General features: G+C 54.6%; 56 protein-coding genes (2 of these 56 running past the window's edge). 14 read left to right on the forward strand and 42 right to left on the reverse strand.

All coding sequences use genetic code 11. The features are described 5' to 3' along the window. The 23 genes from CBE72_RS09925 to CBE72_RS10035 all read right to left on the reverse strand — a co-directional run. Positions 1-129, reverse strand: partial view of a 3-ketoacyl-ACP reductase FabG2 gene (locus tag CBE72_RS09925; RefSeq protein WP_100143387.1) — the 5' portion only. The gene continues 597 nt to the left of window position 1, outside the view; the window shows 129 of its 726 coding nt (coding positions 1-129); the start codon lies at positions 127-129; its stop codon lies off the left edge, out of view. Next, complete coding sequence (locus CBE72_RS09930) at positions 126-617, reverse strand: hotdog family protein (RefSeq protein ID WP_025010139.1); 492 nt, start codon at positions 615-617, stop codon at positions 126-128. Before CBE72_RS09930 ends, CBE72_RS09925 begins: the two co-directional genes overlap by 4 nt. After that, positions 614-1,804: a beta-ketoacyl-[acyl-carrier-protein] synthase family protein gene (locus tag CBE72_RS09935; protein ID WP_100143388.1), complete on the reverse strand. Its 1,191-nt coding sequence runs from the start codon at positions 1,802-1,804 to the stop codon at positions 614-616. The genes CBE72_RS09930 and CBE72_RS09935 overlap by 4 nt, the downstream gene beginning before the upstream one ends. A 31-nt stretch (positions 1,805-1,835) precedes the next feature. Further along, a complete protein-coding gene (locus tag CBE72_RS09940) occupies positions 1,836-2,519 on the reverse strand; it encodes a DUF3261 domain-containing protein (RefSeq protein WP_100143389.1) in 684 nt (227 codons plus the stop codon). Next, the gene (locus tag CBE72_RS09945) at positions 2,516-3,772 is read right to left on the reverse strand and encodes an NAD(P)/FAD-dependent oxidoreductase (RefSeq protein ID WP_100143390.1); all 1,257 of its coding nucleotides are present in this window, start codon (positions 3,770-3,772) and stop codon (positions 2,516-2,518) included. The genes CBE72_RS09940 and CBE72_RS09945 overlap by 4 nt, the downstream gene beginning before the upstream one ends. Next, positions 3,769-6,126 carry an MMPL family transporter gene (locus CBE72_RS09950; RefSeq protein WP_100143391.1) on the reverse strand — a complete coding sequence of 786 codons (2,358 nt, stop codon included), beginning with the start codon at positions 6,124-6,126 and terminating at the stop codon, positions 3,769-3,771. The genes CBE72_RS09945 and CBE72_RS09950 overlap by 4 nt, the downstream gene beginning before the upstream one ends. Then, complete coding sequence (locus CBE72_RS09955) at positions 6,126-6,977, reverse strand: LolA family protein (protein ID WP_100143392.1); 852 nt, start codon at positions 6,975-6,977, stop codon at positions 6,126-6,128. Before CBE72_RS09955 ends, CBE72_RS09950 begins: the two co-directional genes overlap by 1 nt. Further along, the gene (locus CBE72_RS09960; RefSeq protein ID WP_100143393.1) at positions 6,974-7,411 is read right to left on the reverse strand and encodes an acyl-CoA thioesterase; all 438 of its coding nucleotides are present in this window, start codon (positions 7,409-7,411) and stop codon (positions 6,974-6,976) included. Before CBE72_RS09960 ends, CBE72_RS09955 begins: the two co-directional genes overlap by 4 nt. Beyond that, positions 7,408-8,961, reverse strand: a complete 1,554-nt coding sequence (locus CBE72_RS09965; protein ID WP_100143394.1) for an HAL/PAL/TAL family ammonia-lyase — start codon at positions 8,959-8,961, stop codon at positions 7,408-7,410. The genes CBE72_RS09960 and CBE72_RS09965 overlap by 4 nt, the downstream gene beginning before the upstream one ends. Continuing rightward, positions 8,958-10,670, reverse strand: a complete 1,713-nt coding sequence (locus CBE72_RS09970) for a glycosyltransferase family 2 protein (RefSeq protein WP_100143395.1) — start codon at positions 10,668-10,670, stop codon at positions 8,958-8,960. The genes CBE72_RS09965 and CBE72_RS09970 overlap by 4 nt, the downstream gene beginning before the upstream one ends. Beyond that, positions 10,667-11,029, reverse strand: a complete 363-nt coding sequence (locus CBE72_RS09975; protein WP_100143396.1) for an ApeI family dehydratase — start codon at positions 11,027-11,029, stop codon at positions 10,667-10,669. Before CBE72_RS09975 ends, CBE72_RS09970 begins: the two co-directional genes overlap by 4 nt. Then, positions 11,022-12,392, reverse strand: a complete 1,371-nt coding sequence (locus tag CBE72_RS09980; protein ID WP_100143397.1) for an AMP-binding protein — start codon at positions 12,390-12,392, stop codon at positions 11,022-11,024. The genes CBE72_RS09975 and CBE72_RS09980 overlap by 8 nt, the downstream gene beginning before the upstream one ends. Positions 12,393-12,402: 10 nt before the next feature. Then, positions 12,403-12,951, reverse strand: coding sequence for a COG4648 family protein (locus CBE72_RS09985; protein ID WP_100143398.1), 549 nt, complete (start codon positions 12,949-12,951; stop codon positions 12,403-12,405). Beyond that, positions 12,951-13,199, reverse strand: a complete 249-nt coding sequence (locus tag CBE72_RS09990) for an acyl carrier protein (protein ID WP_100143399.1) — start codon at positions 13,197-13,199, stop codon at positions 12,951-12,953. The genes CBE72_RS09985 and CBE72_RS09990 overlap by 1 nt, the downstream gene beginning before the upstream one ends. Positions 13,200-13,208: 9 nt before the next feature. Continuing rightward, positions 13,209-13,463, reverse strand: coding sequence for a phosphopantetheine-binding protein (locus CBE72_RS09995; RefSeq protein ID WP_025010130.1), 255 nt, complete (start codon positions 13,461-13,463; stop codon positions 13,209-13,211). Beyond that, on the reverse strand, positions 13,450-14,247 hold the full coding sequence (locus CBE72_RS10000; protein ID WP_100143400.1) for a lysophospholipid acyltransferase family protein: 798 nt from the start codon (positions 14,245-14,247) through the stop codon (positions 13,450-13,452). The genes CBE72_RS09995 and CBE72_RS10000 overlap by 14 nt, the downstream gene beginning before the upstream one ends. After that, positions 14,244-14,972, reverse strand: a complete 729-nt coding sequence (locus tag CBE72_RS10005; RefSeq protein ID WP_100143401.1) for a beta-ketoacyl synthase chain length factor — start codon at positions 14,970-14,972, stop codon at positions 14,244-14,246. The genes CBE72_RS10000 and CBE72_RS10005 overlap by 4 nt, the downstream gene beginning before the upstream one ends. 243 nt (positions 14,973-15,215) lie before the next feature. Further along, complete coding sequence (locus CBE72_RS10010; protein WP_100143402.1) at positions 15,216-16,082, reverse strand: DUF3014 domain-containing protein; 867 nt, start codon at positions 16,080-16,082, stop codon at positions 15,216-15,218. A gap of 270 nt (positions 16,083-16,352) precedes the next feature. After that, on the reverse strand, positions 16,353-18,428 hold the full coding sequence (recG, locus tag CBE72_RS10015; RefSeq protein ID WP_100143403.1) for an ATP-dependent DNA helicase RecG: 2,076 nt from the start codon (positions 18,426-18,428) through the stop codon (positions 16,353-16,355). A 161-nt stretch (positions 18,429-18,589) separates the two neighbouring features. Then, on the reverse strand, positions 18,590-18,832 hold the full coding sequence (locus CBE72_RS10020) for a YrhK family protein (protein WP_100143404.1): 243 nt from the start codon (positions 18,830-18,832) through the stop codon (positions 18,590-18,592). Between the two features lie 167 nt (positions 18,833-18,999). Continuing rightward, on the reverse strand, positions 19,000-19,605 hold the full coding sequence (locus tag CBE72_RS10025) for a hypothetical protein (protein WP_100143405.1): 606 nt from the start codon (positions 19,603-19,605) through the stop codon (positions 19,000-19,002). Between the two features lie 45 nt (positions 19,606-19,650). Beyond that, positions 19,651-20,019: a nuclear transport factor 2 family protein gene (locus tag CBE72_RS10030; protein ID WP_100143406.1), complete on the reverse strand. Its 369-nt coding sequence runs from the start codon at positions 20,017-20,019 to the stop codon at positions 19,651-19,653. A 46-nt stretch (positions 20,020-20,065) separates the two neighbouring features. After that, positions 20,066-20,533 carry a hypothetical protein gene (locus CBE72_RS10035; protein WP_100143407.1) on the reverse strand — a complete coding sequence of 156 codons (468 nt, stop codon included), beginning with the start codon at positions 20,531-20,533 and terminating at the stop codon, positions 20,066-20,068. Between the two features lie 574 nt (positions 20,534-21,107). Here CBE72_RS10035 and CBE72_RS10040 point away from each other — a divergent pair. After that, on the forward strand, positions 21,108-21,629 hold the full coding sequence (locus tag CBE72_RS10040) for a DUF3332 domain-containing protein (RefSeq protein ID WP_100143408.1): 522 nt from the start codon (positions 21,108-21,110) through the stop codon (positions 21,627-21,629). A gap of 150 nt (positions 21,630-21,779) precedes the next feature. Here CBE72_RS10040 and CBE72_RS10045 read toward each other — a convergent pair whose 3' ends face one another. The 7 genes from CBE72_RS10045 to gmk all read right to left on the reverse strand — a co-directional run bounded on the left by CBE72_RS10045 (position 21,780) and on the right by gmk (position 28,948). Beyond that, on the reverse strand, positions 21,780-22,709 hold the full coding sequence (locus tag CBE72_RS10045) for a calcium/sodium antiporter (RefSeq protein WP_100143409.1): 930 nt from the start codon (positions 22,707-22,709) through the stop codon (positions 21,780-21,782). Positions 22,710-22,877: 168 nt separating this feature from the next. Further along, entirely contained in the window at positions 22,878-24,533 is a 1,656-nt protein-coding gene (locus CBE72_RS10050) for an AMP-binding protein (RefSeq protein WP_100143410.1), read from the reverse strand. 159 nt (positions 24,534-24,692) lie between these two features. Further along, a complete protein-coding gene (gene trmH / locus CBE72_RS10055) occupies positions 24,693-25,385 on the reverse strand; it encodes a tRNA (guanosine(18)-2'-O)-methyltransferase TrmH (protein WP_100143411.1) in 693 nt (230 codons plus the stop codon). 57 nt (positions 25,386-25,442) lie between these two features. Beyond that, the gene (locus CBE72_RS10060; protein WP_025888534.1) at positions 25,443-25,826 is read right to left on the reverse strand and encodes a RidA family protein; all 384 of its coding nucleotides are present in this window, start codon (positions 25,824-25,826) and stop codon (positions 25,443-25,445) included. Positions 25,827-25,849: 23 nt separating this feature from the next. After that, entirely contained in the window at positions 25,850-27,958 is a 2,109-nt protein-coding gene (gene spoT, locus CBE72_RS10065) for a bifunctional GTP diphosphokinase/guanosine-3',5'-bis pyrophosphate 3'-pyrophosphohydrolase (RefSeq protein ID WP_028780077.1), read from the reverse strand. Between the two features lie 25 nt (positions 27,959-27,983). Beyond that, positions 27,984-28,265 (reverse strand): DNA-directed RNA polymerase subunit omega, encoded by a 282-nt coding sequence (rpoZ, locus tag CBE72_RS10070; protein ID WP_100143412.1) that lies wholly within the window; start codon positions 28,263-28,265, stop codon positions 27,984-27,986. Between the two features lie 59 nt (positions 28,266-28,324). Further along, positions 28,325-28,948: a guanylate kinase gene (gene gmk, locus CBE72_RS10075; protein ID WP_100143413.1), complete on the reverse strand. Its 624-nt coding sequence runs from the start codon at positions 28,946-28,948 to the stop codon at positions 28,325-28,327. Positions 28,949-29,175: 227 nt separating this feature from the next. Between gmk and CBE72_RS10080 the strand changes: the two genes are divergently transcribed. The 6 genes from CBE72_RS10080 to CBE72_RS10105 all read left to right on the forward strand — a co-directional run bounded on the left by CBE72_RS10080 (position 29,176) and on the right by CBE72_RS10105 (position 36,260). Then, entirely contained in the window at positions 29,176-30,480 is a 1,305-nt protein-coding gene (locus CBE72_RS10080) for a hypothetical protein (RefSeq protein WP_100143414.1), read from the forward strand. Positions 30,481-30,591: 111 nt separating this feature from the next. Beyond that, positions 30,592-31,527: an NTP transferase domain-containing protein gene (locus tag CBE72_RS10085; protein ID WP_100143415.1), complete on the forward strand. Its 936-nt coding sequence runs from the start codon at positions 30,592-30,594 to the stop codon at positions 31,525-31,527. After that, positions 31,520-32,590 (forward strand): phosphotransferase enzyme family protein, encoded by a 1,071-nt coding sequence (locus CBE72_RS10090; RefSeq protein ID WP_100143416.1) that lies wholly within the window; start codon positions 31,520-31,522, stop codon positions 32,588-32,590. Before CBE72_RS10085 ends, CBE72_RS10090 begins: the two co-directional genes overlap by 8 nt. Positions 32,591-32,690: 100 nt before the next feature. Continuing rightward, positions 32,691-33,404: a pyrimidine 5'-nucleotidase gene (yjjG, locus tag CBE72_RS10095; protein WP_100143417.1), complete on the forward strand. Its 714-nt coding sequence runs from the start codon at positions 32,691-32,693 to the stop codon at positions 33,402-33,404. Between the two features lie 223 nt (positions 33,405-33,627). Further along, positions 33,628-35,796 carry a TonB-dependent receptor plug domain-containing protein gene (locus CBE72_RS10100; RefSeq protein ID WP_100143418.1) on the forward strand — a complete coding sequence of 723 codons (2,169 nt, stop codon included), beginning with the start codon at positions 33,628-33,630 and terminating at the stop codon, positions 35,794-35,796. Next, the gene (locus tag CBE72_RS10105) at positions 35,796-36,260 is read left to right on the forward strand and encodes a TlpA family protein disulfide reductase (RefSeq protein WP_167387661.1); all 465 of its coding nucleotides are present in this window, start codon (positions 35,796-35,798) and stop codon (positions 36,258-36,260) included. Before CBE72_RS10100 ends, CBE72_RS10105 begins: the two co-directional genes overlap by 1 nt. Positions 36,261-36,418: 158 nt before the next feature. Here the strand turns inward: CBE72_RS10105 and CBE72_RS10110 are convergent, their stop codons facing one another. From CBE72_RS10110 to CBE72_RS10145, 8 genes are all read right to left on the reverse strand, one after another. Beyond that, positions 36,419-37,360, reverse strand: a complete 942-nt coding sequence (locus tag CBE72_RS10110) for an alpha/beta hydrolase (RefSeq protein WP_100143419.1) — start codon at positions 37,358-37,360, stop codon at positions 36,419-36,421. Between the two features lie 25 nt (positions 37,361-37,385). After that, positions 37,386-37,976 carry a carnitine operon protein CaiE gene (gene caiE, locus CBE72_RS10115; RefSeq protein ID WP_100143420.1) on the reverse strand — a complete coding sequence of 197 codons (591 nt, stop codon included), beginning with the start codon at positions 37,974-37,976 and terminating at the stop codon, positions 37,386-37,388. Positions 37,977-38,041: 65 nt separating this feature from the next. Further along, positions 38,042-38,827, reverse strand: coding sequence for a crotonobetainyl-CoA hydratase (gene caiD / locus CBE72_RS10120; protein ID WP_025010097.1), 786 nt, complete (start codon positions 38,825-38,827; stop codon positions 38,042-38,044). Between the two features lie 233 nt (positions 38,828-39,060). Beyond that, positions 39,061-40,617 carry a crotonobetaine/carnitine-CoA ligase gene (gene caiC / locus CBE72_RS10125; protein WP_100143421.1) on the reverse strand — a complete coding sequence of 519 codons (1,557 nt, stop codon included), beginning with the start codon at positions 40,615-40,617 and terminating at the stop codon, positions 39,061-39,063. Positions 40,618-40,697: 80 nt separating this feature from the next. Continuing rightward, complete coding sequence (caiB, locus tag CBE72_RS10130) at positions 40,698-41,924, reverse strand: L-carnitine CoA-transferase (protein ID WP_100143422.1); 1,227 nt, start codon at positions 41,922-41,924, stop codon at positions 40,698-40,700. A 116-nt stretch (positions 41,925-42,040) separates the two neighbouring features. Next, positions 42,041-43,183 (reverse strand): crotonobetainyl-CoA dehydrogenase, encoded by a 1,143-nt coding sequence (caiA, locus tag CBE72_RS10135; protein WP_100143423.1) that lies wholly within the window; start codon positions 43,181-43,183, stop codon positions 42,041-42,043. Positions 43,184-43,245: 62 nt separating this feature from the next. Beyond that, positions 43,246-44,766, reverse strand: coding sequence for an L-carnitine/gamma-butyrobetaine antiporter (gene caiT, locus CBE72_RS10140; protein WP_100143424.1), 1,521 nt, complete (start codon positions 44,764-44,766; stop codon positions 43,246-43,248). Between the two features lie 128 nt (positions 44,767-44,894). Next, the gene (locus CBE72_RS10145; RefSeq protein WP_157929059.1) at positions 44,895-46,001 is read right to left on the reverse strand and encodes a hypothetical protein; all 1,107 of its coding nucleotides are present in this window, start codon (positions 45,999-46,001) and stop codon (positions 44,895-44,897) included. 521 nt (positions 46,002-46,522) lie between these two features. On the opposite strand from CBE72_RS10145, the gene fixA reads away from it, so the two are divergent. The 5 genes from fixA to CBE72_RS10170 all read left to right on the forward strand — a co-directional run bounded on the left by fixA (position 46,523) and on the right by CBE72_RS10170 (position 51,560). After that, the gene (gene fixA, locus CBE72_RS10150) at positions 46,523-47,296 is read left to right on the forward strand and encodes a putative electron transfer flavoprotein FixA (RefSeq protein WP_100143426.1); all 774 of its coding nucleotides are present in this window, start codon (positions 46,523-46,525) and stop codon (positions 47,294-47,296) included. Between the two features lie 10 nt (positions 47,297-47,306). Continuing rightward, on the forward strand, positions 47,307-48,257 hold the full coding sequence (locus CBE72_RS10155; RefSeq protein WP_100143427.1) for an FAD-binding protein: 951 nt from the start codon (positions 47,307-47,309) through the stop codon (positions 48,255-48,257). A 60-nt stretch (positions 48,258-48,317) separates the two neighbouring features. Continuing rightward, the gene (locus tag CBE72_RS10160) at positions 48,318-49,610 is read left to right on the forward strand and encodes an FAD-dependent oxidoreductase (RefSeq protein WP_100143428.1); all 1,293 of its coding nucleotides are present in this window, start codon (positions 48,318-48,320) and stop codon (positions 49,608-49,610) included. After that, entirely contained in the window at positions 49,607-49,894 is a 288-nt protein-coding gene (locus CBE72_RS10165; protein ID WP_100143429.1) for a 4Fe-4S dicluster domain-containing protein, read from the forward strand. The genes CBE72_RS10160 and CBE72_RS10165 overlap by 4 nt, the downstream gene beginning before the upstream one ends. Positions 49,895-50,240: 346 nt before the next feature. After that, positions 50,241-51,560, forward strand: coding sequence for an MFS transporter (locus tag CBE72_RS10170; RefSeq protein WP_100143430.1), 1,320 nt, complete (start codon positions 50,241-50,243; stop codon positions 51,558-51,560). A 47-nt stretch (positions 51,561-51,607) separates the two neighbouring features. On the opposite strand, the gene CBE72_RS10175 is transcribed toward CBE72_RS10170, so the two are convergent. Beyond that, complete coding sequence (locus CBE72_RS10175) at positions 51,608-52,255, reverse strand: MBL fold metallo-hydrolase (protein WP_100143431.1); 648 nt, start codon at positions 52,253-52,255, stop codon at positions 51,608-51,610. Between the two features lie 343 nt (positions 52,256-52,598). Between CBE72_RS10175 and caiA (CBE72_RS10180) the strand changes: the two genes are divergently transcribed. Continuing rightward, entirely contained in the window at positions 52,599-53,735 is a 1,137-nt protein-coding gene (gene caiA, locus CBE72_RS10180; protein ID WP_100143432.1) for a crotonobetainyl-CoA dehydrogenase, read from the forward strand. A 68-nt stretch (positions 53,736-53,803) separates the two neighbouring features. Here caiA (CBE72_RS10180) and CBE72_RS10185 read toward each other — a convergent pair whose 3' ends face one another. From CBE72_RS10185 to CBE72_RS10195, 3 genes are read right to left on the reverse strand one after another with little or no spacing between them, the layout of a single operon-like run. After that, positions 53,804-54,835: a porin gene (locus CBE72_RS10185; protein WP_100143433.1), complete on the reverse strand. Its 1,032-nt coding sequence runs from the start codon at positions 54,833-54,835 to the stop codon at positions 53,804-53,806. Between the two features lie 14 nt (positions 54,836-54,849). After that, positions 54,850-55,221: a cytochrome c3 family protein gene (locus tag CBE72_RS10190; protein ID WP_044735378.1), complete on the reverse strand. Its 372-nt coding sequence runs from the start codon at positions 55,219-55,221 to the stop codon at positions 54,850-54,852. 10 nt (positions 55,222-55,231) lie between these two features. Then, positions 55,232-56,752, reverse strand: a complete 1,521-nt coding sequence (locus tag CBE72_RS10195) for an FAD-dependent oxidoreductase (RefSeq protein WP_157929060.1) — start codon at positions 56,750-56,752, stop codon at positions 55,232-55,234. A gap of 179 nt (positions 56,753-56,931) precedes the next feature. Between CBE72_RS10195 and CBE72_RS10200 the strand changes: the two genes are divergently transcribed. Then, positions 56,932-57,544 carry the 5' portion of a sensor histidine kinase gene (locus CBE72_RS10200; protein WP_100143435.1) on the forward strand. Its footprint extends 1,142 nt past the window's final position, so 613 of the gene's 1,755 nt are visible here — the first part of the coding sequence; the start codon lies at positions 56,932-56,934; its stop codon lies off the right edge, out of view.

The following is a 57,544-nucleotide window of genomic DNA, read 5'->3' on the forward strand; positions in this document are numbered from 1 at the left end:
GCTGGCCTCGGCGGCCGCTCGATTGGCATGAAAGTGCAGGGCGATATCAAAGCCGGATTGCGCCAGGCGCACGGCGATAGCCTTGCCTATGCCGCGGCTGGAACCTGTGACCAAAACTCTCTGTGTCATGCGGAATCTCCCTGCATCGCCTCCAGACTACCGGCAATATAGGCCTGGGTGTCCTGGGGCTGAAAAACGTTTACATTGGCGCTGGCGATCTCTGTGTCGCCATCAAAGATGCGGCAGTCGAACACTGCCAGTCCCGTGTCTTCCTGATAGAGGCGCTGCACCTGGGTCAGGTATTCGCGTCCGGGCAGGAATCCCGGGGTATGCATGCTGAGCTTACGGCTGCCCAGCAAAAAACCGACCCGGATAATATCACCGCGGGCCTCGGCTTCCACTCCGGCCAGTGCCGCTATGCTCTGGGCCATATATTCTATGCCGACATAATTGGGCACCAGAGCCCGGGCGTCATCGAAATAGGGGCTCTGTTCACTAATCTTTACCTTGGTCAGCAGCCTGTCTTGGCTGTGCTCGACCACGGCGTCTATCAGTATCATGGGCGCCCTGTGGGGCAGAAAATCGGCGATATCACGCTCGGCTAAAGGCTGGGTCATTCCGGGGCTCCACGGCTGAAGATCAGGCTGGCATTGCTGCCGCCAAAGGCGAAGGAGTTACTCATCAGGTGATTCAGTGAGTGGCGGCTGCCCTGTTTGACCAGCGGCAGTGCGGGATCCTTGCCATCCTGCTCACCGTCCCACAGGTGCGGCGGCAGTTGTCCATCAGAGTTGAGGGGCGAGAGCAGCAGCCAGCAGAATACCGCTTCCAATGCCCCGGCGGCGCCCAGTGCGTGGCCGGTCAAGGGCTTGGTGGAACTGCAAGGCGGCAACGCTTCGGCAAATACCGAGTGCATGGCGCGGCTTTCCATGGCGTCATTCTTGGGGGTGGCAGTGCCGTGAAGATTGACATAGTCGATGTCATCAGGCGTCAGCCCCGCCTGCTTGAGTGCCATCTCCATGGCGGCAATTGCGCCGCTGCCCTCGGGATGGGGCGCCGAGATATGGTGGGCATCGGCCGACTCGCCGACACCGGACAGCAGCACCTGGCCGCTTCCTCTCTCCAGGGTAAACAGCGCCGCGCCTTCACCTATGTTGATGCCGTCGCGGTTGGCGCTGAATGGATTGCAGTGCCCCTTGGAGACAGACTCCAGCGCATCGAAGCCGTTGAGGGTCAATTGGCACAGGCTGTCGACCCCGCCGACTATCACCATGTCGCACAGTCCGGCATGCAACAGCCGTTTACCGGCGGCAAACACCTTGGCGCTGGAGGAGCAGGCCGTCGACAGTGTGTAACAGGGACCGCTCAGCTTGAACCAGGCTTGCAGGAAGCGACTGGTGCCCCCCAACTCCTGCTGAAAATAGTGGTAATCCGAGGGGAAGTGGCCGTGGCGATTGCGGTACTCCAGTGCCTCTTCGCCCTTGGAGATCCCTGAAGTGCTGGTGCCTATGACAACCGCGATGCGCTCCTTGCCATATTTGGCCTTGGCGGCTTCCACCTCCGGGGTAATTTGCAGCGCGGCGCACAGCAACAGGGCGTTGTTACGACAGTCATAGTCGGCAAACTCGGCGGGAATGGCCGGTAATTCGCTGTTCACTACCCCGACTACGGCTGGCCGTTCAAACAACAGGTTGTCGCGGCTGACCATGCCGCGGCTGTCACCGGCGAGCAAGGCGTTAAGCACCTCATCGGCCCGGTTGCCGAGAGGGGTACAAAAACCCGCATGATTTATGGCTGTAGTTGTCATATCTCTGTTTTGGGATCCGGCCCTGTATCCATTACAGGGGCTTAATGTTCATTTTTAAATCGGCCTGCGGCATGTTCAAGGCCACTTTTGCATGCCAGATGTCGGGGCTGGAGTAACTTATCCGCATCAGCTCGCGATTGTCATTGCTCAGCAATACCCGGCACAGGACGGCGGCGCAATCTTCCAGTTTCACCCTGGCGCCATCCAGATAGGCGTTCAGCTTTTCCTCCGGCCAATAGATGAGTTGCAGCAAGGCCAGCAGATATTCTGCTTTAAACTCATTGCCGAGCAGCACACTCTGCTCGCTGGTCAGTGTATGTCCATCGTAGATCAAGGTAAACAGTGCTTGGCCAAGAGGTGCCAGCCCCACCACAGTCATCTGCTGCGGCTGCAGTTCCAATTGGCTGATAAGCTCATGGCTCTGCTCCCCTCGTTGCAGCCGCACCTGCTGGCTGAGACTGAGCGTTTGCTCCAAAGGTTGAGCTTGAACCGAGTCACTGCCCTGGGGCTCATCTGGCTGCTTTGAGCCTTTGGCAGCCTTGGTATCAGAGGTTTGTCCCTTGGGCGCGGCTTGGTTCAGCGGCAGCGGTGCCAGACAATAACTGACATCCTTTGCCAGGGCAACGCAGGTTTGGCGATACAATAGCTGGCTGCAGCCACTCAGGCCAACCAGCACAGTGGCAAGCAGCAGCAAGCGGGTGACAGCGGTTGTCATAAGGCTTCCTCGACAGCGTCGCGGCAGAGGTTCACCACCAGATCCAATCTGCGCCGGGATTCACTGACAAAGGGGTTGTTGCTGTCCCAGGCGTAGCCCGCCAGGATAGAGCAGATCATCTGTTTTATTTTCGGATTGGCGTCTTCAAAGAAGATCACCTCCTGGAATCTGCCGTCATACCAGGCTTCCACATAGGTGCGGAAGGTGTTGACCCCCAGCATCAAGGGCTCGGCATAATCCTGCTGCCAGTCTACCGTTTCCCCCTTGAGCTGGCGTACCAGACAGTCGCAGGCCAGACTGGCCGAGTGCATGGCTATGGTCACCCCGGAGGAGAATACCGGGTCGAGAAACTCACCGGCATTGCCCAGCAGGGCAAACTTGTCGCTGGCCAGGGTGCTGACATTGGCCGAATAGCCCTTTAAGGTGGCGCAGTCGCGGATCACTCTGGCGTCCTTAAGCAGCGCCTCCAGCCCTGGCTCTTCATTGACTATGGTGCGCAGTTGCTGCTCTAGGCTGCCTTCGAGTCTTGCCAGCAGATGCGGTTCGGCCACCACCCCCAGCGAACAGGTGCCGTTACTGAAGGGGATCAACCAATACCAGATATCCTTGTTGCGCGGATGCACGCTGATAAGGATCTTGTTACGGTCAAACTCCGGGTCGCTGATATTGTCCTCAATATGGGTAAAGATGGCTGAGCGGGCCGGCAGGCTGGAGGGGCATTCCAGCTGCAGCAATCTTGGCAACACCCGGCCAAAGCCGCTGGCATCCAGCAGATATTTGGCCAGCACTGAATAGACTCGTCCATCCTCGTCTGCCACTGTCAGCCGTGGCTCTGCGCTGAGATCCACCGCGGTGACTGTCTGGCCATAACGTATCTCTACCCCTTGGGTACTGGCGGTGTCGGCCAGCAGCTTGTCGAACTGGCCTCGGGGAACCTGAAAGGTGGTGCCGGGGCCCGGGGTAAACTTGTCACTGAAATCAAAGGTGGTGTAGCGGCCGTTGCGCCGAAAGGCGGCGCCGTTTTTAAACTGAAACCCTGCCTCGGCCACGGCTTCTGTCATCCCAGCCTGCTCCAGCACTGTCATGCAGCAGGGCAACAGGCTCTCTCCGATGGAAAAGCGTGGAAATTGGGCCCGCTCCAGCACCAGGGCATCTACTCCTTGTTGTTTCAGCAGGCTGGCCGCGACCGAGCCGGATGGCCCGGCACCGATAATTACTACATCGACTTGTTCCACGGCATTGGCAGTGTTCACTTTGCATTCCTTGTAAGAGTTGAGGTTAGGGGAGCGAGTAACAGGGTAAAACCTATGCCCAGCGCCAGGGTTATACCAAAGGCGGCAATGGCATAGGTGTCACTCAAAGCCAGCAGGCCAAAGGCCAGCAGGGTGGAGGCGGCAGACATCAGCACCGCCAACATCACGCCTCTGGGATGCTGTTTGGCTTCGGCAAAAAACAGGCTGTAGTCCACGCCTATACCGAACACCAACACCAGTGCCAGGGCATGAAACAGGGTCAAGCCGCTGCCGAGCCAGCCAAGGGCACCCAGAGTCAGAATCGCTGCTAGAGTCGGCACCAGCGCCACCCAAAGGCCGCGGCGCAAACCAAAGCGCCAGCTGAAAATCACCGCCGCCAACATCAGTGCCAGCGCCAGCATCAGCAGGGTCAACTGACGGTATTTGGCCATCAGCGCCGAGATATCGGCGACCTTGTCGACCAACTGCACGCCCGGGTTGCTGCTTGCCAACTGCTTGAGGGCGTCGAGATCGTGGATGCCACCGAGCAGCACTATGGCGGCGTGAGCCGATATTCCGTCAGTGGGGGCGAGGTAGAGGTCACTCAGCCCTGAGGATTTTGCCCCTTCACTGGCGAGCCAGTCTGTGGCCGAGAGCGGCTGGAATTTGGCCCATTGCCTCGAGAGCGGCCCGGCAAGCTCGGCATTCAGCCCCAGGGTGTCCAAAACCGTATCAGTATGGCGATAGATGAGCCCCTGCAACTGATGATCTTGCTGCTGGCGTTTGATGCTTGGCAAATAGCGGGCGATATTCACGCTGTTGCCGAGTTTGCCTTCAGCAATCAAACGCTCGAGCCCGGGCGCCAGCTGTTCGAGACGCTGCAGCATCTCTTCGGCGCTGTCACCCCGGACCAGCAGGAACTGATTGTCCGTGCCGCCACTCAGCAGTTGCCTGAGGGCATTTTCCGGCTCGCTGACCGCTGGTGGGCTGCTCTGCAGCGCCCGGATATCATCGTTGGCCTTGAGATAAATGCCGCCAAACAGCAGCAGTAACCCCAGTGGCACCAGGATTAACAGACTGCTGCGCCGACCGAGAGCTTGCCAGAGATTCAGCAAGCGGCCAGCCAGCGCCAGGCGGCTGTCTCCGGCAAGCAAAGGGCTGGCGGCTATGGCCGGGTACGCCAGCAGCAGTGTCAGCCAGGTGAAAATCAGCCCGCTGGCACAGAACACGGCCACCTGTTGCATGCCGGGAAAAGGCGCCAGGCCTATGCCCAGGTAAGCGCCGACACTGGTGATCAAGGCCAGGGTCACGGCCGGGAATATCAGGCCAATCACCTGTCTGGGAGAAGCCTTGGGATGTTGCAAGCGCTCGCAGTAGAAGTGAAAACTGTAGTCGATGGCGATTCCGATAAGGCTGGTGCCGAACACTAGGGTCAGCAGATGCAGTTCGCCAAACAGTGTCAGGGTCGTGACTGTCGCCGCCAGAAATCCACTGCCCAGAGTGAGCAGTGCCACCGTCAGCGGCATCAAGGAGCGAAACGCCAGCAGCACCAGCAGGATCACTCCAAGCAGGGACACTAATCCGATACGGTTGATCTCGCTCTTGGCCGATTCTGTGGCGACGGCGGCATGAAACAGGGCGCCGGCCTTAAGCACTCGAATCTCTTGCGGCAGAGGTGCCAAGGCCTGCTCCAGCGCTTTGAGCTGGGTTGCCTGTTGCTGCGGGTTAAAGGCGCTGCCTATGCCCTCGGCCATCACTATGGCTGCATACTGGCCTTGCGGCGTTGGCGCCAACAGTATGCCATCTGCCTGGGTGAGACTGCGGCCCTCGGCCAGCGACTTGAGCCAGTCGGGGAACAGCAACAGCGGATCTTCGGCAATCAGGTCGCTGCCGGCGGCGCCAAAGGCGCTGTAGAGCTGTTGCTGCGCGTTTTGAGTCAGCGGGGTTAATTCACCGCTAGCGAGTTGCTGCCTCTGGCTGTCACTGAGCAGCCCCATGCGATAGGGGAAATAGAAACGCCCCAGGGCGCTGAAGCTGTCGGCCTCGGCGCTGCGCACTCTCTTAAAGGCGTTTTGCTCCTTTTTCAGCGCACTCAGTAGCTGTTTGCCGGCGTTGATCGCCTGAGGCTTATCCTTGGCAATCAGGCCGATATACAGTTGATTGCCGAGCTTCTGCTCCATGCGTTTCAGCGCCGCTTCGGCGAGCGGATCTTCCTGCACCTTGGGCAGCATGGCGAGAATGTCGCTCTGAATACGGCCGCCCTGTTGCCACTGCCAGACGCCAAGCAGAATAAGCAGCGTCAGCAGTCCCAGCCACAACAGCAGGCCAACCGGCGCAGAGAGCCTGGGACGAGAGCGCTCAGGGCGAGGCGACATCAGGGAGCCACCTCGGGAAAGAAGCGAGCGCGCTCGCTGTCATTGAGTGGAGATTTATCCAGTTCAGAGAAGAATATCTGGCTGATATCGCCGTTTTTGGCCAGCAGGGTCAGAGATTCGAGATCCTGATTGCCTTCGAGCACCATTTGCGGCAGCAGAGCCGCCATTGTCTGCTCCTTGGCTTTGAGTCCCAGTTGCCAATGACCCGCTTGGTCATTGAGCAGATAGAGTTCAAACCCCTGGCTCAATGCCTGAATATCACCGGAGAGCAGGGATTGCATCATGCGCGGCAGCATTTCAGCCACGGCCGCCGGGCCGGCATCGGCTTTGGTGACACTGAGTTTGCCCTGGCTGTCCTGCTGGATAAGCTCGCCCTGTTTCAGCAGCAAGAGGTTGCCAAAGGGAGTCTGCTGTTGCCAGAGCATGCCCAGTTCTCGCTGAAACAGAAATTCGCCGCTGCTGCGAAGTGGTTGTTTCAGCACCCTGAGCCAGCGCACCTGCTTAAACTTGCCTCGGCTGCTGTCGCTGAGGGCCATCTTAGTGCTTAACTGTTGCAGAGCCTGCTCTGTGGCCGCCTTGGCAAAGAGTTTGTCGAATGCTTGCGCCTCCGGCCTGACTCTTCCCTTGGCTTCGGCGGCCAACACTGCCACCGGCTCTGTCTGAGTGTTATCAGCCGCCACTTTTGCTAATGCCATATTGGCCGGCGCCACTTCTCCCAATACCATAGTGGCTGGCGCTACTTTCCCTAAAGCCATGTTGCTGCAAGCGGCGCCAAACCAAACCAGTCCCAGCAGCCCAAGCAGTAAGGCGGGCTGCCGAGTGAGCCGAAAGCCGCAGGCTGAGGGGTTCATGACTTGGCCTCTGCGGCCGCGATAAAGGGCGTCAGGCGCTCGCGGAACACCGGCGGGGTCACCAAGCACAGTTCCTGAGTCTGCATATCCACTGCGGCCTGTATGGTGTAGCCCTTGGTGAGGCGCTCACCGCTGGCGGCGTCGCAAATCTGGTAGTTGATCTTCAGCCGATTTTCCCACTCAACCAGGGCGGCACTCACCCGGATCTTCTGCTCGAAACGGCTGGGTTTGACGTATTTCAGCTGCAGATCCACTATCGGCCAGGCGTAACCCGACTCCTGCATCCGCCGGTAACCGTAGTCGAACCTGTCCAGCAGCTTGCAGCGGGCTATTTCAAAATAACGCAGATAGTTGCCGTGCCAGGTAATGCCCATGGAATCGACATCGTGGAAGGGGATCTCCAGCTCTATTTCAGTGCTGAGGATGGCTTTCATCGGCACACCTCCCACTCCCCGGCTTGGATCTTGGCCAGGGTTTGCCGCAACAAGGCTTCCAGCGGTCTGTCTTCAATCAAGAGTTCAAAGTCGGCTTCCAGCTGCGCCAGGGTGGTAGCTACTGACTCGGTCAGCGACTCACGTTCCAGTTCACCGGCGAGCAGGCGCAGGCGGATCCCCTGACTCATGGCCAGCAGTGCGGCGGCGGCCACCTGCTCGGTCAGTTCCAGCACCCGCAGGGCGTCACGGGCGGCAATGGTGCCCATGCTGACCTTGTCCTGGTTGTGGCACTCGGTAGAGCGAGAGAACACGCTGGCGGGCATAGTGTGTTTCAGCGCCTCGGCGGTCCAGGCCGAGCAACCTATCTGTACTGCCTTGAAACCGTGGTTGATGGGGCTGCGCTCGCCTTGGCTGGCCGACAGATTGGCCGGCAAGCCGTTGTTGAATTTGGGATCCATCACCAGAGCCATCTGCCTGTCCAGCAGATCCGCCAAATTGGCCACCGCATTCTTGAGGCTGTCCATGGCAAAGGCGATATGGCCGCCATAGAAGTGGCCGCCGTGGAGAATATGTTCCCCCTCGCCGTCGACTATCGGGTTGTCGTTGGCACTGTTGAGTTCGGTCTCGATAAACTGGCGCATAAAGGGCAGGGCATCGGCCAAGACCCCGATAATGTGCGGCGCGCAGCGAATCGAATATCTGTCCTGCAGTCGGTCAGAGTTGCGTGGGTGCTCGTGGTGGTTGAGGTCTTCACGGATCCAGGCCGCGACCTGGTTCTGCCCCGGGTGCGGCTTGGCGGCAAACAGTATCTCGTCGAAATGGTTGGAGTTGCCCTTGAGTGTCAGTGAGGCCATGGCGGTAATGCGGGCGCACAGGCGGCCCAGGTACTCGGCCCTGTCATAGGCCAGACAAGCCAGCGCCGTCATCACGGCGGTGCCGTTCATCAGTGCCAGGCCCTCTTTGGGCCTGAGCTTGAGGGCGCTGATCCCAAGTTCAGCATAGACCTCGCTGGTGGCGCGGCGCTGTCCTTGATAGAAGACCTCCCGCTCGCCAACCAGTACGGCGGCCAGATAAGACAGTGGCGTGAGATCGCCGCTGGCACCCACAGAGCCTTCCTCCGGGATCACCGGCACTATGTTGAGGTTCAGCAGCAGGGCTATGCGCTCCAGCAGCTCATAGCTGACACCGGACTTACCCACGGCCAGTGAGTTGAGGCGACAGGCCATCACGGCTCTGGCCTGGGGGATCTCCAGCACCTTGCCCATGCCGCAGCCGTGAAAACGCGACAGATGCAGCGGCAGTTCGTGTACCAGATCCGGGCCGACATTGACGGTACAGGAATCGCCGTAGCCTGTGGTGACCCCATAGACCACGCCTTCTTCATGAAGCAGGCTGTCGATAAAGCGGGCGCCGCGCTGGATATAGTCACGGTACTCTGCACTGGCGTTGAGGGTCACCGGCGCTCCTTTGGCGATGGCGACCACCTGTTCCAGTGTCAGTGATGTTTGGCCGAAGCCGACCGTCTTGGCGGCCAGATCTGTTGCGCTCATGAATTGTCCTTGGGGCGGTCAGCAACTTGGTCCTGCCGCCAAAAATCGAAAAAGTTAAACCACTGCAGTGGTGCCTTGCGGGCAAAATGTTCCAGTCGCTGGGCATAGAGGCCTGCTGCCTGTTGCAGCCGCTGCTGCCGCTCAGATCTCGGGCCTTTGAGGCTCTGCTCGAAGGGCTCTAACCAGACCTTATAGCCCTGCTGCTCCCGCAGGCAAAACATGGTGTAGATGGGGCAGTCCAGCAGACCGGCCAGAATAAAGGGGCCCTGGGGGAAGGGCGCCATCTCGCCGAGGAACGGCACTTTCACCGTGCGACCCGGGCTATGGCTGGAGGTGCGATCGGCGGCTATCACCACCAATTCACCGGCCTCGACCTTGCTTTGCAGCAACATGGAGGTGGCCGGGTTGAGTTCGGTGACCTGAAGTAAGTTGAGTTCACTGTCCGGGTTCAGCTGCTTGAGCACCCGGTTGAAGTTTTCGGCATTGCGGGTCATCACCATCACATTGACCTTCACCTTGCGCTGGTGAATGGAGATGGCGCGGCACAGCTCGATATTGCCAAGGTGAGACACCAGTAACACGGCTCCCTGGCCACTTTGTAACTGCTCGGCCAACTGCTGACGGTCGCTGAACTCCACCTGTTGCAAACGAATGCGATCGCACCAGGCATCGATGCGATCCAGTGCGGCATTGCCGAAGGCGAAGAAGTGGCGCAGGCTGTCGCGCCAACTCACCGGCTGACCGAGACTCGGGTGCTGTGGCTCCAGTGCCTGAACCCGCTTTAAAAACGCTTGTGATGCCTCGCGGGCCTGTCGCCCCGTGATAAAGAAATAACAGATCACCGGGTACATGATCGCCCGCGCCAGCCAGTGGCCGCCGAAACGATAGCTCTCGGCCAGCAGCTTGATACCCCAGTAGCTGCCCCGCTCCTTGATGTTGGACCAATGAGCGCCTTGGGGGTTGTCTTGTGCCGCTTGGGTTGGCCCCAGTTTCTGCCCCTTGAGCTTGCGCCACAGCATGGAGAAAAACAGCCTGGTGTGCAGCTTGCTGATCCGCACATTGTCGGCCAGCCCCTGAAAATGGCTGCTGCCGTCTTCCGGGTAGATCACCTTGGTGGGAATATGCTCTATGGCAACACCGCGCCAGTAGAGACGCACCATGACTTCGATATCAAAGTCCATCCGCTCGCCGAGGGCTTCGCTGCTAAGCAGGGCCTCGGTGGCCGCCAGTGGATAGATTCGAAAGCCGCACATGGAATCGCGGATATCCAGGCTTAGGGTCTCGACCCAGACCCAAAAATGGGTCAGGTAACGGCCGTAGAGCCGACCCTTGGGCACGGAATCATCATATTGCGGCAGGCCGGAGATCAGCGCCTTGGGGTTGAGCTGTGCTTTGGCTATCAGCGCCGGAATATCTTCCAGATTATGTTGGCCGTCGGCGTCCACCTGTAGGCCGTGGGAAAAACCCGCGGCCCAAGCGGCGCGCAGGCCTGTCATCACGGCGGCGCCCTTGCCGCGGTTGTAAGGGTGATGCAGCAGGCTGACCCAGTCGCTGTGTTGTTCGGCCAACTGTTGCAACAGATAGCGGGTCTCATCGTCGCTGCCGTCGTTGATCAAAAAGCAGGGCAGCCCCAGTGGTTTGAGGGCTTCCAGCGTCGCAGCGATATGGCCCCTGTGGTTGTAATTGGGGATGATCAGCGCCAGCTTCATTGCCTGGCCTCTGTCTTGAAGGCGATACGACCCGAGCCGAACTTCTGTTCACCGTTGCTGTAGCTGAAGCTCAGTTTACCCTTGGCGGGGTTATTGCTGATGCTGAGGGTGACTTGCATATTCGGCAACAGCAGTTGCTGAAACTTGAGCACCTCGAGTACCGCGACTTCGGCATCATAGCCGAATGCCTGGCTGCCGAGACGCACGGCCCAGTCCAGTTGAGTCACGCCGGGCAATACCGGCTGGCCGGGAAAGTGGCCGACAAACATAGGCAGCTCGGCCGGAATGCTCAGGCGCCAACTGGCTTCATTGTCCTGATGCCGGTGTTGAACAATGGGCGGAAGAACAGACTTAATCATGATCAAACAGCTCAAGAATATCGTTTTTGAGCAACTTGCCCTGGGCATTGAGTGGCAGCTGCTGTGGATAGCGCCAGCGCCTTGGCAGAGTCACACGTTCAAATTGGCTCAGCAGATGGGCCTTGAGGGCGTTGTTGATGCTGAGTTTGCCCTCGGCTTCCAGCTGTGCCTTGCCAGCGGCGGAAAGCTCTACCGCCGCGCCCAGTTGCACTCTGGGGTTTTCCAGCAGCACCAGATGCGATTGGGTCACCCAGGGATGGGCGTTGAGCAAGGTTTCCATCTGCACCAGAGACAGGCGCTTTTCCTCTATCTTGACGATGCGGTCCAAGCGGCCTTCGAGGCAGAACTGGCCTTCGCCCAGCAGCCGAACCTTGTCTTCACAGCGGTATTGGTCGTCATCTTCGAGATAGGGCGAGCGCAGCAGCAAAGCGCCGTCGCTGTCATTGCTCAGCTCCATGGGGGCAAAGGCCTGCCAGGGCGTGTCGCTGCTCTGTTGGCGCCGATAACCTATGCCGCCGGTTTCCGTGCTGCCGTAGACCTCGATTGGCAGGCTACCGTAGCAGCGCTTGACCCCTTGGGCGGCTTCCAGGCTCAGAGGCCCGCCGGAGCTGAAGATCAGGCTGGGAGTGTGCAGCTGGCGTTCATGCTCCAGCGCATCCGGCAGCCTCGACAGCTGCGCCGGGCTGCTGATCAGGCACAGGTTGGGAAACAGGGCGGTGTAATAACTCAGGGTTTCCGGGTATTCCACCAGATCGCTGAGGAAGGGGCGACTGGCCGCCAGTGGCCAGAGAATCTTAAACAGCAAGCCATAGATATGCTGGTGGCTGACGGTGGCAATCACACTGCACTGTGGCAGGTGAGCGGCGAAGGTCTGCTCCAGCACACTGACTTCGGCATCCAGTTGCTGCAGACGCTTGCGAACCGCCTTGGGTTGGCCGCTGGAGCCTGAGGTGAACAGCAGCAGTTCGCCGAACTTATCCCCCTCGGCCATCTGCGGCCAGGGCGAGTGGGGCAGTGACAGCTCTTTTTTCAGCTCGAGCCAGATCTTGCCCTCACACAGGGGGCGGTCTGACACTATGGCATCAAACTCCTGGGTCAGTTCGCTCAGAGTCCCCGGCTGAGTGTTGGCCGGCAGTATGATCTGCTTGCCCGACAACAGGGCTGCACAGAGGCCAACGGCGAACAGATCGCTGCTGTCGCAGGCCAGTAACCAACGCTTTTCCGACCGGGCTTGCAGACGCTGATGCAGATGATAGACCTGGGTGGCGAACAGTGAACCCGTGACTATGTCATGGTGGTTAAAACTGATCAGTTGTTGCCCTGCTGGGCCTTGGGTAAGCCAGGTTTTCAATAACTCTGTCATAACTGTCCCTTTATGATCGCTTCAGACAAAAGTGGCGATAGAGCCATTCTCCGCCACCGAGCAGCCCCATTAGCAGATAGGCTATCAGGCCGTTGTACAGGGTCCAGATCTCCAGGCTGGTAAACAGCGCCGTATAAGCCGCCATGCCGCCGTTGAAGACAAACAGACCACACCAGAGTTGTGTGACCCTTACCAGGTAGGGCCTGGCTTCCTCGGGCAGATCCGGCTCGGCCAATCTGGCCAGACGTTCCACCATGCTGGGACCTTTAAGCAGCGAAGAGGCAAACAGCACCAGCATGCAGGCATTGACCAGCACAGGGTAGTACAGCAGCCAGTCCTGACGCTTGGCGAGCAGGCTGCCGAGCGCCAGCAGTAACCCCAGAACGACCGGAGCGGCCAGCGCCTTGAGCTTTTGCTTCCCCAGCAGCAACCTGGCACCGAGCAAGGCCGCCAGCAAGAGTGCCAAGCCATTGCCCGGCAGATAGTTCAGCCCCAGATATACCGCCAGGGGATATCCCAGCAGCAACAGGGCCGTGACTGTCTGAGCCAGGGCGCGCATCAGCCTTTAACCAGTCCCTCAATGGCGTTAACCACGTCGTTGACCGTCCGTACCGACTTGAATTCATCCGGCTGGATCTTTTTACCGGTCAGCTGTTGCAGTTTGATCACCAGATCCACCGCATCTATGCTGTCCAGATCCAACTCTTCATAGAGGGAAGCCTCAGGGGTTATTGCCTCGGCATCCACTTCAAACTCATCGACCAGGATCTTGCTCAGCATTTCCAATATCTGTTCACGGCTTTGCATGAGCACCTCCTACGCGCGCTGGGATTCGATAAACGCGGCAAGGCTGGCCACACTGTAAAAGTGAGCCTTGGTTGCCTCTGAGTTGGCTTCGATCTTGACGTCGAACTGCTTCTTGATCGCCAAGCCCAGCTCAAGTGCATCGATGGAATCCAGTCCCAACCCCTCACCGAACAGCGGTGCTTCGGTATCTATATCGTCGATACTGATATCCTCAAGATCGAGGCAATCTATGATTAGCTGTTTAATTTCGTTATGTAAGCTCATAATTTATATCTAATTGTTGTTTGTAATAGGTTTCTAGGTCTCTGGTGAGTTGGCGTGCCATCCGGGCATCGCCACCGCTTTCGGCATCATACCTCAGATGCGCTATGCTTGCCCCGGTTTCCACTTGCATCTGTATGGTGCGTCGCGGGATTTCGTACCAAGGATCCTGTTTGGTGAGCCCGGGATGAACCACCCTGAGTACCACTGGCAGAATATCGGCCCCGGCGCGCAGGGCGATATTGGCCGAACCGCGGGCAAAAGGGTTGATCGCCGCACCTTTTACCGTGCGGGTGCCCTCGGGAAAGATGATCAGATTGGTGCCTCTGGCCAACACTTCACGGCAGTCCTGTAGCAGCAGCTCGGCGCCGCGGTTGGGAATATAGCCCGCGGCGGAGACGACTCCGCGCAGAAAGGGGTTGCGCCAAAGTCCCTGTTTTACTATGCAGCCGGCGTTGGGCATCAGGCTGATTAACACTACAACATCTATGAGGGTGGGGTGATTGGCAATCACCACCATACCTTTGGCCTGCTGTAATTGCTGCAGATTGACTGTGCTGACCCTGACTACGCCAGCCCAGGTCAGCATATGCACAAAGCCACGGAACATGTAGTGCACCGCTTTTTGTACTCTTTGAATGCGCACATCGCGCTCGCCGGGCCAGAATCTCAGCACAGGTAAAATGGTCAAGGAGCTCAGCAAGCCGCCGAGGCCGAAGGCGATATAACAGCTGATACCCGCCAGCCAACGGGGAAAATAGCCGATGCCGGTCGCCGGGGCTGTCATAGCGGCTCCCGGGAAGGTTCCAGCTGCCAATACCACTGGGCCAGTTGTCCCTGAATTGCCGTGCCGCTTGCCAGTGCCTGCAGTAGGGCACCGAAGCTCAGCGGCTGCCCGGCGCCGGTTTGCTGGCTCAGGGTGACTCGGGCTATGCCGGTAACATCGGCCGGAGCCAATAATAGCGATAAGGCCAGCGGCAGTTCCATCTCTTGGGTAAATTCATCATAGACGGGCGGCACAGGATCATCGCCAAACACCAATAGCAGAGGGCTGGGGTCTTCGGCCAGTTGGGCCCAGGCTTCCAACATGGCCTGGGACAGAGTATCTGTGCCTGCCGCCACTGAAGTAGAGGCGGCGGTGTTGCCTGTGACTATGCCAAACAGACCGCTGGCGGTGTTGTGAACCGATTGGCTGAAACCCATGGGGGAGAGTGGCTGCCTGACGATAATATCCTGCAGTAATTCTATGGTGCGATTGAGTTCGCCATGGCGCGAGGCAAATACGCTGCGGCATTGGCTGGGAGCTTCGGCCTGGAAAGCGGCTTCCAGCATCATCTTGCTCAGGCGGCTGAAACGGCGCCGCTGCATGGCGGCAACCTGAGGTAACTTGGGGGCGAGGCGATCGCTGTCATCAAGGGCGCAGTTGCTGCTCTGCCACTGTTGCCAATCTTGCTGCTGTTGATACTCCGGAGACCAGGCTCCCCAGGAGAGAATACTGAACGCTAGTTGCACTGCTTTGCCTCTGCCACAGATCTTTATTGCTTTCCCTTACGGGGCGTGAGGGAGTGAATCTGTTGGGTCGGAATGCGACCGCCGTACCGATTGCCATTCCCTCTGAAACACCGGTACAAAGGGCTTCATTCTACACCGAAAGTGCGGTTTTTAAGAAGGGGTTTAGGTTACAGCTAAAGATCAGTTACAACTTTTTACTAACAAGCAAATCACCCGGCGGCTGCCGGGTGATTCAGATACTGCTTAATTGTTCAATTGGCTTTGCAGTCGCCGCAGTGCCGTTTTGATTTTGCGAGTGTTGTCGGGTCCCATGCGCACCAACATCTTTTGCGCGTTGGGCAGGGCTTCCAGTTTGGGATCGACAAACTTGTAGTTCACGCTGATGGAGTAGAGTTCGATGGGATCTTCTATCACAGGAGTAGCCAACAGCACCTTGATAGCCTGTTGTAATCTTTGATCAAATTGGAGGTTGGGATAACCCAGCTCATCGAAGGCCTGCTCCAGCAGTGGCGACAATTGACGATAGGTATTGAGTAACTGCTCATCACTCAGGCCGGTGAGGAGATCGCCATACAAGTCGTATCTGTGGTAACTGTCCGGATCCAGGTAGGTCTTGTTGGCAATTTCAGATACGGTGAAGGTGTCGCTCGGGCCTTTGAGTGGGCTGGTTTTACGAGCCAGTTCACCTTGGGCCAGATTATCGACAAACACCACAAACTGACGCACCAGATCATGCTCAACCAGCAGTGGCTCTATTTTCATGCCATCGGCCATGGCTACGGTCTTTTCATGAACATATTCATCACTTTCAGCCAGTGATGGCAGAGGTTGTTCCGGCTCGGCTTCGGGCTGAACCACCTCAGGTTCTGGCTCGGGTACGGTTTCAGGTTCTGGCACCTGGACTTGGGTTGGCAGCGGTTCGCTGGGAGCGGGTTCAGGAAGTTCAACCTGGGTGGGCTCTGCTGCTTGTTGCGGCTCTTGCTCGCCGCTGAAATAGTAGTAGGCTCCTCCTGCAATCAGCAATACCGATACCAAAAGGATGATAGCAATACCACTGTTGCCAGAGGATTTTTCCTGAGGCACGATTCTATCTTCTTGATTGACTTGCATTGGATTTCCTTTCGTTGATATCTGTGAGGCAGCGCCTCTTTCATTCTGCAAATATTGGCCATCTTGTCCAGCGTTCGACCATTCAGCAGGAAGATTTATTTGTGAAATAGTGCCAGTAGAGCAGATCCTGTGGTGGCCGACTTGAACCCCGGCTGAACTCTCGGCAGTTTCATGGCGCCTTTAGCGCATTAGAAAAGGCGAATCTGTCCTTGTGGCATGCTCTTTTGTAGAGAGTGGCTTACACAGCAATTGGCATTCAAGGCACCTTCCTCAGGCCTGAACATACTGCTGCCGGTCGCCCAGCCAGCGCTGAATGATGGCATCGACATTCTCCGGTGCCTGGCTCATTACATGACGGGCCAGTTTCTGGATGTGGGGAATAAGCGCCTGATCCCTGACCAGATCGGCCACCTTCATATCGGCTATACCTGTTTGGCGGGTGCCCAGCACTTCACCGGGGCCGCGGATTTCCAGATCTTTCTGGGCAATCACAAAGCCGTCGTTGCTCTGGCGCAATACTCCAAGCCGTTTGGTGGCCGTGTGTGACAACGGCGCCTTGTACAGCAGGACGCAGTGGCTGGCCACGGCGCCACGACCGACCCGGCCGCGCAACTGGTGCAACTGCGCCAGCCCCAGCCGCTCCGGGTTCTCGATGATCATCAGACTGGCGTTGGGCACATCGACCCCCACTTCAATGACAGTGGTGGCCACCAACAACTTGAGTTCGCCGCGTTTGAAGCTGTCCATAACTTGTTGTTTTTCTGCGCTCTTCATACGGCCATGTACCAGGCCTATGCTCAGCTCCGGCAGGGCGGCACGCAGTTCTTCGCAGGTGTCTTCGGCCGCCTGGCATTCGAGCACTTCGGATTCTTCGATAAGGGTGCAGACCCAGTAGGCCTGGCGACCGTCATTGAGCGCCGCCTGACGTACCCTGTCGATCACCTCCTGACGCCGACTGTCACTGATGGCCACTGTAGTAACCGGAGTGCGTCCAGGCGGCAACTCGTCAATGATGGAGGTGTCCAGGTCCGCATAGGCGGTCATCGCCAGGGTGCGGGGAATAGGGGTCGCCGTCATGATCAGCTGGTGGGGATGAAAACCCTGGCTGATGCCTTTCTCTCTCAGCCCCAGGCGCTGATGTACGCCGAATCTGTGTTGCTCATCTATGATGATCAACGCCAGCTTGTGAAACTGTACCTGCTCTTGAAAGATGGCGTGGGTGCCTATCACCATGTGGGCACTGCCGGAGGCGATATCCTCCAGCGACTGGGCCCTGGCCTTACCCTTGAGCTTACCCGCCAGCCAACCGACCTTGAGCCCCAATGGCTCCAGCCATTGGCTGAAATTAATCGCATGTTGCTCGGCCAACAGCTCAGTGGGCGCCATCATGGCCACCTGATAACCGTTTTCTATCGCCTGCAGCGCCGCCATGGCCGCCACCAAGGTCTTGCCCGAGCCGACATCGCCCTGAACCAGGCGCATCATGGGTTGCGGCTTTTCAATATCGCGGCCGATATCTGCCACCACTCGCTGCTGCGCTCCCGTAGGTTTAAAGGGCAAGGCGGCGAGGAAAGGATTGAGCAAAGCGCCGGTGGCGGGCAAAGGCACGGCTTTGTCATGATTGCTGCGCTCTCTGAGCTTGAGCATAGACAGGTTATGCGCCAGCAGCTCTTCCTGCACCAGGCGTTGCTGCGCCGGGTGTTGCCCCTGTTCCAAGCGATAGATATCGACATCTGCCGGGGGCCTATGCAGGGTGCGCACCGCCTGGGCCAGGCTTTGCTGATTGGGGCGCAGCGCCTCGGGCAGCAACTCTTGCAGTCCGTCCTCCTGCAGCAGGCTTAGAGCCTGCTCGGTCAATTTCATCCAGCTGGCCTGTTTGAGTCCTTCAGTGGTGGGGTAGATGGGCGTCAGGGTTTCGCTGAGGCTAGGTGGTTCGTCGCCCTTGAGTATCTTGTAATCCGGATGAATGATCTCGGCCTGATGATTACCTCGGCGCACTTCGCCGTAGGCTCTAATGGTCAGCCCTTGTTGCATGGCATTGCGCTGGGCGGCAGAGAAATTGAAGAACCTCAGGGTCATGGTGCCGCTGTCATCACGGACATTGCAGATCAACATGCGCTTGCGGCCATTTATGATCTGGCTGGATTGAATTTCGGCTTCTATGGTGCCGTAGCTGCCGGGTGTGAGGCTGGCTATGGGATAGATGCGGGTTCTGTCTTCGTAGCGCAGCGGCAGGTGGAACAGCAGATCCTGTACCGTGTTGATTCCGAGCTTGTGCAGTTTCTCAGCCATTTTAGCGGCTACGCCCTTGAGCTCGGTGATAGCAATAAGATCCAGTCTCTGCAAACCTTTAGCACCGGATTACTGTGAATTTATACATATACTATCAGAGAAATAGCCCTTGGCAATGCGTTGCTTTTATCGGCTGGATAAAGTGTGGCGTAATGGTGGCAGGGCTTCTGCTGGGATGTGATGAAGGTACGGCAAAAGCCCTGGGGCGGATTATTCTACCGTCGCCGCCAGTTTAACAGGGTGACCAAGGGCTTTATCAGTAGCTGAACACTACCGATGACAAACATCCAGGCGCCGATAAGAGTGTGAACATCGGTGAGAAAAAAGAAGCTGCCCAGTAGAAAACAGAGCGCGACTATCAGGTCGCTGAGGGTATTGAACAAGGCGTGTTTGGGAAGAGGGGTGGCGGGGGCTTTGATATCTTGCTCGGCAAAATATCGCTGCTTACTGTCGATCATGGTTCCTTCTTGGTAGTTATGATTTGCCGCGATACCTTAACGCTGCCACCTTCAGGGTGCAAATCTAATTCTCTGTTTTAATAAAATAAATATATCAACATAATCATTGGATTAAGTTAACAGCTGGCCCCTTTGGTTCGGCAGGTTTGGCTAAAGCGTAGCGTAACTTAACGGCCCAGGCCTGAACCTTGGGTAACAGTTATTTCACCGTTAAAGCCTATCAGTTCGGCGAGGGTTTGTGCGTAGGCTCTGGCCTTGTCTGTGGCCTGTTTTTGAGGTTTGAACAGGCCAAAACCGAGTCGCTCACGCTCAGCAAAACAGAGTACCACGCTGACACTTATGAGCTCTTCGTCAGTCAGGTGTTCAAGCATGTGACTTCTGGATCTTTCGTTATAGGTATTGCGTTGCAGCTCTATGCGGCAGAGTTGACTGAGAGGCTTGCTTTTTCCGCCCCGGAAGAAGCAACCCTGTTGCAGATCCAAAGTTACGGGTTTGAGCAAGCGGTAGAGGTTCAGGCCCATGATGATGCCGCTTAGCCCCAACACTATGGCTATGATGGCAGCCGTAAACCAAGTGTCCTGTCTGGCGGGGTCCAACACCAGTACTCCCAGCATTCCGGCAAGCATCAATAGTAGTCCCCAAAGTGCGTATTTCAGTTGCGTTTGCCTGCTGCGCCAGACGAGTTTCAACTTGCCCGGCTCGGCTTTGAGCTCTGTCATCAGCATATGCTGCTGATATTGGCAGAGCCTGGCCTGCTGTGGTTTTTGGGTCATAAAATGGTCACCATGAAATCAGTCGTTTGTCGTAAAACCCAGTGCTCAAACCAGCAGGCTCGAGTGAGCGGCTATCAGTTGCCAGCCGCTTGTCCTGTGCAGCCAAACCCGGGTAAAGCGAAAACGACCGTTGGCCGGTGCTTTGGCATAGCTGCCCTGAATATTCACCTCCGCCGATACTATCGCAGTCCCCTGATGCAGTCGTATCTCTTCGGCCAGAGTGTCTATCCGAGTGATATTGAGCAGGCCTGAGCTGTGGGCATGCAGATCCTCTGCTTTGCCGAGCACTTGTCCCAGGTGATTGGTGAATATCAGTTGAGGCGACAACAGTCTATCCAGCAAATTGATATCCGAATTCAACATGGCACTACGCAGTTGGCTTTCCAGTTGCTGAATCTCTGTGATGTGATTCATGGTTATTCCCAAGGTCTGATGACTGGCGGCAAAGACGCAAGAAGGTTTAAAAAATACTGACTTTGGCACACTTGCCACAGTACCAGGAGTTCTGCCATTGATTCAGCGCCGCCTGGTATTGCTGCATCGACTTTCGCCCTCCCAAGTAATTTTTCCACAGCCAATCGGCGCTCAGGATCAGAGTAAAACAGGAGACAAAAAAGCACAGCACTCCCACCCAAAAACTGCTCCAGTTGCTGCCAGCCTGAAACCCCAGGTAGCCACCCAAGAATAGTCCGGGGAAAGCCGCCAGAAATAGTACCAAGGGCTGAGGGTCAGATGGCGGCGAACAGCGCTTGGCCAGTTCGGTTTGCAGTTGGGCGCTACCCTTGAGTTTTTGTTTTCCATGCACAGAAAAGGGTTGGTTGTTCCACACGGGTTTGGCCGAGGCGCTGACTGAAACTTCTGTGGTGCCCTCGGCATGAATGGCTTTGAAGTGTCTGATATTGTCTGAGCCGCAATGTCTGCAACGCATTGATTGTTCTCCTTAACTTAGACTAACCGGATCCCTGATTCTTCTCGTCCAAACAACTGCCTTAGGGTAAGAGGCCTGAGCTGAACGCCGAGTCATGGTAAAGCTTTTAGCCTCAGGGTTGAACCCCGATATGCTGCGCTTGCGGTATATTCAAGTGAACCCGCATTTATGGATATATAACAGTGAAATTTATCGGGCGTGTGCCCCTTAAAAAACCAAGTCATTTTAGGACGGGGCAGCGCTTTACTCCCGATATTCGCAGAAGGGAACCGGGTTTTGCCTGTTTTGGCAACCGTGATTGATAGCCGGTCTTGGTATCCTAAACCCCTGCGACTGAGGCTCTGGGGCTCAGGATACAGGTCACTGCACAAGGTAAGGGAGTTGTGTTTGTTTGAGCGCCTTTATAACCAGTGCCTTACTGATTTTCCCATAGAGAAAAACATCCAACAGCCGAGTAACTTACTCGCCAAAAAACTAACCTCAAGTTGTGAGCCCCTGCATAGTTAAATTGATTAACCTGAGTAAAATCCGCGCGCCAATAACATACGCGTAAACACTATTTGGGGAGATATCGATGAAGTTGAGTAAAGTCGGCCTGGGAGCCACACTGTTGATCTGCTCGCAACTGGCGGGTTGTATGGGGCAGATGGGCCTTTCAGGCATGCTGACTAAAGGTAATTTGAGTGCGGTGGACAACCGTTACGGCCGCGCCGGTTTGTACGTGTTGTTGGCGCCCGTCTATGGTATTACCGCCACCGCCGATCTGTTTATTTTCAATAGCATTGAATTCTGGACCGGCAAGAATCCCATTACCGGCAAGTCACCGGCCTTGGTGGATATGCCGGCCGATGCCGTGTTCAAGATCAATCATAAGCTGGATAAGGATCTGACCACTGCCCCGGTAAAACTGAGCCGTGCCAGCATGTCAGCCATAGATGACAATACCCTGGCGATGACGCTGAGCTATGAAGATGGCACCGAGCAGGTAATGCTGGGGCGCAAGCAGGGAGAAATGGTGGACTTCTACTTGGATCAGCAATTCATTGCCAGTGTGAGCATCGCCGAGATGGAAAGTTATGTAGCGGCTCGCTCTTGAGCGCTTTAGGGCTGTTTTGACCCTTAACTTGATGATATCCCGGGTTTTGACTATCCATTCTTGACGTCAAAACCCGGGATTTTTTTATGCTACAGTGGCTTGGCAATAAAGTTCTTCAGCATCATTCCCTTGCCAGTCCTGTACTTAGATTCAGGCGCTGGCGTGGGTGACCAGGTAGGCCATATAGCCGCAGTAACCCAACAGCAATACGGCACCGGCGCGGCGGCCGATACGCAATCCTCTCCAGGCAAAAGGCAATACCAACAAGGCCAAAGCCAACATCACGCTGAAATCCAAAGTACTGAAGCCGGCAGAGCTGATAGGGTGCACTAGGGCTGTGACCCCGAGGATCCCCAGCAAGTTGAACAGGTTGGAGCCAACCACATTACCTATGGCGATATCGCTCTGGCCCTTGAGTGCGGCCAGAATCGAGGTCACCAATTCCGGCATGCTGGTGCCTATGGCGATGATCGTCAGGCCGATGACTACTTCGCTGATGCCGAAGGTACGGGCCAACTCGACCGCGCCATCGACAAACAGTATGCCACCGCCCACCAACATGCCGATACCGGCGATGATAAACAGCAGCGACAGCAGAGGGTTCTTGGGGCCTTCAATAGGTTCATCTGTCTCTTCGCCCTTGCTGCTGAAATAGCTGAGCAACAGATAGCCTACCAGTAAGCTGGTCAGCACGGCGCCGTCAATCAGGCTCAGTTCACCGTCGAGTACCAGCAGCCACATCAGAATAGAGGCACCAATCATCAGTGGAATGTCGCGTCTGACCATCTGTGTCTGCACCCCGATCGGACGGATCAGTGCGGTCAGCGCCAGGATCAGACCGATATTGGCGATATTGGAGCCCACCACGTTACCCAGGGCAATGCCCGGGCTACCGGCCAGTGCTGACTTAACGCTCACTGCCAGTTCGGGAGCACTGGTACCGAAGGCGACGATCGTCAGGCCGATCACCAGCGGGGTGATCCCCAGGCGCAGGGCGATGACGCTGGCGCCGCGAACCAAGGCTTCGGCTCCGAGAGTCAAAATTAAGAAGCCGCCGAGAATAGAGAGTGCAATCAACATTGAAAACCGCTTTTCCTGTCAATAAGGTGCCATACAGAACGGCACCGATGAATGTATTTGGGCTGCCAGCATAAGGTTTTTCCCCTCGAAGGCAACCCCTTTTTGACAGAATATGTCATAAAAATCCCGGCCGGAGCCGGGATGATCAGATAAACCAGGATGAGGGCTTTAGATTTCGTCTTCCCAGACGACCTTGGCGCCGCGGATGCCTTCCATCCGGCTGGCGTATCTGCTCTCCAACACATGGCGCTTGATTTTCAGCGTTGGAGTCAGCACATCGTTTTCTATGGTCCAGGGCTCCCTGACCACCAAAACAGCTTCCACGGTTTCATGGGATTCCAGGTTGGGGTTGACCGCATCCACAGTGGCCTTGAGCGAGGCGCGTACCTCTTCTCTGGCTTGCAGCGCCGCGCCTTCAGAGAGTTGCACCAAAGCCACAGGGTGGGGCAGTCCCAGGCCGATGACACAGATAAGCTCCACATGGGGATCCTGCGCCAGCTTACGTTCAATCGGCACTGGCGCCACATACTTGCCCTTGGCGGTCTTGAAGTTATCCTTGACCCGGCCTGTGATGCTGACGCAGCCGTCGGCATCTATGGCGCAGAGGTCGCCGGTGAGGAAAAAGCCCTCTTCATCGAAGGCGGCGGCTGTGGCTTCCGGCGCCTTGTAGTATTCACGCATCAATCCCGGGCTCTTCACCAGCAGTTCGCCATTGGCCGCCTGCTTGACTTCGCAGCCGATCACCGGCTTGCCGACAGTGCCTATCTTACTGGCATCGAAGGGGAAGTTGATGATTGAGTAGGCGCAGTTTTCCGTCATGCCCCAGGCTTCGCAGATATCCAACCCTATGTTGTGATACCACTCCACCAGTGACGGAGGTATGGGCGCCGAACCTGAACCGAGCAAACGACACTTATCCAGCCCCAGGCCCTTATGGATCTTGCGTTTGACCAGATGGCTGATGAGGGGGATCTTCAGTAGCAGATTGAGCCTGGCGTAGCCGACCTTATCGATAATGTTCTTCTGGAACAGGGTCCACAGCCTAGGTACCGAGAAAAACACGGTTGGCCGCATTCGCTGTACATCGGCAACAAAACTGTCGAGGCTTTCGACAAAGGCAACGCAAGAGCCGGAATAGAAGGAGGAACCCTCTATCGCCACCCGCTCTGTGATATGGGCCAGCGGCAGGTAGGACAGCAGTCTGTCTTTACCATCTGTCTTGAGATCGCGCACCACGGCATTACAGGTCCAGCCATAACTGCCGAAGGTTTGGATGGCGCCCTTGGGCTTGCCGGTGGAACCTGAGGTGTAGATCAGCGTCATCACCTGCTCGGCCTCGGGATAAGGGGCATCCACCAGAGGTGTACCGAGATTCAACAGTTGCTGCCATTGATATTGAGCCGGCATGGTGTCATAAGGCATCGCCAGGCGCAGAATATCACCGCCGACACCGGCTTCCTGATCGGCCCAGTGATCCAGTTTACCCAGCATGATGGCCTTACAGCCACTGTGTTCCAGCACGTAGCGTATGGTATCGGCATTGGCCGTGGGGTAGATGGGCACACTGATATAGCCGCCATGCATCAGCGCTAGATCGGTAATGAACCACTCGGCGCAGTTTTTCGACAGCACGGCTATCTTGTCGCCGGGTTGCAGCCCCAAGTGACGCAGGCCGCCGCAGAGTTGTTGCACCTTGGCCTGTACCTGACGCCAGGTCAGATCCTGATATTGGCCGTTGATTGGCTGCCTGAGATAGATCTCATCGCCTTGAGTCTCTACCCAGTGGTCGAGCATTTCCACCGGGCTCTTGAATGATGCTTCCATGGGGTGTCCCCTTTACTGTTCTTGTTATCTGCGTAGCTGCAGCTTCCCCCACGGCAGCTGCAACGATCTGATTATCTGTTAGTTTCGCTATGCAGTGGCCAAACCAGTATGGCGACAATTGTGATCTGGTGCAATATTTAATCGGTTGTTTGAAATGCTTCACAGTTCGGGGGCGGGTTCACGCATCCGTTGCCACCAGTCGGCAGCGGCGACTATCTGGCCCTGCGCATCTATGGCCGGGTAGGGAATGCCTTTACGCCGACAGGCTTTGGCATAAATGGGGTGGCCTTGCTCAAACAACATGGTCTGGCAATAGTCATTGTCCAGCTTGCGACTGCCATAGAGGCCGGCGTCCTGCCGCTGACGCTGCGCCTCATACAATAGCAGTGCCGACGCCACCGAGACATTGAGGGATTGCACCATGCCGACCATAGGGATCACTACCTGCTCGTCGGCGGCGGCCAGGGCTTCGGCGCTGATGCCATCACGTTCATTACCGACAATAAAGGCGGTGGGACGGCGGTAATCCAGCTCCCTAAAGTCACGGGCCTGAGGGCCGAAATGGGTGGCGACCAGCTGCATCCCGCGCGCCTTGCAGGCCTTGGCCGCCGAGGCGAAGTCATAGTGTTTAATGGTTTTGACCCACTGCTGGCTGCCGGAGGCGGTATTGCCGGACAGGCGCATATCGGCATCGGGCCAGACCGCATGGATTTCGTGGATACCCACAGCATCGGCACTGCGCAGCGCGGCGGAAATATTGTTGCTCTTGTGGACTCTGTCCAGGATCAGGCTCAGATCCGGCTGGCGCATGTCCAGCATTTGGTTGATGCGAGCGAAGCGTTCGGGGCTCATTGGCGGGGGATCCTATATGAAAAAGGGCGCCGTAGCGCCCTGTATTGGGGAGGGAAATCAGAGTTCCATCACACCGTCCATCTCGACCAGAGAACCCTTTGGCAGCTCTTTCACGCCGATGGCGGCGCGGGCCGGGTAAGGCTGGTTGAAGTAACGGCTCATGATTTCGTTGACCGTGGCAAAGTTGCCCAGATCCAGCATATAGATATTCAGCTTGACGATATCGGCCATGGAACCGCCGGCGGCTTCACAGACGGCCTTGAGGTTGTCGAATACTCGTACAACCTGGGTTTCAAAGTCGTCACCGGCCAGTGCCATGGTGGCTGGGTCCAGCGGGATCTGCCCGGACAGGTAGACTGTGCTGCCTACTTTGACTGCCTGGGAGTAGGTGCCGATAGCGGCGGGAGCCTTGTCTGTTGCTATGATGATCTTCTCTGCCATAACGCTCTCTCTTTTTTCTGTTATCAACGGTTACGGGATGTACGCAGAACCTCGGGCAGTACCCTGATTCGGCGCATAACATTTGCCATGTGGATCCGGTCGCGAACCGAGATGCGCAGGTTGATCAGATAGACGCGGCCATCGCGCTCTTCGGTGCTGAGATTGTGAATATTGGAGCCTTCAGCGGCAATGATATTGGTGATTTTCGCCAGCGCGCCCTGATGGTTGACGATTTCGACCCTCAGGTTGGCCTGGAATTCGACCCCATCGACGGCATCCCATTGCACCGGAATATACTTGTCCGGCTCGCCCTGATAGCCGCGGATATTGGCGCAGTTTTCCATGTGCACCACCAGGCCCTTGCCCGGGCTCACGTGAGCAATCACGGCATCCCCAGGAATGGGGCGGCAGCAGTTGGCGAAGGTAACCAGCATGCCTTCGGCGCCGCGGATCGGCATCAGCTTGTGCTCATCATGCTGCTTCTGCGGCTCTATCTTGTCGCCCTTGAGGCGTTGGGCTATGACTATGCTCATGGCATTGCCAAGACCTATGTCGGCCAGCAGTGATTGCAGATCGGCGTGTTTGGTGTCTTTGACTACCTTGTCTATCTGCGCCGGATCTATCTGTTCCAGCTTGGTTTCGCCCAGCGCATGGTTCAGCAGACGCCTACCCAGGGTGCTGGCTTCGTCCTGCTTGAGGCTCTTGAGCACCTGACGGATTTTGGCGCGGGCCTTGCCGGTAACCACGAAGTTGAGCCAGGCGGCGTTGGGGCGGGCGCCTTTGGCGGTGATGATCTCGACCGTTTGCCCGGAAATCAGCGGTTGACTCAAGGGGTAGGCCTGGCGGTTGACCCGGGCGCCGACACAGGTGTTACCCACATCAGTGTGTACCTCATAGGCGAAATCCACTGCGGTGGCGCCTACCGGCAGTTCCAGAATGCGGCCCTCGGGAGTGAACACATAGATCTCTTCCGGGAACAGCTCTGTTTTGACGTTTTCAACAAATTCAAACGAGGTGGAAGCACTCTGCTGCAGTTCCAGCAGGCTTTGCATCCATTTGCGGGCGCGCAGCTGGGTAGTGGTACCCGAGGCGCCGGTCTGGCCACTCTTGTACATCCAGTGGGCCGCAACCCCTTTATCGGCCATCTGGTCCATGTCTTCGGTACGGATCTGAATTTCCACCGGTACCGCATGGGGACCAAACAGCGAGGTATGCAACGACTGATAACCGTTGGCCTTGGGAATGGCGATATAGTCTTTAAACCTGCCCGGACGCGGCTTGTAGAGGCCGTGCATCACCCCGAGCACCCGATAACAGGTGTCTATGGAGTCCACTATCAAGCGGAAGGCATAGATATCCATCACTTCCTGGAATTGCAGCTCTTTGCTGCGCATCTTGTTGTAGATGGAATAGAGGTTCTTTTCCCTGCCCTTGACCTTGCCCTTGATACCCACATCTTCCAGGCGGGTACGAATGGCGGTTTCTATGCTTTGGATCAGTTCCTTGCGGTTACCGCGGGCGGCACGAACCACCTCTTTGAGTACCCGATAGCGCATAGGGTAATAGGCCTGAAAGCCGAGATCTTCCAACTCTGTCTTGATATTGTGAATACCTAGACGGTTGGCGATGGGGGCGTAAATTTCCAGGGTTTCGCGGGCAATGCGGCGACGTTTGTCCGGCCGCAGGGCGCCCAGGGTGCGCATATTGTGGGTGCGGTCGGCCAGTTTGATGAGGATCACCCGGATATCCTGGGTCATGGCCATCATCATTTTGCGGAAGTTTTCCGCCTGGGCCTCTTTCTTGTCGCGGAATTTGATCTTGTCGAGCTTGGAGACACCTTCCACCAGTTCCGCCACCGAGGCGCCGAACAGTTCGGCCAGATCCTGATGGGTAACTTGGGTGTCTTCTATGGTGTCGTGTAGCAGGGCGGCCATCAGCGTCTCATGGTCGAGACGCATTTCGGCCAGGATGCGGGCAACCGCAACCGGATGGGTAATATAGGGTTCGCCACTGGTACGCATCTGCCCTTCATGGGCATCACGCGCCACCTGATAGGCCTGCTTGAGTAATTCTACCTGCTCCGGCTCCAGATAACTGGCGGCAGACTCCTTGAGACCTTCAAACAGATACAAGTGGCTGTTCTCCTAAGAATATGCCTTAGAGTGAAGAGTGACCTTCTGCAATCGCTGCCACGGCAGCAATTTCAGCTGCTTCGCGCTCACGTACGCTCTGACGCTCATCGGCATCCAGAGTCGCTGAGTTAACCAGTCCCTGTTCGATTTCGCGCAGTGCGATAACAGTGGGTTTGTCGTTTTGCTCTTCAACCAAAGGATCTTTACCCTGGACGGCGATCTGACGGGCACGACGCGCCGCAACCATGATCATATCAAAACGGTTGCCGATCTGTTTAACGGCGTCTTCTACAGTAACGCGAGCCATGTGTTGAAACTCCAGTGATTTGAATGGAAAAAATGACGCAAAATTGTACACGAAGGCAATTAATCTGCCAACAGACCCTTAAGCATATCATTGTGAGTGTTAATTTGACTAGCACGAGTCAGGCGTTGCGAGCGAATGATCGCGCTCAGATCATTCAGTGCGGTCTCAAAATCGTCGTTGACTATGATGAAATCATACTCTTTATAGTGCGACATTTCCGATACCGCCTGTGCCATGCGTGAGGCGATGACTTCGCTGCTGTCCTGACCTCGACCGGTCAGGCGGCGCTCCAGTTCTTCGCGGGACGGCGGCAGAATAAAGATGCCGATGGCCTCGGGCATCAGCTTCTTCACTTGCTGGGCACCCTGCCAGTCGATATCCAGGAACACATCTATGCCTCGAGCCAGTGTTTCTTCAATGACCCTGCGGGAAGTGCCATAAAAGTTACCGAAGACTTCGGCCCACTCGAAGAAGGCTTCTTCGGCGATCAGCGCCTTGAACTCCTCCACCGACACAAAGTGATAGTGTTGGCCGTTAACCTCGCCCGGGCGGGGTTGGCGAGTAGTGTGCGATACGGAAACTTGTTTGTCGGCTGGTTTGTTGGCCAGCAGGGCTGCAATCAGTGACGATTTGCCCGCTCCACTGGGGGCCGAGACAATAAAGAGGTTTCCGCGTGCGCTCATAATATTTGGGTTCCAAGTCTTTGGTTGCAAAAAATCGGTGGCTGATAAAGAAAGAGGCGAACAGCCGCTCTGTCGGCAATCGGGCTTGCACAAAAGATGTTCAATACCGCTTTCTTAAGGGCAGCTATTATATAGGCAGGCAGCGCTGCCATGCCAGTGGCGCTGACAATTGCCGTCAAATTCGTTAGTCTGCCATCTGTAAGTTGGCCGATTTTTTAAGGGGTTCCGTGCTGTATCAATCGCTCATCTGTATTCAGGGTTACGATAATGGCCAGCGGCATGCGGCCATCAGTGGCGCCGTTTATTTTTTACTACTCGTGCTGGGGCTACTTTCTGGTGGCGGTAGTTTCATCTGGTTGCCCGGGGTTTTACTGGCACCGGTATTACTGCTCAGTTGTCGTCGTCGCCTGGGTGATGGTGGCCTTAATCCCTGGTTGTCGCTGATAGCTCTGCTGCCTTGGCTTATTCTGTTGTTGACCTTGGGTAGCGGCCAGGAAGGCGGTTATCTGATAGGTGCTCTGGTGCTGGCTTTGGCGCTGCATACAGGTTTGGCATTGTTGCCAGGGGAGAGTCGCGGCGCCCGAAGCCAGCGAGACTATGTGCAGGGATACTGTGGCCCTGTGCCTTTGAGCGCCGCGCGCAAAAACAAGATAAGACGGGTCGAGCCAACCCTGGGTGGCGCCTCAGTCTCTGGGCCTGAACGTGAGCCTAAACCTGAATTTGCACCTGGCAATGCTGCCGAGCGCGGCGCTGCTGAGTATAACGCCGTCCATGACCTCAGTTATGACGCCATCTCCTATGGACCTGGCCGCAGCCGTTATTTCGACTCGGCGCTGACCGAGGGCGATACCTCCGCGATAGAGACAGAGCCTGGCTGGCATACAGATAAGCAAGCCAGGCATAAGGTCAATAGCGCTGAGCCTGGGTTTGATGATGAGGTCGACCGCACCGGTTCCTTGTCGGTATTGCTGCTCTCCTGGCGTGATGCTGGAATGCAACTTTGGCAGCGGCTTGGGGGCTTTTCGGCCGCCCAGCGTAAGGGGCTTGCCATAGCCGCTCTGGTCACAGCGCTGCTTGGCTTGGGAATGATCATATGGCTGCTGTGGCCTCAGGCTGAGCCTAATGAAGCATCAGGCAATGATGAGACTACTGAGATTGCGGCCGAAACTTCCGACAGGGTGATAGTGCGCCTGCCTGACAGCTTCAGTCTATCGCTCGATGGTGACTTGCTGCGTATGAGCTGGCTTGGCGATACTGATGCCCCTGGCCCCTTGTGGGATCTGACAACCGCCAAGGGCGATCGCCGCTGCGCCGAGCTGGTGTTTAACAATGGCACTGGCTATCGGCCCATGTCGGTCGTTATCGGCGATAACGGCAAGGTCGAAGCGGCCTTTAGCCCCCTGGATAGCCAGGTGATTGTTCAGGACATGGCGCGGCGGGGCTCGGTTAAGCTCTGTGGCTATGACTTTAGCCTCAAGGGCAGTCTGGCGGCATTGGGTTCTGTTCCGGCCTTCCGGCAGCTGATTGAATAGGGAGCATATCGGCGCACGGTTAACCACAGCTTTGATTTATCAGAACCGTGGTTCTGTTATACTGCTTCGCCTCTTTCGGCTCGGCTTTCTTCGCGACACATGCGACGGTTTATGGCGACAAAATTAACTCTGGTGATTATGGCCGCCGGGCTGGGGAGTCGTTTTGGCGGCGATAAACAGTTGGCGGCATTGGGGCCCAATGGGGAAACCATGCTGCAATTGGCGTTACGCTCGGCCATCAAGGCCGGGTTTACCCGCGCCGTGCTGGTTATCCGCCCCGAGCTTGAACGCGAGATCCATCGCCAGTTAAGCGACTTCCTGCCTTCCGGGTTTGAGTGGCATCTTTGTTATCAGACGCTGGACGATCTGCCACAGCCGGTATCGGCAAGGCAGACAAGGGATATCACAAAGCGCCACAGTAACAGGCAAAAACCTTGGGGCACGGCGCATGCCCTTTGGAGTGCCAGGCATCTGGTCGATGGCCCCATGGCAGTGATCACCGCAGATGATTATTATGGCGATCATGCCTTTGTGCAGTTGGCCGAGGGGCTTAGGCAATATCCCAATGAATGGATGATGGTGGCCTGGCCGCTGGGACTGACTTTGTCCGAGCATGGCGGGGTGAATCGTGGCCTGTGTGAGGTCAATGATAGGGGGTACCTGACTTCGGTGCAGGAGTGGCTCGATATTCGTCAAGGCACCCATGGCCTTGAGGGAGAGCTTCAGGGCGAACGTCGGCCGATAGCCGCCGATGCCTTGGTATCCATGACCTGCTGGGGCTTTTCGGTGAATATATTTGCCGCACTGGAGCAAGGGCTCAGAAGCTTTTTGGCAACCCATGGCGATGATCTTAAAGCCGAGTGTTATCTGCCCGCGATAGTGCAAAATGCAATCGAGCAGCCAGACCCTGAGCCGTGTCAGCAACAGCAAAACCTTATTACCCGCAGTGTCAGGGTGGAAACCGCCCGCGAGGCCTGGTTGGGAGTGACATATCCCCAGGACGCCGCCCGGGTGAAACAGCAATTACAGGAGTTAATGGGTGCTTGAGCTTATTCGGCAGCAGGTGCTGCCTCACTTCGGGATCCCCAATGATGCCAAAATCAGCCCACTGGGCAATGGCCATATCAACGACACCTTTCTGATCCGCAGCGCCGATAGCGAACTTGTGCTGCAAAAGATCAACACCCAGGTATTTCCAGCGCCCAACGCCTTGGTCAATAACGCAGCCAAAATCAGTGACCATTTGAGTCAGTGTGCTGCTGAAGGTCGCTATCAACTGCAGCTGATAAAGCCTGTGATGACCCGCGAGCAGCAATTGGCACTGGATCTCGGTGAACAGGGATTCTGGCGCGCCATTAACTATCTGCCTTTCAGTCAGAGCCTCGAAGTGGTGCGCTCTGAGGTCGAGGCCGAACAGGCGGCCCGTGCATTTGGTCATTTCGCCCGCGCCTTGAGCCGAGTCGACCCCCATGAACTGGAAGATGTGATCCCTCTGTTTCACCATCTGCCGGGCAGAATTGAAGCGCTTTCCAAGGCGGTTGCCGAGGACCCGCTTGGGCGCCTGCAGCACTGCCTGCAGTGGGCCGAGTTGGCCTTGTCCCAGCAATCGCTGCTTGTGGAGCTTGAAGATACCTGCGCCGGTTTGCCGCTGCGGATTTGCCACAACGACACCAAGATCAACAACATGCTGTTCGACAAGCGTGATATGTCCAGCATGGCCATCATAGATCTCGATACCTGCATGAAGGGTTTCCTGATGTATGACTTCGGCGACATGGTGCGCACCTTCTGCTCGCCCGAGGCCGAAGACTCCACTGCACTCGATAAGGTCAGAGTCAGGCCCGAAGTGTTTGCCGCCATCTGCCGGGGTTACCTGGCAGAGCTGGGCGAGGTGTTGACGCCACTGGAGCGCCAGAGTCTATGGCTGGGTGCCAGAGTCATTTGTCTTATGATAGGTGTGCGTTTCCTTACCGACTATCTGTTGGGGGATAAGTATTTCCATATCCACCGCGAAGGTCACAACCTGGACAGAGCCGCCAACCAGTTCACCCTCTATCTCAGCTTATTGCAGCAAAGTGAGGTCCTAAAGGCGTGTTTGCGTTTGGGCTAGATGCCGTGTTGGACGCCGCCGACACTAGGGCGTAAAAATCCGCGGCTTGTATCCGGCATAACGCGATGTTTTCGGATCATGGCTTGGGGTTTCAAGAAGAATGGATAAACAGGAGAGAAGAGTGCCATACGCGAATAGTCAGGCTTACCAGTGGGTATTGTTCGATGCCGATGAAACCCTGTTTCAGTTCGATGCGCCGCGGGGGCTCAAGCTGATGTTTTCCCGCCAAGGGGTGGATTTCAGCGATGCCGACTATGCCGAGTATCAGCAAACCAATGCGCCGCTGTGGGTGGCCTATCAGGACGGCAAGATCAGCGCCAGTGAGTTACAGCTGACCCGATTCAGTCATTGGGCCAAACGTCTCGGACGCACGCCTTTTGAACTCAACAGCGCATTTATGACGGCAATGGCCGATATTTGTGAGCCGCTTCCCGGGGCTGCCGAGCTGCTTGATAGCCTCAAGGGGCGTGCCCGCTTGGGGATTATCACCAATGGTTTTACCGAGCTGCAGCAGGTGCGGTTGCAAAAGACCGGCTTTGCCGAACACTTTGAGCTGTTGGTGATTTCAGAAGAGGTCGGCTTGGCCAAGCCGGATCCGGGTATTTTCGAGCATGCGCTGGCCAAGATGCAGCAGCCCGAACGTAAGCGGGTATTGATGGTGGGTGACAACCCTCACTCGGATATTCTCGGCGGCCTCAAGGCCGGTCTGGATACCTGTTGGCTCAACGTTAAGGGCGAGGCGGCTCCCGAAGGGATTCAGCCCCATATCGAGGTGCGTTCATTGAGTGAACTGCAAAGGCAGCTTTGTAGCTGATACTGCATCGACTGCAAGATTTTCAAACCGAAGGCCCGCCATTATGCGGGCCTTCGGCATTTCTGCATTATTTAACCGGAAAATGTCACTGTTCGGGTAATACCTTTAGGGGATCTGTTCACATATTGGTGTCACTGTTAAAAAACATGATCCTCATCAATTGATAATCATTATCATTAGTATAATATGACGCAACTTTATTTGATTTTATGGAGCGACCCGAGTGAAACCGACTTATCTGGCAGTTGTATTGGCGGCCCTGTTGAGCCCACAGTTGATGGCGGCTGAAGCAGAAAAAGCGCAGGAGCCGGCCGCAGAAAATATTGAGCGGCTCAGTGTAGTCGGGGTTAGACAGCGGCTGGAGCAAGCCGGCACCCTGGCTAACACCATAATGAAGACGGAAGTCATCGATGCCAGCATCATAGAAAACAAAAATGCCGTTAACCTGTCGGAAGCTATAGATAACTCTCCCGGGGTAAAAGTCTCCAACGAATGCTCCATGTGTGGTGTAAAACGCATCATGCTCAACGGCATGAAAGGCGAGCAGACCACGATTCTGGTGGATGGTTTGCCGGTGCATACCATGATTTCCGGTTATTACGCCGTCGATGCCATTCCTACCACAGGGATAGAGCGCATCGAAGTGGCCCGCGGCGCCGGTGCTTCACTGATCGCCCCTGAGGCTATCGGCGGCACCATCAACATCATCAGCTATGAGCCCACCGAAAACGGCGCCGAGTTGGATGTTGCCGCAGGTGAAAACGGTTATCGCAAAGTGGGTTTCCTCGGCAAGGGCGTCAGTGAAGACGGCCGCACCCGGGCAACGCTGGTGGCTCAGTATGACGACAGAGATCAGTTCGATGCCGACAATAACAAGGTCAACGAGGCGCCACTGCAGGAAAACCGCAGCGTAACTGCCAGAATTTCTCAGGATATCGGCGACTTTGACAACCTGGTGCTGCGCATGGCCAATATCCAGTCGGAGATCTTTGGTGGCCCCATGCTGGGCAGCAGCTTTGCCGATGGCACCGCCTCCAGCATAGGCAATGTACTCTCAGGTTTTGATGATAAGCCCAGTGAGCCGCAACAGCTGTTTGAAGACGGTGATATCCGTAATCCCTATACCGGCAAGGCCTGGGAAACTACCGAATGGATCAAGACAGAGCGCAACGAGGCCTCGCTTGCCTGGCTGAAGGAATTTAACGACGACTGGAACATGCACCTGGCGGTAAGCTATGCCGAGCACAAGCAGGACTCCTTCTACGAAGGGTTTGACTATACCGCCGATGACAAGATGTGGTTCTTCGATGCCAGATTCAACTACCTACTTAACGACAGCCATCTGTTGACCTTTGGTGCCGATCTGCGTACCGAAGAGATGCGCTCCCACTCCCGCGCCGGCAGCGCCAACCCTGACTATGTTTCCGACTCTTTTGACTATGACGTCAAGGGCCTGTACCTGCAGGATACCTGGCAGGTGACCGATGACCTCGAAGTGGCCATGGCGCTGCGTTACGACAGCATCACAGCCGACTTTACCGACCCCAGCAAGCCGGGCACGGAGTTGGACGAGTCGATACTCTCGCCCAGAGTCGATATTCGCCTGCGTCACAATGAGCTGTGGACTTCGCGTCTGTCTGCCGGTCGTGGCTATCGGGCACCGCTGTCATTCTTCGAGACTGATCACGGCATTCTGGATGGCTCATTGGGGTTCGATATCGACATCGACGAGCTGGAGCGTTCCAACTCGGTGAACTATGCCCTGAGCTACGAGGGTGACAGACTCACCTCTACCGCCTCTGTGGCCTGGACCGAAGTCGAGCATCTGGCGGCGCTGACCACCAACGACCAAGGGATCCCGCTGCTGACCCAGTTGGATGAGAAGGCCAGTGTGGTGACCACAGATATCGCCCTGGGCTATCGTCTGACCGATGATCTGACGGTTAACCTTACCGGCGAGCACTTCGACTATGATTCGGTATTCAAGTCTTCCTATGCCGTGGCACCGGTCGAGGAACGGGTGACCCTGAGCGTGGATTGGGACGTCAACGATTGGGAATTTTTCGCCAACCTGGTGTGGATTGGCAGCCGCGATCTGTCGCAGTACGGTTATGAAGGTTACAACCGCCTGGATGCCAACGGTAAGGTGGATCCCGACTCGAAGAAACGTACTGATGCGCCGTCCTACTTTACCCTGGACTTGCGTGCCAGCTATCAGTTCAACGACAACCTGTCTTTCTATACCGGGGTCAGCAACCTGTTTGACTATACTCAGGCCGGTGACGAGGAAAGCCCCTTGTTCTATGACGCCGAAGGCGCCTTCGATGTGGGTTACATCTATGGCCCGCTGCGTGGCAGAGAGATCTATGCCGGCATGAAACTGGTGTTCTGATGATGAAGCGCCTGGCCCTGGGATTATTGCTGCTGTGTGCTATGCCGTTGCAGGCCTCACAGCTGACCCGCGACTATCAGTTCCAGCCCCTTCGTGGGCAGGAACAACAGACGCTGGCACATCTCGAGGGCCAGAGTGCTGTGTTGATGTTCTTTGAGCCCGAGTGCCCCTGGTGTGTTAAGCAGGCGGCGGTGCTGAAAAAGTTACATCAGCTGTGCCCTGGTCATCTGCAGCCGGTGGCGCTCGGCGTTAATGGCAATCAACTGGCCCTGAAACGGGCGCTGTTCCGCCTCAACTTTCCGTTTGAGGCCTATAGAGCGCCAATGGAGCTGGTCAGGGATATGGGCGGTATTCCGGCAACCCCCATTCTGTTGCTGCTGGACAGCAAGGGCAGGTTAATTAAGGGCTATCGTGGTTTGACCGGGGAAGCCGAACTGCAGGCGCAGCTCTGCCCGGCGGCTTGAGTGAGTCAATTTCAGACTCGAACCCATCGAAATAAAAATGCCCGGCATCGAGCCGGGCATTTTGTTGTCAATCTTAACCCCCTCCCATGGAGGTGGTGATTTTGGGCGGCTGTTTGGGTGCCCAATTTCAGGGCTGTTAAACTCAGGCGCTTGGGTTGTTAATCCTTGACCGCCAGCAGCTCTCTTACTTGGGCGCCGACATCGCGCTGGAACTCATCGGCCTGATCGAACACTCCCAACATCTTAATAAAGCCGTGAATCGTGCCCGGGTAGCGCTGATAGTGCACGGCTACGCCAGAAGTCGCCAACTTGTCGGCGTACAGGCGGCTGTCGTCGCACAGGGGATCGCATTCGGCGCAGTAGAGCAAGGTTGCAGGCAGCTTGCTGTGGTCGGTTGCCAGCAAAGGTGAGCAATAGGGATGAATGGCATCGGCCGGGCTGCGCAGATAGTGGTTCCAGTAGTACTTCATGCTGTCCTTGTGCAGCAAAAAACCTGTGGCGTATTTCTCGGCCGAGGCCGTGTGCCAGCTGTACTGCACCGGCGGATAAACCAGTACCTGGCAGGCGAGATCTGCCGAGTCTTCATCACGGCACCTCAATGCCACCGCTGCGGCGAGATTGGCACCGGCGCTGTCGCCAAAGATACCGATTCGCTTGGGATCCAGCCCCAGTCTCTCGGCGTGTTTGAACACCCACAGGGTTGCCGCGTAACAGTCATCCATGGGGATGGGGAACTTGTGCTCCGGCGCTTTTTGATAATTAACGGCAATCACCACCACGCCGCAATTCTTGGCCAGTGCCCGGCTGAAGGGGTCGTTGATCTCTATGTTCGACACCATCCAGCCACTGCCGTGAAAGTAGATCAGCGCCGGCTGGGGTTGTTCGCTGTGTTTCGGGCGGTAAATCCTAACCGGCAGGTCGGCGGTAGGGCCGGGAATAAATCTGTGTTCAACGGCGGCCATCTCTTCCGGTGGTCTGGCCGGGGGAATATCGCTGTGTTCCTGATGACGACCGGCCTCGGGCGCCAGATCTTCATAGGGGGTAAAGCCTGCGGCATAGGTTTGCTGCAGGAAGGTTTCAACCTGGGGATTGAGTGGCATACGGGTACTCCATTCAGCAAGGGGATCAGGCCTTATAGGTCACCTCTGTGACCCCTTTGAGCCTGGGACGGTTGGCTTCGGCTTGTGTCAGCGGCCTCACTTCCCGAAGGGAGTTGTGGCAGCGCGGCACCAGCGCCTGATATTCCTGGGTATTGAGGCGTTTCCAGTGTAGATCCTGCTCTGTGACATCGCGGATATATCGGGCGGGAGAGCCTGCCAGTAACTGCCGCGGTTGGCCCTGAAAGCCGGCTTTGATAAAGCTCATGGCGCCGACTATGCTGTCTGGCCCTATCTCGGCGCCATCTATGATCACGCTGTTCATGCCTATCAGGGCATTGCGGCCTATGATGCAGCCGTGCAGCACGGCGCCATGGCCGATATGACCATCTTCGGCGACTATGGTGTCCTGATCGCAATAGCCGTGCATGATGCAGCCATCTTGCAGGTTGCTGCCGGCTTTGAGGATCAGCCGGCCATAATCACCGCGAAGGGAAGCGTGAGGGCCAACGTAGACATTGGCGCCGACTATCACATCGCCTATCAGTACGGCACTGGGGTGAACAAAGGCGCTGGGGTCGACAACAGGGATCAGACCTTCAAATGCATAACAGGTCATGGTATTTATCCTGGTGGGTTGCAGGGGGGGGACATCCTTGTCCCGGTTGGCGTGCTTTCCTTAAATTATTTGCCTTTCCAGACAGGATCGCGTTTTTCGGCAAAGGCCTGTGGCCCTTCCAGCGCGTCTTCTGAATGCAATACGGAAGGATAGTGTTTCAGCTGACCGCTGCGGATAAAGCGATAGGCTTCTTCCACCGGCATTTCGCTGGTGGTGCGATAAACTTCTTTCAGAGCGGCGATGGCCAGAGGAGCACTCTGGGTGATCTCCTGCGCCAACTCTCGGGCGGTTTCCATCAGTTGGCTGTTGTCCACTACCCGGTTGACTATGCCCCAGCGCAACGCTTCCTGGGCATCCATGCGGCGGCCGGTCATCATCATTTCATTGACAATCGCAGGTGGGATCAGCTTAGGTAGACGCAGCATGCCGCCGCTATCCGGTACTATGCCCAGTTTGGCTTCAGGCAGGGCGAAGCTGGCGTTGTCGCTGCAGACTATCATGTCGGCGGCCAGGGCCAGTTCGAAACCACCACCGAAGGCATAACCGTTGACGGCGGCGATAACAGGCTTGTCCAGATCGAACAGCTCGGTCAGACCGGCAAAACCACCAGGACCAAAGTCGGCATCCGGGGCTTCGCCCTCGGCGGCGGCTTTCAGATCCCAGCCGGCAGAGAAGAAGCGCTCACCGGCTCCGGTAATAATTGCCACCCGCAGTTCCGGATCATCACGGAAAGCGATAAAGGCTTCACCCATGGCAAAACTGGTCTTGGCATCTATGGCATTGGCCTTGGGGCGATCCAGGGTGATTTCCAGAATATGGCCATTGCGGCGTATGTGTAACGATTCGTTCATGCTAATACTCCATCTGGATTAAAATATCACTGAGTATGTGCGAAATACAGTTAACGCTTATCGCCAGCCTAAGGCCACAATTATCTATGGCTTAAGCAGATATTACCCAGCTATTACATTTATTGGTAATAAGCAACTTACCAAATACTTTTTGGTTTTTACGGTTTGCTTTTTAAGCCTTCGATATATTGAAGGCTTAAAATTTTAATTCGGTTTATTTGTTTGGCTGATTGTTAGCAAAGACTCTTCTTTTTTATTTTCCCCGAACAAGTTCTTGGTAGACTCTTTCTGATTTCAAGGAAAGAAGGCACCTTGAATTTAGCCATATGTTCTTCGCAATATTCGAAGAACTCCTCTTCGGTAATTGTTTGGTTTTCATGCAAGACAATAAAAGCCTTGATGGCTTGATCTCGAATTGAGTCTTTCACCCCAATAATGGCGACATCGGCAATTTTGGGATGCTCGGAAATAATGTTTTCCAGTTCGACACAGGAGATATTTTCGCCGCAGCGTTTGATCATGTTGCAGCTGCGATCGATAAAGTAGAAAAAGCCTTCCTCATCGACGTAGCCTGAGTCGCCTGTGTGCAGCCAACCGTCGGCCGAGAGTGTCTTGGCGGTCTCTTCCGGCAACTTGTAGTACTCACGAAACAGTGTCTTACCCGGTTCACCCTTGATGCAGATCTCGCCGGTCTCGCCGGGAGGTAGTGGGCGCCCTTGTTGATCGCGGATCTCTACCTGATAGCCCATGCCGACTCGGCCGATGGAGGGCCAGCGCCGCTTGTCACCTGGGCGGTCGCCTATGACGCCGACTATGGTTTCTGTCATGCCGTATGAGGTAAACAGACGCACGTTAAAGCGTTCGACAAAGGCGTCTTTTTCTTGATCCGACAGGTTGAGGTAGAACAATACTTCACGCAGGCAATGCTGTTTCTCCCAGGGCATTTGCGGCTGCATCATCAGGGTGCGGATCATCAGCGGGATACATTCTGTGACTGTGGCACGATACTTACAGATTTGCCCCCAGAAGGCGCGGGCGCTGAATTTTTCCAGCATCACAAAGGTGGCTCCCGCCGAAAAGGCCGCCATGGCTGCGGTGCACTGGCAGTCAATATGATAGGCGGGCATGGGGGTCAGGTAGATATCATCGTCCCTAAGGGCACATTGCCAGGCGGTATAGTAACCGGCGAATCTGAGATTGTAGTGGGTAATTACCACGCCCTTGGGACGGGAAGTCGTGCCCGAGGTAAATAGGATTTCGGCAACATCGCTGCTGCTCAATGGCACTCTGTGTTGCAGCTCGTCGGGTTGTGCCAGCCTTAGGCGATGAAAATTGAGAATATTGGCCGGCGCGGTGGCAGATTCATCGGCAATCAGCAGTATCTGCTGTAGTGGAGAGCCGGGATCTTGCTGCAAACAGCTATAGAGTGATTGAAAATCGCTGCTGGTAACCACCAGCGAGATACCACACTTGTCCAGAATGTAGGCGGTTTCTTCCTGCAGCAGATGAGTATTTATTGGCACCATGATGGCGCCTATCTTGGCCAGACCGAACCAACAGAAGATGAACTCGGCACAGTTGTTGATATGCAGTGCCACCTTGTCGCCCTTGGTGACGCCCAGCGAATGAAACAGGTTAGCGGTGCGGTTGATCTCTTTATTGAGCCCGGCATAACTGTATTCCTGGGCTAGCCCTTGAAGGTTTTCGACGATAAGCGCCGTTTTCTCTCCATAGTTGAGGGCCAGATCATCCCAAGTCTGACGTAAATCTTGTCCAGCTATTATATCCATTTGACACCTTGCTCAATAAAACGTTTTCAGCGGGGTATACTGCGAAGGCTTGAACACAAGCCTTCGCGCGACTTCAGGAGTTATTTGTCTCCTTTGATTTTGGCCAGCCCTTTATTCACTAGCTCTTGGATAGCGGCTTCGTCGTAGCCGATATCTTTGAGAATGGCATCGGTATCCATGCCGTGGCTTGGCATACCGCGCCAGATCTGGCCTGGGTTGTTCTTGAATTTGGGCATCACATTGGGGCCCTTGCAGGTACGGCCGTCCATAGTTTGCCACTCGGTGATCGACTCACGGGCGATGTACTGAGGGTTGGACTCCAGGTCTTCGGCGCTGAGTACCTTGGCACAGGCAATCTTCAGCTCGGCGAAGCGCTCGCGCACCTGTTCAATGGTGCGCTGGCCTATGTAGCGTTCCAGCGCATCTTCAATTTCCTGTCCATGTGGGCATTCGATGCGGTGGATAAGCTGAGTGCCCTCCGGTACGGCTTCTGTGTGCAGCAGGTGGCCAAGACCTATGTCTTTGAACAGCTCTTCAATCTGGGTGACGCCGACCATTTCCATCACTATGTAGCCGTCTTCACACTTGTACAGACCACAACCGGCATAGTAAGGGTCACGACCCTTGTACTGGCGTGGAGCCATCTTGCCGCCGTTGAAGTAGTCCATCATGAAATATTGGCCCATGCGTAACATAACTTCATACATGGCCACGTCGATGCTTTCGCCAACACCTGTTTGTTGCGCCTTATACAGGGCTGCCAGTGCAGATGTGGTTACTGTCATACCTGAAAAATAGTCAGCTGTATAAGGGAAGGATGCCATGGGTTGGTCGACATCGCCGTTCTGCATCAGATAGCCGCTGAAGGCCTGGGCAATGGTGTTATAAGCGGCCAGGTGAGTGTATTCCTCGGTACCGTATTGACCAAAACCAGATAAGTGAGCGATAACTAACTTTTTGTTGCGTTCCCACAAGACTTCATCCGTGATACCGCGACGAGCAAAGGCCGGGCCCTTACTGGCTTCGATAAAGATGTCTGTGGTTTCCATCAGCTTGAGGAAGGCTTCGCGTCCTTCATCCTTGAAGATATTCAGCGACAAGGCATGCAGGTTACGGCGAGACAGCTCTGGATAGTTGGGTTGTACCCGGATAGTGTCTGTGTAAGCCACGTTTTCAATCCAGATGACCTCGGCACCCCATTCGGCAAACAGCTGCCCGGCAAATGGACCGGCAATCTCGATACCGGAAAACACCACTCTGAGACCGGAGAGCGGACCGAATGTAGGCATAGACAAGTGTTGTGACATGATCTGTTCCTTCTAGCAATTCTTGGCATAGATGGCGCTGTGTGCAGCGTCATATCGACCGGCCGGTTTCACCGGGAGCAGGGAGATTGGCAAGCCCGGCCGGTACTCAAGGGCAACTATTTGTTGCGGTAATCTTTCAGCACTGCACGACCCAGAGTCAGGATCTGCATTTCGTCTGAACCACCTGAGACTCTGTCTACCCGCAGATCGCGCCAGAAGCGGCTGATGCGGTGCTCACCGGCGATGGCGTAGCCACCGAAGACCTGCATGGCATGGTCGACTACCCGGAAGGCGGCGTTGGCGCAGTAGTACTTACACATGGCCGCGTCACCAGAGGTCATCATGCCGTTGTCGGCTTTCCAGGCTGTGTGGTAGATCATGTTGCGCATGTTGTTCAGCTCGATGGCCATGTGGGCAAACTTCTCCTGGATCAGCTGAGTGCGGCCAATGGCTTCACCGAACTGTACCCGCTGGTTGGCATACTTGGCGGCGTCTTCGAAGGCGCAGTAAGCCGTACCATAGTTGGTGCAGGCCACCAGGAAGCGTTCGTCGTCGAACTCTTCTTTTACCCGCAGGAAGCCGTTACCTTCAGTGCCGAAGAAGTCTTTCTCTTCCAGTTCAACATCGATGAACTGCACTTCACAGCAGCTGTCCATCTTCAGACCGAGTTTGGGAAGCTTGCTGACTTTGATACCTGGCTTGGTCATGTCGACGAAGAACTCGGAGAACACAGGTTTCTCAGAGGCTGAGTCTTTGGCCATCACTACCAGGAAGGGGCAACCGGCGGCACTGGTGATAAAGCACTTGGTGCCATTGAGGTAAATCTTGCCATCGCGGCGAGTATAGGTAGTCAGCAGGCTACCAACATCGGAACCGGCAGACGGCTCGGTGATGGCGGAGTTCCACATCTGTTTACCTGTACCCAGGAAGGCCATGATCTTGTCGATCTGTTCTTGGGTGCCGTGTTTCAGTACCGTAGTAAAGCCGGCCAACTGGAACAGGACATAGGTGGGGGCACCGAGGCGGCCCAACTCTTCCCAGATAACCGCCAAGGTCATCAGTCCGGCTTCCATGCCGCCGAACTCTTCCGGCAGTAACAGGCTATCTATGCCCATATCAGCCAGTTCTTTTACAAATCTTTCTGGATATTGACTATTTTCGTCGCACTCAGAGAAATATTGTTCCCAATTTTCTCTTTCCATTAAGTCACGAACACCTTTAACGAATAGTTCCTGCTCATCTGTTAAACGATAATCCATGAAAACTCCCCTATATAAATATATTTAATCAAGTTAAGGTGTGAGGTGAATCTATAATCCGATTAACTCTTCCAATTATTTTTTCGTGAATCTTTCAAGAATGAGATAATGATCATTATGTTCACGAAAACGAGAGGTGCACCGCCGGCAATAATGGCTGTTTGCAATGGTTTTAATCCACCAAGTGCCAACAAAACAATACCGATAACACCGACCAATACAGACCAACCTACACGAACCCAAACTGGTGGTTCATTATCCGCATCGACGCCTTTACAGGTTGACATGGCCAATGTGTAAGAACAGGCGTTAATTAATGTCACTGTTGCCAAGAAACACAGAATAAAGAACATCCACATGGTGATGGTGCTCATTGGCAAAGCCGCCCAGGTTTCAATAATGGCCCTGGCGGCACCATATTGTTCAATCAGGGCAGGCATATTGACGATATTTTCATTCATCAGATTAAGTGTGTTACTGCCCAGAATGGTCCACAGCAACCAGGTAGAAGCTGTCAAGCCGCCGACCATGGCCAGACACAGCTGACGCACGGTTCTGCCGCGAGAGATCTTGGCCAGGAAGATACACATCTGGATGCCGTAAACTACCCACCAGGCCCAGTAGAACACTGTCCAATCCTGAGGGAAGCTGCTTTCACTGACTGAGGCAGTGTAGAACAGCATACGGCCCATGTTCATCAGCAATACCCCGATGGAATCGGTGAAGTAGTTTACTGTGAAAGTGGTGGCGCCAATGATGAATACCCAGGCAAGGATGATGATGCTCAGGTAGCTGCGCAGGTCACTGGCAATCTTGATCCCTTTTTGCAGGCCAAAGGCTACACAAACGGCGTTGAAGATGATCCAGGCTGAGATGATGGTGGCATCTACTTCAATGGTGCGCGGAATACCGAACAGATATTGAATACACTCGGTAACCAGAGGCGTTGCCAGACCCAGGCTGGTACCCATGGCCAGGATCAGCGCGACGACATAGATGTTATCTATGATGGTGCCTATGATGCCTTCACACTTCTTGCCCATGATGGGATAAAGCGTACCGCTGGGGCGTACCACGTCCATTTTCTTTACGAACAGGAAGTAACCCAGAGCGACAGAGAAGAAGGCATAACCGGCCCATGGCAGTGGTCCCCAGTGGAACAAACTATAGGCCAGACCAAATTCTTTGGCTTGGACTGTCAGAGGTTCCATTTCAAATGGGGGATAACTGACATAATAGTAGATCTCCAATGAACCCCAGAACAGCACGGCGGCTGAGGTACAGGAGGCAAACATCAGGAAGATCCAGCTTCCGGTACTGAATTCCGGTTCTTCATTACCGAGACGGTTATTGGCATAAGGACCGAATAGCAACCAGAGCCAGCCGGCCAGCATGACTATCATGTACCATTCAAATGCCCAGCCCCAACTATGGGTTAAATAGTGGAAGACTGCGCTGATAACTTCATTGGCTGCATCAAGGTCTCTCACGGTAAAGTAGGAGAGAAGGATCACCACCAATAGTGAAGGGAAAAATATTTTCGCTTCAATACCGGCCTTTTTGATCTTTTTATTTTCACTCATCAAAATTCTCCATACCCAAAAAGTCTTTAACTGATTTTCAGGAAAGGTGAGCCCGTGAGGTTTAATTAAAAACCTCAGATTAATATAAAATGATTTGGGTTTGAGCTACTGGCTAAATAGCTCAGTTATTAAAACCAATATTGCAGGTGAATGTTGAATCGACCATTCCACTCCTTATCACTGTCCTCTAGACCTAGACTATTGTCACCCAGCCATAGAACATTTTTGGCATGATAATAGTCGACATATACAAAGAATTGTTTGTATGAAAGAGAAACCCCAGTACTGTTAAGTACAGAGTCATCAAATTTTGACTCATCTGGAGTCAAAATGCTGAAGTCGTTGTAGAAGGTGAATTGACCACCCCATTGAGTATCGACAACTTTTGACAGGTTGAAGGTCATGATGTCGCCTTTGGCGGCTACTTCATAAAAACCATTTACTGCACCAACACCAATTTTTGAAGTATCGATTTGACCATCATCATATTGATCAAAGTCATATTTCAAATACTGGAGTTGTACACCCCAACCACGATATTTGGCATCCAAGTGAACGGCATAGTTCAGGTTATCTCCTGATTCATCGGCTACTGGATTATAAAGTTGGCCGTATTCAGCGGAGGCTCCCAGGAGTACTTGCCAGTTGTCATTTTCCCATCTGTAGGTCTCACGCAGACTGACTGTATTGTATTCCTTGTTATTGTAGGTAGTGCCATTGACTGTGCCTGAACTTATGGTGCCGGCGAAGTTGCGATGGTCGCTGCCCTTGTAGAGAGAGCTCTGAATAAAAGAAAAATCAGTTTCGAAGTTATTGAATTTGTGGTTGATATTGAAACCAACACCATAGTCGTCTTCAAAGCCCAGGTAGTAGTTGAGGCTGTACCACCAGTTATGAGAAGCAAAGTTCTTGTTACCGAATGCCTTGTTGACCACCCCGAGCTGCAGGGTCAGATCTTCGTTGGCATTCCAGTAGGCATAACCGTTTTTAAGATAGTCATAGCCATCGGCAAAGCGGTATTCAGCGACAAATCCATAGTCTTCAAAATCTTGGGAGAGCTTTATTCCCAAGGTGTTGAAATCGAAGTCACCACCCGTGGCCTTGGAAGCATCACTAAAGTCTTTAATACTGTAGTTAGCTCTTATTGAACCACTGATGTCCACCGCCATGCTTGGCGCGCTAAGCGTTAATCCTAATAGCATCAAGCTTAGGTTTTTTAGCTTGAACTTATTCATCCAGCATCCTCCGTTTTTAATTTGAACCGATTATGGTTTCGTAAATTAATAAAAAAATGTCGCGCCATCACAGTTTTGATTCGCCTGGATAAAATTATGTGATCAATGTCAATTAAATGCTCCAAAATGAACAGTTGAAGGTCGTTATATAATCAAATTTTACTATTAACCGATTAAAATTTAGATGCGCTTCACAAAAAACACCTCGCCGAGCGAATTTGTTTGGTCTCTGGTGGGAATAGCTTGTATTAATAAAATAACGCTGATGATTGGGAGAGGTTTTCTTAATTAACTCAATAATCAATTAAGCAACTCTAAATTTGGTTGGCATGAATTAATCTGATGTCCATTTGTGATATTGAATGGATTTGGCGGTTTATTTTCTTTTTCCCAGAGTCAGGGACTGTATTTGTGTGACATAAGCCAGAAGTTTTATAGGTTATGGGTTTTAGGTCACCAATATAGATGTATGCAAACCGGTAGAGATAAATGTTTATAGTGATACTTAGACTGGAGATAAGATGAAGATCATTGCATGTTATAAGCTTGTCCCGGAAGAGCAGGATATCAAAGTCATTCCCAACCTTCCTGTAGACACAAGTAATGTGAATAAAAAAATTGGCCAATTCGATCTGTGTGCCGTTGAAGCCGCAGTGCAACTGAAGGCCTCCCAGAGTGACTGCAGCGTGACTGCGCTGAGTATTGGTGCCGATGCCTTGGCGGCTCCCAAAGCCTGTAAAGATATTCTTTCAAGAGGCCCGGATGCACTGACTCTGGTCTGCGACCCTAAGTTGGAACAGGTATTGCCGCATGAAACTGCCAGAGTGCTGGCGGCGGCGGCCAAACAGGAAGGTTATGACCTGATCCTCTGCGGTGACGGTTCCGGTGACCTCTATGCTCAGCAAGTAGGCTTGCTGCTTGGTGAATTGCTGCAAGTGCCTTGCATCAATGGTGTTAGCAAGATTCTGGAAGTCGCCAATGGTGTGGTCCGGGTCGAGCGCGAGCTGGACGATGAAGTTGAAGAGCTGGAGTTGTCACTCCCTGCCGTATTAGCGGTTTCTGCCGATATCAACGAACCTCAAATCCCTTCAATGAAAGCCATTCTGGCCGCAGGTAAAAAGCCGGTCAACAAGTTGGCTTATGCCGAACTGGCGCTGGAAGAGATCCCACAACTGGTTGAGCTGGTGTCTATTACTGCGCCTGAGCAGAAGGCTCGCAAACAGATCATCATCGAGGGTGATGACGATGGCCAGGTTGCCGAGTTTGTCGGTCATATTGGCAACGTATTGAATTGAGGGGGATGAAATGAGCAAGCTAGCAAATGTTTGGGTTTTCAGCAGTGAGGCCACTCGTCTTCCCGAAGTAATGGCCGCCGGTCTGCAACTGGGTAACAGTGTTTCTGTATTTGTCTTGGGTGGTGCCGATGAAGTCGCCAGAGCTGCAGCACTGGGTGCAAACAAGGTGTATCACCTAGGTGAGAAGGATTCTAGCCGCATAGTTGAAGATTATGCTCTGACCATGGCCAAGGCCATTGAAGCCGAAGCACAGCAATCTTTGGTCTTGCTGCCTGCCAGCCGTCGTGGCAAGGCGTTGGCTGCCAAGCTGGGTGTGCGCCTGAGTGCCGGGGTTTTCAATGATGCCGCCGAACTCACAGTCGATGGTGAAGGCCATGTGGGTGCCAAGCACCTGGTCTACGGTGGCCTGGCCATAGGTGAAGAGAAGATCACCTCTCAAATTGCCGTAGTGACTCTGGCTGCCGGTGCCTTCAAGGAATTGCCTGTCGAAGAAGCGGGTCGCAGCGCCGAAACTATCGCTCTGGAATTTGTTGCCCCTGCCAATGGGATTCGTTGCCTGGCTCGTCGGCCAAAAGAAAAGTCCAATGTGGATTTGGGTAAGGCTAAGCGCGTTATCGGTGTCGGTAACGGTATCGGTTCTCTGGATAACCTGAAGTTGCTTGAACAGCTGGCCGACAATGTGGGAGCCGAACTGGGTTGTAGTCGCCCGATCGCCGAAACCGAAAAATGGATGGAGCGTGAGCGCTACATTGGGGTTTCAGGTGTGATGATCAAGCCTGATGTCTATGTGGCTGTCGGTATTTCCGGTCAGATCCAGCACATGGTCGGTGTCAATGATTCCCAAACCATTATCGCCGTCAACAAAGATAAGAATGCCCCCATTTTCCAGTATGCGGACTACGGCATTGTCGGTGATATCAACAAGATAGTTCCAGCCTTACTGAACAGTTTCAAAGGTTAACTGTCTGGCCCGACTACCGGCTCAAGGGGCCGGTAGTCTCGAATTCAAGAGAGGATCAGCATGTCAGAAGATGCATTTGACGCAATCATAGTGGGAGGCGGACTCGCCGGCTGCGTTGCTGCCTATGTCCTGGCCAGTCAGGGCGCCGATGTTCTGGTGATTGAACGCGGCAACTATGCCGGGGCCAAGAATATGACTGGCGGTAGACTCTATGCTCATAGCCTGGAAAAGATCATGCCTGACTTTGCCAAGCGGGCACCGCTGGAGCGTAAGGTCACCAAGGAAAAAGTATCGTTTCTCACTGATGATACGGCAGTAACTCTGGACTATCACAACGGCCGTGGTCAGGAGCCGGTAGAGGAATCTTATACTCTGCTCAGGGGCACTTTCGACCAGTGGTTGGCCGAACAGGCCGAGGAAGCCGGGGCTCAGTTTATTACCGGTATTCGGGTCGAAAAAATTCTCAAGGAAGACGGTAAGGTTGTTGGTGTAGAAGCCGATGGCGATTCACTGCTGGCCAAGACAGTGATTCTGGCTGAAGGAGTCAATCCACTTCTGGGTGAGCAGATCGGCATGGTGACGCCCAAGGTGCAAGCCAGTGCCATGGCGGTCGGTGCCAAGGAGCTGATTGCCCTGTCCGAGCAGCAGATTAAGGATCGCTTTAATGTCAGTGGTGACGAAGGGGTTGCTTGGTTGTTTGCCGGTTCACCTTCCAATGGTCTCTTGGGTGGGGGCTTCCTCTACACCAATAAAGACACAGTCTCTCTGGGCGTAGTGTGTGGTTTGCACCATATCGAAACTTCCTCCAAGACAGTGCCGCAGATGCTGGAAGACTTCAAGAATCATCCGGCGATCAAGCCTTTGATTGAAGGCGGCAAGCTGCTCGAGTACTCAGGCCACGTGGTTCCCGAGGCCGGACTGAACATGGTGCCCAAGCTGGTGGATGATGGTGTCTTGATTGTCGGCGATGCCGCAGGTTTCTGTATCAACGTGGGCTATACGGTTCGCGGAATGGACTTGGCTATTGCATCCGGTGAGGCTGCAGCCAGAGCCGTGCTCGCAGCCAAGGCCAAGAATGATTTCAGTGCCGCTGGACTCAGTGCCTATCAAACACTGTTGGACAACAGCTTTATCATGAAAGATCTCAAGCTGTACCAGAAATTACCCGCCTTTATGGAGAACCCAAGGATCTTCAATCAGTATCCCAAGCTGGTCGCCGATCTCATGCAGGAGATGTTCACCATAGATGGCAGCGCCTCGCAGCCTCTGCGCAAGACCCTGATGAAGCATGCCAAAGAAGTGGGTTATATGAATCTGATCAAAGATGGTATTAAGGGGATGACAGCGATATGAGCGAGCCAGTCAATGTTGATGTGAAGCTGGGGGTAAACAAGTTCTATGTTGATGAAGGGCATCCACATATTGAGCTTGTTGAAAACCCGGATATCAATGAATTTCGTAAATTGGTCAACGCCTGTCCTGCAGGGCTTTATAAAATTCAGGACGACGGCAGCCTAAAATTTGACTCTGCCGGTTGCTTGGAATGTGGCACCTGTAAAATGCTTTGCGGCGAGACCATTATCAAGAAGTGGGAATATCCTAGAGGCACGTTTGGTGTCGAGTATCGCTATGGTTAGTTTCAAATGAAAACACTGGATCTGAAACTAAGTTAGTTTTCTAACGAGCTCGATTGTGCAAATTGAGAGCACATGTTTAATGGCGTAAAGCTAATTTATGAATTTGGTATACTCCCATTTTAAGTGTTGTGCTCTTATTTATTTTGATTTTTGAACCAATTTAAACCTTGTCTGCAACTTATGTAGTTCGTTAACTCTAACCTTTTCTCACTTTTGAGCTTCAGATTTGTTTTAATTCCATTTTTTATTCAGTATTTCTCAGTTGAGAAGTCAAGCTGAAGATTAATGGCACATTTTTGAACGAATAAATCAAGATGTTTATTGATTTAATATAAGAGATTGGCATATGAAAGCTAAAAAGTTCGATGAAATGGAGTTTACGCCATTACATAAGAAAATCATGTTTTGGGGCAGTGGTGGCCCCTTCCTCGATGGCTACATTCTGGTCATTATTGGTTTGGCGCTTGAACAGCTGATCCCCGAGATGCAGTTGGATGCCAACTGGATTGGTTTGGTTGGGGCATCTACCCTGGTGGGCCTGTTTGTCGGTACTGCGCTCTTTGGCTATGTGGCAGATTTGTTTGGCCGCAAATTGATGTTCCTGATAGATATCATAGCGATAGCCGTGCTGTCAGTCGCCACTATGTTTGTCTCCTCCCCAATAGAGTTAGTGGTGATGCGCTTCCTTATCGGGGTGGTGATCGGCGCCGATTACCCCATAGCCACCTCCATGGTGGCCGAGTTCTCTCCCACCAAGAAGCGCGCCTTTACCATGGGTTTTATCGCGCTGATGTGGTACGTGGGTGCAACGGCGGCCAATGCGGTTGGTTATCTGCTTTATGATCTCGAGGGTGGCTGGCGTTGGATGCTTGGCAGCGGCTTGATCCCTTGTTTGGTGATCCTGCTTGGACGTTTCCATCTGCCCGAGTCACCCCGCTGGTTGCTGCGTAAGGGCCGGGTCGCCGAGTATAAACGAGTGATGCAAGAATACTTTGGCGGTAATGTTCATATTGAAGCGGAAGAAAAGAGCGATACTCAGTATCGTAAGCTGTTTGAAAAACGCAACTTCACCATGATCATCTTTATCGGCACTATCTGGACCTGCCAAATTATCCCTATGTTTGCCATTTACACCTTTGGGCCACAGATAGTGGGGGCCTTGGGCTTTTACGACGGTAAAGATTCGGCGCTTGGTAATATCATCATCAGTGCCTTCTTTATTATTGGTTGTATTCCGGCCATGTATTGGCTCGACTCCATCGGCCGCAGGCCACTGCTTATCATTAGCTTTGCCATGATGACCTTGTCACTGGCGATGCTGGGGCTGGTGTCCTCGCCTGGTATCTGGTTGGTGATTGCAGCCTTTGGCATGTATGCCTTCTGCTCCGGTGGCCCGGGGATCTTGCAGTGGCTCTATCCCAATGAGTTGTTCCCCACTGATATCCGTGCTTCGGCCGTAGGGGCCGTGATGTCTTTCAGCCGCATAGGTACCATACTCTCGACCTATGCCTTGCCTGTATTTATGAATGCTTATGGGGTTTCCTGGACCATGATGGCCGGCGCCGCTATTTCATTGCTGGGCTTGGTAGTGTCTATTATGTTGGCCCCGGAAACTCGCGGCATGAAGCTGGCGGACACTTGTGTCGCCGGCTTTGTCCAACGCTGAGCGGCAAAACCTCGGATATAGCCGCCTCCATCGAGGCGGCGATAATTTCAACGATCGGCGACATAAGGATTGTGGCGCCGCTCTTCTGCAAAGGTGGACATGGGACCATGGCCGGGAATAAAACTCACCTCTTCACCCAGAGGCCAGAGTTTGTGCTTGATGGAATTGAGCAGTGCCGCATGATCCCCGCCGGGAAAGTCGCAGCGGCCTATGGAGTGTTTGAATAACACATCGCCAACCCAGGCCAACTTGAGTGCAGGGGCAAAGAATACTAAATGCCCAGGGGTATGACCCGGACAATGAATCACCTGAAGCTGTAACTCACCCAACTGAATCACTTCGTCTTGCTCCAGAAAACGATCTGGATAAAACACCTCACAATGGGGGAAATGATATAGCCGAGCTTCATCCGGTAGCATATCAAACAAGAATTTATCATCTTTATGGGGGCCAAGTATTTCTGCCGATGTTTTATCGGCCAATAATTTGGCAGCACCAATGTGATCTATATGACCATGGGTTAAAAGTATTTTTTCAAGTTTTAACTGATGCTGTTCAATGAACGCAATGATCTTTTCTATTTCACCACCTGGATCAATAATGGCGGCTTTTTTACTGTCTTCATACCAAAAAATGCAAGTATTTTGTTGGTAGTGAGTCGTTGGGATTATTTTGATTTTTACATTGTTTGACATTTATATCTCCATATTTGTGAATTCAAAATGAGTCTACAGTTTAATGCCTTGATTGAGTTGATGTTGGTCATGAATAAGAATGATTTTTGTCATTTAATAATATTTTATTAAGTAAATGAACGGGATTGGACTTTAATTTTGTATGCTATTGTCTGATAATCTATGTTATCTGAGTTATTCACTGAATGACTCACTTTGGTTAGATGGATTTTCTATTAATTGAATCATTTTGTAGCGTTTTGTCTGGATTGACTCGAATATGTGCAGAGTTATACTGCCTTGGTTCCTGTCCAGATGTTTAGACAGGTGGGCTGCTTACTGATGAAGACTTGCTGAGGTATCGATGAACTATCGACTGACGAACGAACAAGAAGCATTTATTGCAGGAGTAAGAGAGCTGATGTCACAGGAGGACTGGGAAAGTTATTTTTCCGCCTGCGACGACAGCAACGAATATCCTGAGCGTTTTGTCAGAGAACTGGCCAAGCTGGGGCTGGATAGTTTGCTGCTTCCGGAAGAATACGGCGGCAGCGATGCCGGTCTGGTGACACTGGCCTTGATCTGGGAAGAACTGGGTCGCCTCGGTGCGCCAACCTATGTGCTTTATCAGATGGCGGGATACCCCACTATTTTGCAGGAAGGTACCCAGGAGCAGATCGATAAGATCATGGCCTATATAGGTACCGGCAAACAGGTGTGGAACTCGGCGGTCACCGAACCGGATGCCGGCTCGGATGTGCGCAGTCTGCAGACTACTTATACCCGAAAGAAGGGCAAGGTCTACCTCAATGGCACCAAATGTTATATCACCAGTGCCGCCGAGACCCCTTATCTGGTGGTGATGGCCAAAGATTCCGCCAGCTTTGAACCGATTTTCTCCGAGTTTTTTGTCGATATGAATAAACCGGGGATCTCAGTCAGCCTTATTCCTAAGCTGGGGTTGAAAATGGATAGCTGCTGCGTGGTGAAGTTCGACAACGTGGAGTTGGAAGAGAAGGACTTCTTCGGTACCGAAGGTAACGGTTTTGCCAGGGTGAAGAAGGAGTTTGATCTGGAGCGTTTCCTCATTGCCTGCAGCAACTATGGCTGTGCCTATTGCGCCTTTGAAGATGCCGCCCGTTACGCCAACAAGCGGGTACAGTTTGACTTGCCTATCTCCAAGACGCAGCTGATCCAGGAAAAGTTTGCCTATATGTCGGTGCAGCTCACCAACATGAAGAACATGATTTATCACACCGCCTGGAAGGCCGACAACGGCCAGATGACCCCGGGCGATGCCGCCAAGTGTAAGCTCTACTGCTCCAAGGCGGCCTTTGATGTGGTCGACAATGCCATGCAGGTGTTTGGCGGTCAGGGGATCACTGGCGAGCATCGCATTAGCCGCTTCTGGCGCGATCTGCGGGTCGACAGAGTTTCCGGCGGCTCGGAAGAGATGCAGGTGCTGACGCTGGGCCGGGAAGTGCTCAGGGAGTATGTGTAATAGGCGCTGCTTCGTAGCGTTATTTCATTGAAAAGGCCCGAGAATGCGGGCCTTTGACTGCAGTGGTTTTAGAAGTCGTATCTTAAACCTATGCTGGTAATGGTGTCATCAAAGTCACTGTAGCCCTTGGCATCGAACTGGCCGATTTCGGTGTGGACTCTGGTGGACTTGGACAGCTGATACTCGGCGCCTATGCCCCATTGGCTGACCTCAGGCACTGTCTGGGCTGCTTGTCCCAGGGCATCGTAAATTCGCGTGGCTATGAGTCCGGTTCCCGAGTCATCCCGGCCGTACTGGGCCTTGAGCATTAACTGGTCCAGTTGATAGGAGGCACTGACAATAAACCCCGTGCCCTCCCGCGCCTGCCATTGCGGCTTGGCCGGATTGACCTGCTCCGAGTGTTGGATCAGGGTTCCCAGCTTGAGCTGCTGCAGCTTCCAGTGCCCCACCAGGCGCCAGGCCTTGATATCCTCCACTCCGTCTGAGTAGGCGGCGGCCAGATACAGATCGCCTTGCTTGAGACGTTTGTCACCCCAGCTCAATGCCAACTGGAAGTTGCCGTTGTCACGGCGGGCATCGTCCGCGTCAAAGTGATTGCCTTCCAGCAGGTAGCTGACCCCCAGTTGCCAGCCGTGCCAGTTTGGCGTGCGATATTCCAGTGAGTCGCCCCAACGTTTATCCCCGGCCATCAAGCGATCGTGTTTCATGCTGTAGTTATCGAACACATCGACAAAGCCTTTGGTCATCTTGAACACAGGCTCCATGCGTCCGGCCGCCAGCGAGCCCCATTCTTGGTGGCGCAATCCGAGAAAGGTCGATCTCGCCGATACGGGTTTATTGCCCGCATCCTGTGCGGCGGCGTTGACTCCAAGCTCAATCTGGTAGAAGACTTGCCAGTCGCTGCCAAGATCGTTCTGCCCCCGGACGCCCAGGCGAGTGAAGTTGTTTTCCAGCACTGTGCCTGACTTGGTTTTATGGGTGGCGCTGCCCGAGTCCGAGTGGGTGACCGAATAATCCAAGCGGCCATAGAGAGTCGGGGCGGCGCTGACGGCTCCGGAAAAGGCGGCGAGGGCTGTGATAGCCAGTGGTAATTTTTTCATCTTGACCTCTGAATTCAGTGGCTGAAATTGGAGAATGTGAACTGGTGGCAGTCGTTACATAACACCTTTGCCGGCTTATGCTCGCTGTGGCACACGGTGCAGGGCACATCGGCTCCCCAGTGGGGGGCATCGTGTGGGTTGGGCTTACTGTCACGGGTTTGCTCAGCAATTTGCTGGTAATCGCCATGGCATTCGAGACAGGCGGTTTCTGTTGCCGGGCCTTTTGGGGCACCTAAGTGACAGGTCTTACAGTCCTTTTCTTGATACATGAAGGCGTGGTTGCTGCGGCCTTCGCGGGAGCCGGACATCTTGGTCAGTTCGCCGGCCCAGGCTTGGCTCGCCAGCAAGGTGCCCATCAACAGGGCTGAGATCAGTGAAGTTTTCATGGGCGACTCCTTAAGCTTTGGCAACTTGTTCACCGGCAATCACCCCAAAGGCGAAGGCATCCGGGCAGGAACAGGCGGTAAGACGAATACGGCCGAACAAGCCACCCGTGGCTTCGCCGCAGGCATACAGCCCCTTGATGGCTCGCCCTGTGGTTAGCGAGATGACCTGGGCCTGTTCATTGATCAACACGCCACCTTGGGTGTAATTGAACTTCGGACGAGCCTTGATGGCATAGAAGGGGGCGCGTTTGACACTGACCTGCTTCAGGGCCTTGAAGTCTTTACCGAACTGGCTGTCGGTGCCGATTTGGGCATCGGCGTTGTACTGCTTGAGTGTCGCCTTCAGGCCTGGTAGATCTATGCCTTCGCCCTGGGCCAGGGCTTCGAGCGTGTCGTAGCGTTGCATCATGCCTTCTTCCAATGCCAGGTGCAGGCGCTGCTTGTCGTGGAAGTTGTCTATGCCATCCTGGTCATAGATGTTCAGCGGGAAGCGACCATTGTTGCGATCCATTATGTTGCAGATGGCTTCAGCTACCACTTGGCGGTTATTTCGCTCGCTGATAAAACGTTTGCCGCTGGCCGGGTCGACCAAGGCGCCCCACTGCAGATCTTCGGTGGGAATATCGAAGGCAAAACGCATCAGCGACAGGTGCACAGTTTGCGCGCCGGCGGCCACCAGAGCCTTGAGCGCACCGGCCGTGGCGCCTCTGTGGGTGGTGGTGGGGATGTATTCGCGGATATTGGGAAACTCGGCCGAGCGGAATTCCACATCGCGGCTGTAGCCTCCCACGGCCATGACCACACCTTTACGCACTCGATAATGCTTGATAATGCCGCTGCGGTTGTCACGATCATCGTTGGCCAGGGCGGGATCGAAGTGGTATTGCTCCCGGACCTGCAGCCCCAGCACATCGCCGTTTTCGTTTTGGATCAGCTGCTCGAACTTGACCCGGCGGCGGATCTCACCCTGCAACTCCTGGGTGTAAAAGGCTCGCAGTGGTCTTAGGATCCCCTTGCCGCCGCCATTGACCGGATACAGGGTTCTGGGCACTGAATGGCCACCCAGGCTCTTGAGCTTGTCGTGGAAGCGGCAACCGCGCTCTATTGCCCAAGGCAGCACCCGGGTCGTGGTTTCAGCCATGGTCAGCGTGAGATTTCTGTGGTTCTGGAAACCACCGGCGCGACTGATATCTTCGGCAAACAGTTCGGCCGAGTCCTGGATACCGTCTCGCTGTTGTAGATGACTGTTGACCACGGAGAAGTTGAGTCCGGAGATCGCCGACGTTCCGCCGAGTACCGGCATTTTCTCGATGATGATGGTGTCGGCGGCGCCTTGCTCTTTGGCGCGAATGGCGGCGCAGGTACCGGCCAGGCCGCTGCCGACCACCACGACATCGAAAGTTTCATCCCATTGGACTTGGGGTTTGCTGCTCTTGTCGGCAGCCAGAGCCACAGGTGCCAGTCCCAGGGCGGAAACGGCCAACCCCCCTTTGAGAAAAGCCCGCCGGCTTTGCGTCACTTTAGCGTTCATATCAGCCTCTCTTTTTGTTTGCATGGCACCATGGAATCAAAATCATCGGTGCTGCTATATAGCGGTTTTCCGAAAGCGAATCTCAGATGTGAAGCCGATCAATTCCCGCGCTTAAAGCCGCTTGTCGCGGCATGAAATAACGCATAATGGCGAGGTGTTTAATGCTTAACTAATTTGCCATGTGCCGTTATTTACCAAGCGTGTTGTTGCTGCTTTGCTTGTGCCTGCCCCAGGCCTGGGCCGATATCCGTATCGGTATCCTCACTTTTGGCGAGCCGGCCGATGCGCTCTTGGCCTGGCAGGACACGGCGACAGCAATAAGCGAGCATACCGGCCAGAGGGTGACTCTGTTGCCTCTGACTCCAGCTGAGCTGGATCAACAGGTGAGCCAAGGCGCTCTGGATTTTATTCTCGCCAATCAATACGCCACTGTGGGTTATAAGAAAGACTATGGTGTCAGCCAGTTACTGACGCTTATACCCAGAGATGGCCGGGATCCGGAACTGGCGATGGGGTCGACGCTGGTGGCCCGACCCGAGGTGCAACTGACGAGTTGGCAGCAGTTGTCACAACTGAGGATCATCTCTACCGATCCCAAGGCTTTCGGCGGTTTTCTAATCTTCAGCGGTGAACTGGCGCTGCGGGGGATCAACCCTGCCACCGAGCTCAAGGCGTTGCAGTTTGTTGGCTTTCCGCAGACCGCTTTATTGGACAGGTTGCTGAGCGGCGAGGCCGATCTGGCGGTATTGCCCGCCTGTGTGCTGGAGCAGGCCATCGCTTCCGGGCGTTATC

Source organism: Shewanella carassii (assembly GCF_002777975.1).
GTDB classification, from domain to species: Bacteria; Pseudomonadota; Gammaproteobacteria; order Enterobacterales; family Shewanellaceae; genus Shewanella; species Shewanella carassii.

Coding starts and splice junctions, on each gene's coding strand:
- CBE72_RS09930 (WP_025010139.1), bottom strand. CDS start 617: ATGACCCAGCCTTTAGCCGAGCGTGATATCGCCGATTTTCTGCCCCAC.
- CBE72_RS09935 (WP_100143388.1), bottom strand. CDS start 1,804: ATGACAACTACAGCCATAAATCATGCGGGTTTTTGTACCCCTCTCGGC.
- CBE72_RS09940 (WP_100143389.1), bottom strand. CDS start 2,519: ATGACAACCGCTGTCACCCGCTTGCTGCTGCTTGCCACTGTGCTGGTT.
- CBE72_RS09950 (WP_100143391.1), bottom strand. CDS start 6,126: ATGTCGCCTCGCCCTGAGCGCTCTCGTCCCAGGCTCTCTGCGCCGGTT.
- CBE72_RS09955 (WP_100143392.1), bottom strand. CDS start 6,977: ATGAACCCCTCAGCCTGCGGCTTTCGGCTCACTCGGCAGCCCGCCTTA.
- CBE72_RS09960 (WP_100143393.1), bottom strand. CDS start 7,411: ATGAAAGCCATCCTCAGCACTGAAATAGAGCTGGAGATCCCCTTCCAC.
- CBE72_RS09965 (WP_100143394.1), bottom strand. CDS start 8,961: ATGAGCGCAACAGATCTGGCCGCCAAGACGGTCGGCTTCGGCCAAACA.
- CBE72_RS09970 (WP_100143395.1), bottom strand. CDS start 10,670: ATGAAGCTGGCGCTGATCATCCCCAATTACAACCACAGGGGCCATATC.
- CBE72_RS09975 (WP_100143396.1), bottom strand. CDS start 11,029: ATGATTAAGTCTGTTCTTCCGCCCATTGTTCAACACCGGCATCAGGAC.
- CBE72_RS09980 (WP_100143397.1), bottom strand. CDS start 12,392: ATGACAGAGTTATTGAAAACCTGGCTTACCCAAGGCCCAGCAGGGCAA.
- CBE72_RS09985 (WP_100143398.1), bottom strand. CDS start 12,951: ATGCGCGCCCTGGCTCAGACAGTCACGGCCCTGTTGCTGCTGGGATAT.
- CBE72_RS09990 (WP_100143399.1), bottom strand. CDS start 13,199: ATGCAAAGCCGTGAACAGATATTGGAAATGCTGAGCAAGATCCTGGTC.
- CBE72_RS09995 (WP_025010130.1), bottom strand. CDS start 13,463: ATGAGCTTACATAACGAAATTAAACAGCTAATCATAGATTGCCTCGAT.
- CBE72_RS10000 (WP_100143400.1), bottom strand. CDS start 14,247: ATGACAGCCCCGGCGACCGGCATCGGCTATTTTCCCCGTTGGCTGGCG.
- CBE72_RS10010 (WP_100143402.1), bottom strand. CDS start 16,082: ATGCAAGTCAATCAAGAAGATAGAATCGTGCCTCAGGAAAAATCCTCT.
- CBE72_RS10020 (WP_100143404.1), bottom strand. CDS start 18,832: ATGATCGACAGTAAGCAGCGATATTTTGCCGAGCAAGATATCAAAGCC.
- CBE72_RS10025 (WP_100143405.1), bottom strand. CDS start 19,605: ATGACCCAAAAACCACAGCAGGCCAGGCTCTGCCAATATCAGCAGCAT.
- CBE72_RS10030 (WP_100143406.1), bottom strand. CDS start 20,019: ATGAATCACATCACAGAGATTCAGCAACTGGAAAGCCAACTGCGTAGT.
- CBE72_RS10035 (WP_100143407.1), bottom strand. CDS start 20,533: ATGCGTTGCAGACATTGCGGCTCAGACAATATCAGACACTTCAAAGCC.
- CBE72_RS10040 (WP_100143408.1), top strand. CDS start 21,108: ATGAAGTTGAGTAAAGTCGGCCTGGGAGCCACACTGTTGATCTGCTCG.
- CBE72_RS10045 (WP_100143409.1), bottom strand. CDS start 22,709: ATGTTGATTGCACTCTCTATTCTCGGCGGCTTCTTAATTTTGACTCTC.
- CBE72_RS10050 (WP_100143410.1), bottom strand. CDS start 24,533: ATGGAAGCATCATTCAAGAGCCCGGTGGAAATGCTCGACCACTGGGTA.
- trmH (WP_100143411.1), bottom strand. CDS start 25,385: ATGAGCCCCGAACGCTTCGCTCGCATCAACCAAATGCTGGACATGCGC.
- CBE72_RS10060 (WP_025888534.1), bottom strand. CDS start 25,826: ATGGCAGAGAAGATCATCATAGCAACAGACAAGGCTCCCGCCGCTATC.
- rpoZ (WP_100143412.1), bottom strand. CDS start 28,265: ATGGCTCGCGTTACTGTAGAAGACGCCGTTAAACAGATCGGCAACCGT.
- gmk (WP_100143413.1), bottom strand. CDS start 28,948: ATGAGCGCACGCGGAAACCTCTTTATTGTCTCGGCCCCCAGTGGAGCG.
- CBE72_RS10085 (WP_100143415.1), top strand. CDS start 30,592: ATGGCGACAAAATTAACTCTGGTGATTATGGCCGCCGGGCTGGGGAGT.
- yjjG (WP_100143417.1), top strand. CDS start 32,691: ATGGATAAACAGGAGAGAAGAGTGCCATACGCGAATAGTCAGGCTTAC.
- CBE72_RS10105 (WP_167387661.1), top strand. CDS start 35,796: ATGATGAAGCGCCTGGCCCTGGGATTATTGCTGCTGTGTGCTATGCCG.
- CBE72_RS10110 (WP_100143419.1), bottom strand. CDS start 37,360: ATGCCACTCAATCCCCAGGTTGAAACCTTCCTGCAGCAAACCTATGCC.
- caiE (WP_100143420.1), bottom strand. CDS start 37,976: ATGACCTGTTATGCATTTGAAGGTCTGATCCCTGTTGTCGACCCCAGC.
- caiD (WP_025010097.1), bottom strand. CDS start 38,827: ATGAACGAATCGTTACACATACGCCGCAATGGCCATATTCTGGAAATC.
- caiC (WP_100143421.1), bottom strand. CDS start 40,617: ATGGATATAATAGCTGGACAAGATTTACGTCAGACTTGGGATGATCTG.
- caiB (WP_100143422.1), bottom strand. CDS start 41,924: ATGTCACAACACTTGTCTATGCCTACATTCGGTCCGCTCTCCGGTCTC.
- caiA (WP_100143423.1), bottom strand. CDS start 43,183: ATGGATTATCGTTTAACAGATGAGCAGGAACTATTCGTTAAAGGTGTT.
- caiT (WP_100143424.1), bottom strand. CDS start 44,766: ATGAGTGAAAATAAAAAGATCAAAAAGGCCGGTATTGAAGCGAAAATA.
- CBE72_RS10145 (WP_157929059.1), bottom strand. CDS start 46,001: ATGAATAAGTTCAAGCTAAAAAACCTAAGCTTGATGCTATTAGGATTA.
- fixA (WP_100143426.1), top strand. CDS start 46,523: ATGAAGATCATTGCATGTTATAAGCTTGTCCCGGAAGAGCAGGATATC.
- CBE72_RS10155 (WP_100143427.1), top strand. CDS start 47,307: ATGAGCAAGCTAGCAAATGTTTGGGTTTTCAGCAGTGAGGCCACTCGT.
- CBE72_RS10160 (WP_100143428.1), top strand. CDS start 48,318: ATGTCAGAAGATGCATTTGACGCAATCATAGTGGGAGGCGGACTCGCC.
- CBE72_RS10165 (WP_100143429.1), top strand. CDS start 49,607: ATGAGCGAGCCAGTCAATGTTGATGTGAAGCTGGGGGTAAACAAGTTC.
- CBE72_RS10170 (WP_100143430.1), top strand. CDS start 50,241: ATGAAAGCTAAAAAGTTCGATGAAATGGAGTTTACGCCATTACATAAG.
- CBE72_RS10175 (WP_100143431.1), bottom strand. CDS start 52,255: ATGTCAAACAATGTAAAAATCAAAATAATCCCAACGACTCACTACCAA.
- caiA (WP_100143432.1), top strand. CDS start 52,599: ATGAACTATCGACTGACGAACGAACAAGAAGCATTTATTGCAGGAGTA.
- CBE72_RS10185 (WP_100143433.1), bottom strand. CDS start 54,835: ATGAAAAAATTACCACTGGCTATCACAGCCCTCGCCGCCTTTTCCGGA.
- CBE72_RS10190 (WP_044735378.1), bottom strand. CDS start 55,221: ATGAAAACTTCACTGATCTCAGCCCTGTTGATGGGCACCTTGCTGGCG.
- CBE72_RS10195 (WP_157929060.1), bottom strand. CDS start 56,752: ATGAACGCTAAAGTGACGCAAAGCCGGCGGGCTTTTCTCAAAGGGGGG.